This window comes from Stappia sp. 28M-7 (assembly GCF_014252955.1).
Taxonomy (GTDB): Bacteria; Pseudomonadota; Alphaproteobacteria; order Rhizobiales; family Stappiaceae; genus Stappia.
Genome location: NZ_JACMIA010000001.1, coordinates 56779 through 112304 on the forward strand (window position 1 = coordinate 56779; position 55526 = coordinate 112304).

53 protein-coding genes (1 of these 53 running past the window's edge) are annotated in these 55526 nt (G+C 68.4%); 34 read left to right on the forward strand and 19 right to left on the reverse strand.

Going from position 1 to position 55526, the window contains the following annotated elements; genetic code table 11:
* Window positions 1-60 precede the first annotated feature (60 nt).
* The gene (locus H7H34_RS00250) at window positions 61-627 is read left to right on the forward strand and encodes an isochorismatase family protein (RefSeq protein ID WP_185923879.1); all 567 of its coding nucleotides are present in this window, start codon (window positions 61-63) and stop codon (window positions 625-627) included.
* On the forward strand, window positions 624-1625 hold the full coding sequence (locus tag H7H34_RS00255) for a GlxA family transcriptional regulator (RefSeq protein ID WP_185923880.1): 1002 nt from the start codon (window positions 624-626) through the stop codon (window positions 1623-1625). Before H7H34_RS00250 ends, H7H34_RS00255 begins: the two co-directional genes overlap by 4 nt.
* 12 nt (window positions 1626-1637) lie before the next feature.
* Here the strand turns inward: H7H34_RS00255 and H7H34_RS00260 are convergent, their stop codons facing one another.
* The 10 genes from H7H34_RS00260 to H7H34_RS00305 form a co-directional block, all read right to left on the reverse strand.
* A complete protein-coding gene (locus H7H34_RS00260; RefSeq protein ID WP_185923881.1) occupies window positions 1638-2666 on the reverse strand; it encodes a phosphotransferase family protein in 1029 nt (342 codons plus the stop codon).
* Complete coding sequence (locus H7H34_RS00265) at window positions 2663-3868, reverse strand: acyl-CoA dehydrogenase family protein (RefSeq protein WP_185923882.1); 1206 nt, start codon at window positions 3866-3868, stop codon at window positions 2663-2665. The genes H7H34_RS00260 and H7H34_RS00265 overlap by 4 nt, the downstream gene beginning before the upstream one ends.
* Window positions 3869-3876: 8 nt before the next feature.
* The gene (locus tag H7H34_RS00270; protein ID WP_185923883.1) at window positions 3877-4623 is read right to left on the reverse strand and encodes an SDR family NAD(P)-dependent oxidoreductase; all 747 of its coding nucleotides are present in this window, start codon (window positions 4621-4623) and stop codon (window positions 3877-3879) included.
* Window positions 4624-4632: 9 nt separating this feature from the next.
* Window positions 4633-6366 (reverse strand): thiamine pyrophosphate-binding protein, encoded by a 1734-nt coding sequence (locus H7H34_RS00275; RefSeq protein WP_185923884.1) that lies wholly within the window; start codon window positions 6364-6366, stop codon window positions 4633-4635.
* A gap of 67 nt (window positions 6367-6433) precedes the next feature.
* Window positions 6434-8002 carry a class I adenylate-forming enzyme family protein gene (locus tag H7H34_RS00280; RefSeq protein WP_185923885.1) on the reverse strand — a complete coding sequence of 523 codons (1569 nt, stop codon included), beginning with the start codon at window positions 8000-8002 and terminating at the stop codon, window positions 6434-6436.
* Window positions 8003-8110: 108 nt separating this feature from the next.
* Entirely contained in the window at window positions 8111-8818 is a 708-nt protein-coding gene (locus H7H34_RS00285) for a GntR family transcriptional regulator (protein ID WP_185923886.1), read from the reverse strand.
* Window positions 8819-9029: 211 nt separating this feature from the next.
* The gene (locus H7H34_RS00290; RefSeq protein WP_120270760.1) at window positions 9030-10412 is read right to left on the reverse strand and encodes an aspartate ammonia-lyase; all 1383 of its coding nucleotides are present in this window, start codon (window positions 10410-10412) and stop codon (window positions 9030-9032) included.
* A gap of 100 nt (window positions 10413-10512) precedes the next feature.
* Window positions 10513-11943 carry an alanine/glycine:cation symporter family protein gene (locus H7H34_RS00295; protein WP_185923887.1) on the reverse strand — a complete coding sequence of 477 codons (1431 nt, stop codon included), beginning with the start codon at window positions 11941-11943 and terminating at the stop codon, window positions 10513-10515.
* A gap of 223 nt (window positions 11944-12166) precedes the next feature.
* Window positions 12167-13051: an asparaginase domain-containing protein gene (locus tag H7H34_RS00300; protein WP_185923888.1), complete on the reverse strand. Its 885-nt coding sequence runs from the start codon at window positions 13049-13051 to the stop codon at window positions 12167-12169.
* A 2-nt stretch (window positions 13052-13053) separates the two neighbouring features.
* On the reverse strand, window positions 13054-13821 hold the full coding sequence (locus tag H7H34_RS00305) for an aspartate/glutamate racemase family protein (RefSeq protein ID WP_185923889.1): 768 nt from the start codon (window positions 13819-13821) through the stop codon (window positions 13054-13056).
* 127 nt (window positions 13822-13948) lie between these two features.
* Here H7H34_RS00305 and H7H34_RS00310 point away from each other — a divergent pair, with 127 nt between their 5' ends.
* Window positions 13949-14761, forward strand: coding sequence for a helix-turn-helix domain-containing protein (locus H7H34_RS00310; protein WP_185923890.1), 813 nt, complete (start codon window positions 13949-13951; stop codon window positions 14759-14761).
* A gap of 94 nt (window positions 14762-14855) precedes the next feature.
* On the opposite strand, the gene H7H34_RS00315 is transcribed toward H7H34_RS00310, so the two are convergent.
* Window positions 14856-15476, reverse strand: a complete 621-nt coding sequence (locus tag H7H34_RS00315) for an FMN-dependent NADH-azoreductase (RefSeq protein WP_120270664.1) — start codon at window positions 15474-15476, stop codon at window positions 14856-14858.
* Between the two features lie 105 nt (window positions 15477-15581).
* On the opposite strand from H7H34_RS00315, the gene H7H34_RS00320 reads away from it, so the two are divergent.
* The 4 genes from H7H34_RS00320 (at window position 15582) to H7H34_RS00335 (ending at window position 20327) form a co-directional block, all read left to right on the forward strand.
* A complete protein-coding gene (locus H7H34_RS00320) occupies window positions 15582-16550 on the forward strand; it encodes a LysR family transcriptional regulator (protein ID WP_185923891.1) in 969 nt (322 codons plus the stop codon).
* 286 nt (window positions 16551-16836) lie between these two features.
* A complete protein-coding gene (locus H7H34_RS00325; RefSeq protein WP_185923892.1) occupies window positions 16837-18435 on the forward strand; it encodes an MBL fold metallo-hydrolase RNA specificity domain-containing protein in 1599 nt (532 codons plus the stop codon).
* Between the two features lie 198 nt (window positions 18436-18633).
* On the forward strand, window positions 18634-19710 hold the full coding sequence (locus H7H34_RS00330; protein WP_185923893.1) for a LacI family DNA-binding transcriptional regulator: 1077 nt from the start codon (window positions 18634-18636) through the stop codon (window positions 19708-19710).
* A 194-nt stretch (window positions 19711-19904) separates the two neighbouring features.
* Entirely contained in the window at window positions 19905-20327 is a 423-nt protein-coding gene (locus tag H7H34_RS00335; protein WP_185926376.1) for a VOC family protein, read from the forward strand.
* Between the two features lie 7 nt (window positions 20328-20334).
* Here H7H34_RS00335 and map read toward each other — a convergent pair whose 3' ends face one another.
* Together map and H7H34_RS00345 are read right to left on the reverse strand one after the other, a co-directional pair.
* Window positions 20335-21132, reverse strand: coding sequence for a type I methionyl aminopeptidase (map, locus tag H7H34_RS00340; protein ID WP_185923894.1), 798 nt, complete (start codon window positions 21130-21132; stop codon window positions 20335-20337).
* Window positions 21129-21347 (reverse strand): ParD-like family protein, encoded by a 219-nt coding sequence (locus H7H34_RS00345; RefSeq protein ID WP_120270659.1) that lies wholly within the window; start codon window positions 21345-21347, stop codon window positions 21129-21131. Before H7H34_RS00345 ends, map begins: the two co-directional genes overlap by 4 nt.
* A 356-nt stretch (window positions 21348-21703) precedes the next feature.
* Here H7H34_RS00345 and H7H34_RS00350 point away from each other — a divergent pair, with 356 nt between their 5' ends.
* The 8 genes from H7H34_RS00350 to H7H34_RS00385 all read left to right on the forward strand — a co-directional run bounded on the left by H7H34_RS00350 (window position 21704) and on the right by H7H34_RS00385 (window position 30704).
* Window positions 21704-23161, forward strand: coding sequence for an FAD-binding oxidoreductase (locus H7H34_RS00350; RefSeq protein ID WP_185923895.1), 1458 nt, complete (start codon window positions 21704-21706; stop codon window positions 23159-23161).
* The gene (locus tag H7H34_RS00355) at window positions 23154-24656 is read left to right on the forward strand and encodes a xylulokinase (protein WP_185923896.1); all 1503 of its coding nucleotides are present in this window, start codon (window positions 23154-23156) and stop codon (window positions 24654-24656) included. Before H7H34_RS00350 ends, H7H34_RS00355 begins: the two co-directional genes overlap by 8 nt.
* Window positions 24656-25738, forward strand: a complete 1083-nt coding sequence (locus H7H34_RS00360; protein ID WP_185923897.1) for an ABC transporter ATP-binding protein — start codon at window positions 24656-24658, stop codon at window positions 25736-25738. Before H7H34_RS00355 ends, H7H34_RS00360 begins: the two co-directional genes overlap by 1 nt.
* A 46-nt stretch (window positions 25739-25784) precedes the next feature.
* A complete protein-coding gene (locus H7H34_RS00365; RefSeq protein ID WP_185923898.1) occupies window positions 25785-27122 on the forward strand; it encodes an ABC transporter substrate-binding protein in 1338 nt (445 codons plus the stop codon).
* A 116-nt stretch (window positions 27123-27238) separates the two neighbouring features.
* On the forward strand, window positions 27239-28099 hold the full coding sequence (locus tag H7H34_RS00370) for a carbohydrate ABC transporter permease (RefSeq protein ID WP_067337675.1): 861 nt from the start codon (window positions 27239-27241) through the stop codon (window positions 28097-28099).
* Window positions 28096-28932 carry a carbohydrate ABC transporter permease gene (locus H7H34_RS00375; protein WP_185923899.1) on the forward strand — a complete coding sequence of 279 codons (837 nt, stop codon included), beginning with the start codon at window positions 28096-28098 and terminating at the stop codon, window positions 28930-28932. The genes H7H34_RS00370 and H7H34_RS00375 overlap by 4 nt, the downstream gene beginning before the upstream one ends.
* Window positions 28933-28938: 6 nt before the next feature.
* Window positions 28939-29985 carry a glycerol dehydrogenase gene (locus H7H34_RS00380; RefSeq protein WP_185923900.1) on the forward strand — a complete coding sequence of 349 codons (1047 nt, stop codon included), beginning with the start codon at window positions 28939-28941 and terminating at the stop codon, window positions 29983-29985.
* A gap of 5 nt (window positions 29986-29990) precedes the next feature.
* Window positions 29991-30704 carry an SDR family NAD(P)-dependent oxidoreductase gene (locus H7H34_RS00385; protein ID WP_120270653.1) on the forward strand — a complete coding sequence of 238 codons (714 nt, stop codon included), beginning with the start codon at window positions 29991-29993 and terminating at the stop codon, window positions 30702-30704.
* A 24-nt stretch (window positions 30705-30728) separates the two neighbouring features.
* Here the strand turns inward: H7H34_RS00385 and H7H34_RS00390 are convergent, their stop codons facing one another.
* Together H7H34_RS00390 and H7H34_RS00395 are read right to left on the reverse strand one after the other, a co-directional pair.
* Complete coding sequence (locus H7H34_RS00390; RefSeq protein WP_185923901.1) at window positions 30729-30899, reverse strand: small membrane protein YohP; 171 nt, start codon at window positions 30897-30899, stop codon at window positions 30729-30731.
* Window positions 30896-31330 carry an SAM-dependent methyltransferase gene (locus tag H7H34_RS00395; RefSeq protein WP_185923902.1) on the reverse strand — a complete coding sequence of 145 codons (435 nt, stop codon included), beginning with the start codon at window positions 31328-31330 and terminating at the stop codon, window positions 30896-30898. The genes H7H34_RS00390 and H7H34_RS00395 overlap by 4 nt, the downstream gene beginning before the upstream one ends.
* 201 nt (window positions 31331-31531) lie before the next feature.
* On the opposite strand from H7H34_RS00395, the gene H7H34_RS00400 reads away from it, so the two are divergent.
* From H7H34_RS00400 to H7H34_RS00415, 4 genes are read left to right on the forward strand one after another with little or no spacing between them, the layout of a single operon-like run.
* Window positions 31532-32230 carry an endonuclease III domain-containing protein gene (locus tag H7H34_RS00400; RefSeq protein WP_185923903.1) on the forward strand — a complete coding sequence of 233 codons (699 nt, stop codon included), beginning with the start codon at window positions 31532-31534 and terminating at the stop codon, window positions 32228-32230.
* Window positions 32227-33030, forward strand: coding sequence for an ImuA family protein (locus H7H34_RS00405; protein ID WP_185923904.1), 804 nt, complete (start codon window positions 32227-32229; stop codon window positions 33028-33030). The genes H7H34_RS00400 and H7H34_RS00405 overlap by 4 nt, the downstream gene beginning before the upstream one ends.
* Entirely contained in the window at window positions 32936-34510 is a 1575-nt protein-coding gene (locus tag H7H34_RS00410; RefSeq protein ID WP_185923905.1) for a Y-family DNA polymerase, read from the forward strand. Before H7H34_RS00405 ends, H7H34_RS00410 begins: the two co-directional genes overlap by 95 nt.
* Window positions 34507-37752 carry an error-prone DNA polymerase gene (locus H7H34_RS00415; protein ID WP_185923906.1) on the forward strand — a complete coding sequence of 1082 codons (3246 nt, stop codon included), beginning with the start codon at window positions 34507-34509 and terminating at the stop codon, window positions 37750-37752. Before H7H34_RS00410 ends, H7H34_RS00415 begins: the two co-directional genes overlap by 4 nt.
* 24 nt (window positions 37753-37776) lie before the next feature.
* Here the strand turns inward: H7H34_RS00415 and H7H34_RS00420 are convergent, their stop codons facing one another.
* Entirely contained in the window at window positions 37777-38433 is a 657-nt protein-coding gene (locus H7H34_RS00420) for a dihydrofolate reductase family protein (protein ID WP_185923907.1), read from the reverse strand.
* An 87-nt stretch (window positions 38434-38520) separates the two neighbouring features.
* On the opposite strand from H7H34_RS00420, the gene H7H34_RS00425 reads away from it, so the two are divergent.
* The 9 genes from H7H34_RS00425 to H7H34_RS00465 all read left to right on the forward strand — a co-directional run bounded on the left by H7H34_RS00425 (window position 38521) and on the right by H7H34_RS00465 (window position 46138).
* Window positions 38521-39042 carry a winged helix-turn-helix transcriptional regulator gene (locus tag H7H34_RS00425; RefSeq protein ID WP_185923908.1) on the forward strand — a complete coding sequence of 174 codons (522 nt, stop codon included), beginning with the start codon at window positions 38521-38523 and terminating at the stop codon, window positions 39040-39042.
* A 374-nt stretch (window positions 39043-39416) separates the two neighbouring features.
* On the forward strand, window positions 39417-40667 hold the full coding sequence (locus H7H34_RS00430) for an alanine racemase (RefSeq protein ID WP_185923909.1): 1251 nt from the start codon (window positions 39417-39419) through the stop codon (window positions 40665-40667).
* A gap of 15 nt (window positions 40668-40682) precedes the next feature.
* Window positions 40683-41351 (forward strand): amino acid ABC transporter permease, encoded by a 669-nt coding sequence (locus H7H34_RS00435; protein ID WP_185923910.1) that lies wholly within the window; start codon window positions 40683-40685, stop codon window positions 41349-41351.
* Between the two features lie 11 nt (window positions 41352-41362).
* Complete coding sequence (locus H7H34_RS00440) at window positions 41363-42013, forward strand: amino acid ABC transporter permease (protein ID WP_185923911.1); 651 nt, start codon at window positions 41363-41365, stop codon at window positions 42011-42013.
* On the forward strand, window positions 42000-42731 hold the full coding sequence (locus tag H7H34_RS00445; protein ID WP_067222992.1) for an amino acid ABC transporter ATP-binding protein: 732 nt from the start codon (window positions 42000-42002) through the stop codon (window positions 42729-42731). The genes H7H34_RS00440 and H7H34_RS00445 overlap by 14 nt, the downstream gene beginning before the upstream one ends.
* A gap of 34 nt (window positions 42732-42765) precedes the next feature.
* The gene (locus tag H7H34_RS00450; RefSeq protein ID WP_067337648.1) at window positions 42766-43545 is read left to right on the forward strand and encodes a transporter substrate-binding domain-containing protein; all 780 of its coding nucleotides are present in this window, start codon (window positions 42766-42768) and stop codon (window positions 43543-43545) included.
* Window positions 43546-43637: 92 nt separating this feature from the next.
* Window positions 43638-43982 (forward strand): RidA family protein, encoded by a 345-nt coding sequence (locus H7H34_RS00455; RefSeq protein WP_067222996.1) that lies wholly within the window; start codon window positions 43638-43640, stop codon window positions 43980-43982.
* Between the two features lie 25 nt (window positions 43983-44007).
* On the forward strand, window positions 44008-45030 hold the full coding sequence (locus tag H7H34_RS00460; RefSeq protein ID WP_120270638.1) for a M14 family metallopeptidase: 1023 nt from the start codon (window positions 44008-44010) through the stop codon (window positions 45028-45030).
* 22 nt (window positions 45031-45052) lie between these two features.
* Entirely contained in the window at window positions 45053-46138 is a 1086-nt protein-coding gene (locus H7H34_RS00465) for a LacI family DNA-binding transcriptional regulator (RefSeq protein WP_185923912.1), read from the forward strand.
* 13 nt (window positions 46139-46151) lie between these two features.
* Here the strand turns inward: H7H34_RS00465 and H7H34_RS00470 are convergent, their stop codons facing one another.
* Complete coding sequence (locus H7H34_RS00470) at window positions 46152-47465, reverse strand: four-carbon acid sugar kinase family protein (RefSeq protein WP_185923913.1); 1314 nt, start codon at window positions 47463-47465, stop codon at window positions 46152-46154.
* Window positions 47465-48718, reverse strand: coding sequence for a ribulose-bisphosphate carboxylase large subunit family protein (locus H7H34_RS00475; RefSeq protein WP_185923914.1), 1254 nt, complete (start codon window positions 48716-48718; stop codon window positions 47465-47467). The genes H7H34_RS00470 and H7H34_RS00475 overlap by 1 nt, the downstream gene beginning before the upstream one ends.
* Window positions 48719-48843: 125 nt before the next feature.
* On the opposite strand from H7H34_RS00475, the gene H7H34_RS00480 reads away from it, so the two are divergent.
* The 4 genes from H7H34_RS00480 to H7H34_RS00495 all read left to right on the forward strand — a co-directional run bounded on the left by H7H34_RS00480 (window position 48844) and on the right by H7H34_RS00495 (window position 53185).
* Window positions 48844-49671 carry a phosphogluconate dehydrogenase C-terminal domain-containing protein gene (locus tag H7H34_RS00480; protein ID WP_088941683.1) on the forward strand — a complete coding sequence of 276 codons (828 nt, stop codon included), beginning with the start codon at window positions 48844-48846 and terminating at the stop codon, window positions 49669-49671.
* A gap of 91 nt (window positions 49672-49762) precedes the next feature.
* Window positions 49763-50497, forward strand: a complete 735-nt coding sequence (locus tag H7H34_RS00485) for a transcriptional regulator NanR (RefSeq protein WP_120270634.1) — start codon at window positions 49763-49765, stop codon at window positions 50495-50497.
* 91 nt (window positions 50498-50588) lie between these two features.
* Window positions 50589-51650, forward strand: a complete 1062-nt coding sequence (locus tag H7H34_RS00490; protein ID WP_185923915.1) for a tartrate dehydrogenase — start codon at window positions 50589-50591, stop codon at window positions 51648-51650.
* 77 nt (window positions 51651-51727) lie between these two features.
* Window positions 51728-53185 (forward strand): aldehyde dehydrogenase family protein, encoded by a 1458-nt coding sequence (locus H7H34_RS00495; RefSeq protein WP_185923916.1) that lies wholly within the window; start codon window positions 51728-51730, stop codon window positions 53183-53185.
* Between the two features lie 91 nt (window positions 53186-53276).
* Here the strand turns inward: H7H34_RS00495 and H7H34_RS00500 are convergent, their stop codons facing one another.
* Window positions 53277-54050 (reverse strand): FadR/GntR family transcriptional regulator, encoded by a 774-nt coding sequence (locus H7H34_RS00500; protein WP_120270631.1) that lies wholly within the window; start codon window positions 54048-54050, stop codon window positions 53277-53279.
* 206 nt (window positions 54051-54256) lie between these two features.
* On the opposite strand from H7H34_RS00500, the gene H7H34_RS00505 reads away from it, so the two are divergent.
* Together H7H34_RS00505 and H7H34_RS00510 are read left to right on the forward strand one after the other, a co-directional pair.
* Window positions 54257-55240 (forward strand): TRAP transporter substrate-binding protein, encoded by a 984-nt coding sequence (locus tag H7H34_RS00505; RefSeq protein WP_185923917.1) that lies wholly within the window; start codon window positions 54257-54259, stop codon window positions 55238-55240.
* 70 nt (window positions 55241-55310) lie between these two features.
* Window positions 55311-55526, forward strand: the beginning of a protein-coding gene (locus H7H34_RS00510) for a TRAP transporter small permease (protein WP_097175321.1). It continues 303 nt past the right edge of the window; the window shows 216 of its 519 coding nt (coding positions 1-216); its start codon is at window positions 55311-55313; its stop codon lies off the right edge, out of view.

The window sequence follows — 55526 nt, forward strand, 5'->3', positions numbered from 1 at the left end:
TTTCGCCCTTTCAGGGCGGCGCTATCCTGCGGATACTGTCGTTGTCAGGAGATACGGAAAATGTCCGCAGATACCGCTCTCATCGTCGTCGATGCCCAGGAGTCCTTTCGCCACCGGTCCTACTTCCGCGAAGACGGGCTCGGCCTCTATCTGGAGCGCCAGCAGGCGCTGATCGACGGCGCCGCCGCCGCCGGCATCCCGATGGTGCAGGTCTTCCATGTGGAAGAGACCGGCCCGTTCTCGGAAGGCTCCGGCTTCGTCGTGCCGCTGTCCCCGCTGCGCCTTACCGCCGATGCGGTCTTCCGCAAGCGGCGCCACAGCGCGCTGGTCGGCAGCGGCCTTGATGTCTGGCTGACCGAGCGCGGCATCCGCCGGCTGATCGTCTCGGGCATCCGCACCGAGCAGTGCTGCGAGACCACCACGCGCCATGCCTCGGATCTCGGATACGAGGTCGATTTCGTCGGCGAGGCGACGCTGACCTTCCCGATGGTCGATGCGGCGGGGCGCGAGTGGAGCGCCGCCGAAATCCGCGCCCGCAGCGAGCTGGTGCTTGCCGGCCGCTTCGCCCGCATCGCCACGGTGGAGGAGGCGCTGGCTGCCGCCACGGCGGGCCGGCTCGCCGCATGAACGAGGCAGCGCGCGTGCGGACCATACCCGTCTTCGTCGTGGTTCCCCCGCGCGCGCTGCTGCTCGACATTGCCGGCCCGGTCGAGGTGCTGCGCAAGGCCAACATGGAGCAGGCGCAGCTGCGCTTCGACGTCGCCTATGTCGGCCCGGCAGCGGACGTTACCAGCTCCGTCGGCCTTGCCGTCACCGGCATCGCGCCGCTGCCCGATGCCTTGCCCGTCGGGGCTATGGTGGTGGTCTCGGGCGCGGCCGACAGGCCGCTGGGGAGCGAGACCGATACGCGCAAGGACGACGCGCCGCTGGAGGCGGAGATCGCCGGCTGGCTGCGCCGGGTGGTGCGCCCCGGCATCCGGCTGGTGACGATCTGTTCCGGCGCGCTGCTTGCCGCCCGTGCCGGCCTGCTGGAAGGCTGCGAATGCACCACCCATCACGCGGCGATCGAGGATCTGCGCCGCGCCGCGCCCACCGCGCGGGTGCGCGACAACCGCCTGTTCGTGGAGGACGGCGAGCGGCTGACCAGCGCCGGCATCACCGCCGGCATCGATCTGATGCTGGCCATCGTCGCGCGCGAGGCCGGCCACGACGTGGCGCTGGCGGTCGCGCGCTATCTCGTCGTCTATCTGCGGCGCGGCGGCGCCGACCCGCAGCTTTCGCCCTGGCTGGAAGGGCGCAACCATATCCATCCTGCCATCCACCGGGTGCAGGACGCGGTCGCCGGCGATCCGGCCCGCGCCTGGACCGTCGCCGCGCTCGCCCGCCTTGCCGCCACCAGCCCGCGCAACCTCTCGCGCCTGTTCAACGAGCATACCGGGCTCAGCGTCACCGACTTCGTCAACCGCATGCGCATCGCGCTGGCGCGCGAGATGGTGCTCGGCTCGCGGCTCGACATGGAGGAGATCGCCGCGCGTGCCGGCTTTTCCTCCGCCCGCCAGTTCCGCCGCGCCTGGAACCGGCTGCATCCCGCCTCGCCGACCAGCCTGCGCGCTGCCGCCTCCTGAGGGCGGAGCGGCTTAGAGCGCGTGCGGCCGCCCCTCGGCGATCTCCAGCGCCCTGAGCGCGAAGCGCTCGGCGAGCGGGGCCAGTTTCGCGGCCTCCGGATCGGAGGCATTGCCGAGCCGTGCCCGTTCGGCGATGCCGACGAAGATCACGGCGAAGCGGTAGAGCGCGAAGGCCTTGTGGAAGGGCAGGAGCGGGGGCGAGCCGGGGGCCGCCTGCATGTAGCAGGCGACGAACTCGTCCTCCTGTGGCAATTGCATCGCGGCAAGGTCGATGCCCAGCAGCCCGCCATATTCCTCAGGCGCGGTGTGCCAGGGCATGCAGCAGAAGCCGAGGTCGGCCAGCGGATGGCCGAGCGTCGACAGCTCCCAGTCGAGGATCGCCACCACCTTGGGTTCGCTTGGGTGGAACATCAGGTTGCCGAGCCGGAAATCGCCATGGCACAGCGACACGCGCCCGTCGTCCGCCGGCTGGTTGGCGCTCAGCCAGTCGAACAGCACCTCGATGGCGGGGATGGGTGCCAGCTCCGACTGGCGATATTGCCGGTCCCATCGGCTGATCTGCCGCTCGAAATAGTTGCCCGGCTTGCCGTAGTCGCCAAGGCCGACCTCCTCCGGCACGATGGCGTGCATCGCCGCCATCGCCTCGGCCGCCGCCATCCAGATGGCGCGGCGCTCGCTTGCCGGGAGTTCCTGCAGCGAGGTGTCGGTGAAGACGCGCCCCTCGACCCGTTCCATCAGGTAGAACGGCGTGCCGATCACCTCGGCGTCCTCGCAATAGAGCACCGGCCTCGGCACCGGCACGCCGGTCGGCGCCAGCGCCTGCAGCACCCGATATTCCCGGTCGATGGCATGGGCCCCGCGCAGGATCGGCCCGCCCGGCTGCTTGCGCAGCACGTAGCGTTCGTGTCCCCGGTCCAGGAAGAAGGACGGGTTGGACTGGCCGCCGCCGATCCGCTCCAGCGTTGTCCCCGTTTCCGCGGGGCCGAGCTCGGCATCGAGCCGCGCGGCGAGCCTCCCCGTATCGAAGCCGGGTCCGCTCATTCTCCGGTCTCCCAGCGCCAGGCGTCGCGCCCGTCCTTTTCCAGGTGCCGATAGAGCACCATCTTGTGCACCTCGTCGGCGCCGTCGACCAGCCGCGCCTGGCGGGCGTAGCGGTAGATCCATTCCAGCACGGTGTCCTTGGAATAGCCGCGCGCGCCGTTGATCTGGATCGCCGTGTCGGCCGCCTTGTGCAGCAGGTTGGCGACATGCACCTTGGCCATCGACACTTCCTTCTGGGCGTAGCCGCCCCGGTCGATCTCCCAGGCGGCCTTCATCACCAGCATGCGGCCGATCTCGATCTGCATCGCCAGTTCGCCGAGCATCACCTGCACGCTTTCCCGGTCGGCCAGCCGCACGCCGAAGCCCATCCGCTTGCTGGCGTATTCGCGGGCGATCTCGACGCAGCGCTTCGACAGGCCGAGCCAGCGCATGCAGTGGGTCAGGCGCGCCGGCCCGAGCCGCGTCTGTGTCGCCTTCAGGCCCCGTCCTTCGCCGATCAGCACGTTCTCCGCCGGGATGCGAAGCCCGTCGAAGCGCAGCTCGCAATGCCCGCCATGCTCTTCCGGTCCCATGATCGGAATGCGCCGGATGATTTCCCAGCCCGGCTGGTCGCGGTGGAACAGGAAGGCGGTGTGGCCGGCGCGTGCATCGTCCGAGGTGCGGGCGATCAGCACGAAATGCGCCGCATCCTCCGCGCCGGTGATGAACCACTTGTGCCCGGTGACCACATAGTCGTCGCCCTCGCGCACGGCGCGGGTCTGCATCATGCCGGGGTCGGAGCCCCCGCCCGGATGCGGCTCGGTCATCACGAAGGCCGAGCGCACCTTGCCCTGCGCGATCGGCGCCAGCCACCGCTCCTTCTGCTCCGGCGTGCCGAGCGCTTCCAGCATCATCATGTTGCCGTCGTCGGGCGCGGCGGAGTTGAAGACGACCGGCCCGAAGATCGACCGGTTCATCTCCTCGTAGCACACGGCCATCCCCATCTTGCCGACGCCGCGCCCGCCGTTCTCGCGCGACAGCTGCAGGCACCACAGGCCCTGCTCGCGGGCCTTGGAGCGCATCTTCGCCAGCACATCCGGGGCGATGTTCTCGTGCGCGTCGTAGGAGGCCGGATCGCTCTCCAGCGGGATCAGGTGCTCCTCGACGAAGGCGGCGATCTCGGCGCGCAGGCCGGCGATCTCGGGGGAAAGGGTGAAATCCATGAATGCCCTCACAATCCAGAAACCAGATGACCGCCGTCCACCGCAATGACCGAGCCCGTCATGTAGGCGGACCGGTCGCTGGCCAGCAGCAGCAGCGGTGCGTCGAGATCGCCCTGCGATCCCAGCCGCCGCTGCGGGATGCGGCCGATCAGCGCCTTGCCCGCCTCGGTGGCGAAGAATTCGGCATTGATCGGCGTCTCAATATAGCCCGGGCACAGCGCGTTGACGCGAATGCCGTAGCGCGCCCACTCCAGCGCCAGCGCCTTGGTCAGCTGTACCAGCCCTGCCTTGGAAGCGGTATAGGCGGCAAGATGGCCGGAGACGCGCAGGCCCAGGATCGAGGCGATGTTGACGATGGAGCCGCCGCCCGCCTCGCGCATGCCAGCCGCCGCCGCCCGCGCCACCGCGAAGGCGCCGGTCAGGTTGGTGTCGATGACGCCGGCAAACTCCTCCGCCGTCATGGAAAGCGCGGCGCCCGCGCCGGAAACGCCCGCATTGTTGATAAGGATGTCGAAGGGCGCGCGCCCGGCGAACAGCGCCGCGACGCTGTCCGCGTCGGCGACATTCATCTCCGCCGCCTCGGCGTCGTGCCCCGCCTCGCGCAGGGCGGCGGCATTCGCCTCCACCTTGTCGAGACGCCGCGCCGCCAGCGTCACGCTGGCGCCGGCCTCCGCCAGCACCTTGGCGAAATGCTCGCCGAGCCCGCTCGAGGCGCCGGTGACCAGCGCCCGCTTTCCGTCAAGCCGCAAGTCCATGACCGCCCCTCACGCCTCGCCGCGCCGCTTGCGCTCGGCATCGTCCCAGGCAGTCAGCGCCTGGTAGTCGGGCACGAAGCCGAGGCCCTTGCGCGCGTCGGAGGAGACCGCGTCCTGCGACGTCACCACGTCGATCACCGCCGGCGCGTTGGCCAGCCCCCGGCGGATGGCGTCCGCCAGGTCGTCCGGGTTCTCCACCCGCTCGCCATGGGCGCCGAGCGCGCGGGCCATCGCCGCATAGTCGGAATGGCGCAGCACCGTGCCGACCACCCGGCCGCCGTAATTGTATTCCTGATCGTAGCGTTCAATGTTCCAGGCCGCGTTGTTGGAGACGATGACGACGATCTTCGCACCGTGCCGCACGGCGGTGTCGATCTCCATGGCGTTGATGCCGTAGGCGCCGTCGCCCGTTACGGTGATCACCTGCCGGTCCGGGCAGGCAAGGGCGGCTGCGACCGCGAAGGGCACGCCGACGCCCAGGCACCCGAAGGCGCCGGCATCGAAATAGGTCGAGGCGGACAGCCCGACGCGGGCGAAGCTCAGGAGGTCGCCGCCGTCGGCAACGGCGATGTAGTTGGGCTCGGCCACGTCCTTCAGCACCTCGAAGATCGCCATCGGATGGATCTTGCCGTCCTTGCCGGTGCGCGGTGCCGGGGTCTTGTCCCCGGCCTCGATCCGGGCGCGGTGCTTGGCGCGCAGGCCGTCCAGCCAGGCGCCGTCGCGGCTGCCCGCGTCATTGCCGAGCGCCTCGCTCAGCGCATCGAGCGCCAGATCCACCGAGGCGAGCAGCTCCGGATCGCCGCGCCGGTTGTCCAGCAGCTCGCCGTCCGTGTCGGCGATGCGGATGAAGCGGGCGTGCGGGAAGACCGCCGGAGAGCCGAAGCCGAGCTGGTAGTCGAGCTTGCGCCCCAGCGTGATGACGAGGTCGGCCTCGCTCATCGCCGCTGCGCGCACCGCGCCCACCACCGAGGGATGGTCGGCCGGCACCAGGCCGCGGCTTTCTTGCGTGTCGAGATAGAGCGCGTCGGCCGCATCGAGGAAGCGCACCAGCGCCGTGCCGGCATCGCGCGCGCCCCGGCCGCTGATCACCAGCGGGCGCCGCGCCGTGCGGATCGCCTCGGCGGCTTGCCTGATGCGGTCGGGATGCGGCACGAGCCGGCGCGGGGTGAGCGGGCGCAGCCAGTCGTCCGGCACCAGATTGGCGGCGACGCGGGTGCGCAGCACGTCGGTCGGCACCTCGATATAGGCCGGTCCCGGCTCGCCGGCCGCGCCGAAGGCGCGTGCCATCGCCTCGTCCAGCTCGCGCAGCACCTGGTCGGCAACGCGCGCGGTGCGGGCGTAGCGGGTGACCGGGCGCAGGATGTCGACATGCGGGATGTCCTGCAGCGGGCCCATGTTGGCCTGCGGCCGCGAGGTGCAGCCGCCGATCAGCAGCACCGGCGTGCGGGCGAGCGAGGCATTGGCCATGCCGGTCACGCAATTGGTGACGCCGGGCCCGGCAGTGGCCATCGCCACGCCCAGTCCGCCGGTCAGCTCCGCATGGGCCTGTGCCATGTGGATGGCCGCGCCCTCGTCGCGCACGTCGATGATCTCGACGCCGCGCCGGCCGAGGTGATCCCAGATCGGCTGGATATGCCCGCCCTGCAGGCCGAAGACGCGGGTGACGCCGCGCCGTTGCAGCGCTTCCGCGATCCAGGCGGCGACGCTGTCCTCGTCGCGGTTGAGGTCCTGCTGCTCGCTCATCGTCTCTCTCCCTGATCTTGTCGTGTCTTGTCGCGTGTCGCGCCGGCGCCTCCCGCGCCGGCTGCGGTCAGTTTCCGTCCCCGCTCAGCATGTCGCGCAGCACCCGGTGCAGGATCTTGCCGGTCGCCGTGCGCGGCATGTCGGCCTGGTCCAGCACCACGATCTTGCGCGGGCGCTTGTAGCCGGCGAGCTTGCCGCGCGACCATTCGATGATCTCGTCCGGAGTGACGGCCGGGTCGCGCAGCACCACCGCGGCGGCGACGCGCTCGCCCCAGGTGTCGTCCGGGCAGCCGACCACGGCTACGTCGCTGATCGCCGGATGGCCGGCCAGCACCGCCTCCACCTCGGACGGATAGACGTTCTCGCCGCCGGAAATGATCATGTTCTTCTTGCGGTCGATCAGGCGGATGTAGCCCTCGGTATCGCGCAAGGCCATGTCGCCGACCGACAGGTAAGGCCCGCGCAGCGCCTCGGCGGTCTTGTCCGGCAGGTTCCAGTAGCCGTCGAAGGCATAAGGCCCGCAGGAGAACAGCTCGCCCGGTTCGCCGTCCGGCACCTCGTTGCCGTTCTCGTCGAGCAGGCGGATCGGCGCGGAGCCGACCACCTCGCGGCCGACCGTGCCGAGATGGTCGAACTGCTCGTTTGGGTGCAGCATGGTCACCCAGCCGGCCTCGGTCGAGCCGTAGAGCTCGAACAGCCCGGAATTGGGGAACATCTCCATCACCTGCCGCTTGGTCTCGGCGCGCGCCGGGGCGGAGGAGATCATCAGCTTCTCCACCCGCTCGAAGCCGGCGGTGCCGCGCTGGGCCGGCGGCACGTCCAGCATCAGCGAGAAGTGCGTCGGCACCAATGAGGTGAAGGTGACGCCGGTCTCGCCGATGGTGCGCAGGCACAGCGCCGGATCGAAGCTCTGGCGCGAGAACACGGTCACCGCCGCGCCGATATAGAGGAAGGACGTGAAGAAGTTCAGCGAGTTGGCATGGCACATCGGCATGACCAGCAGCGCGTCGTCGCCGCGCTTCAGGCTCAGCTCGATCTGCGTCATCAGCGCCAGCATCGCCATGCCGCGATGGCCGCGGATCGCGCCTTTCGGCTTGCCGGTGGTGCCGGACGTGTACATCAGGCACCAGGGATCGTCGATTCCGGCCGGGGCCTGCGGCTCGTCGGCGGACGCCGCGGAGATCAGGTCCTCATAACCGGTCCAGCCGGCCGGCGTCTTGCCTCCGCCCGCCGGGGCGATGTGGATGTAGCGGCGCTCTTCCAGCGACAGCGCCTCGCGCATCTCGCCGGCGATGCCGATCAAGGCCTCCTCGGCGATCAGCGCGGAGACGCCGCTGTCCTGGCAGATATAGAGCGCTTCGGGAGCGGTCAGGCGGAAGTTGATCGGCACGGCGACGAGGCCGGCCTTGGCGAGCGCAGCGTAGATCTCCGCCCATTCCACCCGGTTGTAGGCCAGCACCGCGACCCGCGCGCCCTTGGCAAGACCGAGGCCCAGCAGGCCGTTGGCCAGCCGGCAGGCCCGCTCGTTCCATTGGCGAAAGGTCATCGCGCGTTCCAGGTCGCGCGCACCGATGCGCTCGGGCTGCAGCCGCGCCTGCGCGCTCAGCATCTGCCCGACGGTCAGCATGGGATGCATGCCGGTAGTCCTCCCGTTCGTCGTCGTTCGTTCCGACCTCTTCCCTCCGTTCCCGGCGGCGGTTGCGCACCCGTCCCTCCATGGGGCGCCGCAAGCCGTTCTTCCCGGCTACGGCGTCTTCTTGCTCTCCGGCGCCTCGTCCGGCCGTCTGCGCAGCGCCGTTTCCAGCGCGCCGGCCGCATCGAGGTCGTGCCGCATCATCAGCTCTTCCGCCCGCTCGGGCTGGCCCGCAGTCACGGCCTGGAGAATTTCCGCGTGCTGGCGCCAGATCTCGTCCGGCAGCTGCGCGTGGCGCAGCACGTCGCTCATCGCCCTGCGCAGGAAGCGCCAATGCGGCTCCGCCGCCTTGTCGAGCAGCGGATTGCCCGAGCCCTCGTATATCAGCCCGTGAAATTCGGCGTCATGGCGCACCTGGTCTCCCACAGCCCCATTTCGCACCGCCGTCTCGCCGAGCTTCAGGATCTTGCCGCCGCGCTCCGCAAGATCGCGCGCCGTTGCCGCATCGTCCCGGCAGCGCTCTGCGGCGCCGCGCGCGGCCAGCCCGTCCAGCACGGCGCGGATGTCGTAGTGGTGGCGCATCAGGTCGAGATCGAGCGGGGTGACGTGCAGCCCGCGCCGGCCGATCTCGGCTACCATGCCGTCGGCCTTCAGCAGCGCCATCGCCTGCTGGATCGGCTGGCGCGACACGCCGAAGCGCTCGGCGAGCTGCTCCTGGACGAGATGCGCGCCGGCCGGCAGCGCGCCGTCGAAGATCTCGTTGGCGATCGCGTCGTAGACCTGCTGGGTCAGGCTCGGGCTGGTGCGGATCTGGTTCATCGTTGAACTCCGAATTCTGAATTCAGAATGTGGTGACGGCGCGCTTCTGTCAAGCGGCAGGTGTGGCGGGCCGGGCGAGTGCGGCCGGCAGCTCGTCGGCGGAAGGACCGGCATTGAGTATCAACGCCTTGCGCCGAAAAAGAAAACGCGCGCGAACCGGTTGGTCCGCGCGCGTCGTATCTCTCATCGAGCTTCTGGCGGATCCGGCGGCTCAGGCCTCGCTGAGGATCATCGCCTGGATGTCCTCGCGGGTGCCGAAGCCAAGCTCGACGGCGGTCTCGGTGACGCTTCTGTCCCGCGCCAGCGCGGTCTTGGCGATCTTCGCCGCATTGGCATAGCCCAGATGCGGCACCAGCATCGTCGCCAGCACCAGGCTGTTCTCCAGCGCGCCCTCGCACTGCGCGGCGTTGGCCTCGATCCCGGCGACGCAGCGCTCCGCCAGCGTGTCCATCGCCTGCATCAGGATGCGCATCGACTGCAGCACGTTGAGCAGGATGATCGGCTCCATGGCGTTGAGCTGCAGCTGGCCGGCCTCCGCCGCCATGGTCACGGTCAGGTCGTTGCCCACCACCTGAAACGCCACCTGGTTTACCACTTCCGGGATCACCGGGTTGATCTTGCCCGGCATGATCGAGGAGCCGGCCTGCACCGGCGGCAGGCGGATCTCGTTGAAGCCCGAGCGCGGGCCCGACGACAGCAGCCGCAGGTCGTTGCAGATCTTCGACAGCTTCACCGCGATCCGCTTCAGCACGCCGGAAAAGGTCACATAGGCGCCGGTGTCGGAGGAGGCTTCGATCAGGTCGACGGCAAGCTTCGCCTGCATGCCGGTGATCCGCGACAGCTCCGCCACCGCCTTCTCCGGATAACCGGCAGGGGCGTTGACCCTGGTGCCGATGGCGGTGCCGCCGAGATTGACCTCCAGCAGCAGGCGCGACAGCTGGCCGATGATCGCCACGTCCTCGTCGATGGTGGCGGCAAAGCCGGCAAATTCCTGGCCGAGCGTCATCGGCACCGCGTCCTGCAGCTGGGTGCGGCCGATCTTGCGCACCTGCGCGAAGGCCCGCGCCCGCTCGGCGAAGGCGGCGGACAGGCGCCGCTGCGCGTCCTGGAACGGGCTGCACTGGCTGACGATGGCCAGCCGCATGGCGGTCGGGTAGACGTCGTTGGTCGACTGCGAGCGGTTGACGTCGTCATTGGGATGCAGCCTGGCGTATTCGCCGGGCTGGTGGCCCATGCGCAGCAGGGCGAGGTTCGCGATCACCTCGTTGGCGTTCATGTTGGTCGAGGTGCCGGCCCCGCCCTGGATCATGTCGACCCGGAAATGCGCCATGTGGTGTCCGGCGATGATCTCCTCGCACACCGCCGCGATGGCCGCATGCTTGTCCTTGGCCAGCACGCCGAGCTCCAGGTTGGCGTTGGCGGCGGCCAGCTTCACCCAGGCGAGCGCCCGCACGAATTCGGGAAAATGCGACAGCGGAATCCCCGAGATGGGGAAGTTCGCGATGGCACGCTGCGTGTGGATGCCCCACAGGCACTCGTGCGGCAGGTCCATCTGGCCGAGGCTGTCTTCCTCGCGCCGCATCTGCACTGTCATTCCGGTCTCCATTGCGCGGGTCTTGCGCCCGCGTCTTTCAAGCTCGGCAAAATGGAAAACGGGCCGCCTTGCGGCGGCCCGTCGCTCGTCGTGTCGCCGCTTACTTCCAGCGGGCGGGGTCCCAGGCCTCTCGGTCGAGGTCGAGATCGGGGAACTTCGCCGGATCGAAGATCGGGCGGGCGACGCCGGCCTTCAGCTGGGCGCGGAAGTCGTCGACCACGCGCATCGCCGTCGGGAACAGCATCAGGATGGCCACCAGGTTGACCAGCGCCAGCACGCCCATCATCGGGTCGGAGAAGAAGAACACGGACGTCGCCGAGGGGGCCGCCGCGCCCATGAAGACGAGGCCGAGGATCAGCAGCCGCAGCCCGTTCAGCGCCATCTTGGAGTCGGTCATCGCCGCCAGCGCGTTCTCGCCCAGATACACGTTGTAGATGATCGAGGAGAAGGCGAAGAGCAGGATCGCCAGCGTCAGCGCGTAGCGCGACCACTCGCCGAAATGGCTCGCCAGCGACTGCTGGGTCAGCACCACGCCGTCGATGCCTTCCGCACCCGGCGTGTAGACGTCGCCGAGCAGGATCAGGAAGGCGGTGCAGGAGCAGATGACGATGGTGTCGATGAACACGGAGAAGGCCTGGGTCACGCCCTGGCTGACCGGATGGCGCACCAATGCGGTCGCCGCCACGTTCGGCGCCGAGCCGAGGCCGGCCTCGTTGGAGAACAGGCCGCGGCGCAGGCCTTGCGCGATGGCTGCGCCCATGCCGCCGGCAATCGCCTCCTCGTAGCCGAAGGCGCTGGAGACGATGCGGGCGATCACCGACGGGATCTCCTGGATGTTGATCGCGATGGCGATGATGGCCAGGCCCAGATAGCCGACCGCCATGATCGGCACCACGACGTCGGCTGCCTTGGCGATGCGCTTGATGCCGCCGAAGATCACGAAGCCGGTGACGATGGTCAGGAAGGCGCCGGTGATCATCCGGTCGATCCCGAGCGAATCCTGCACCGCGCCGGCCACCGTGTTGCCCTGGAAGGCGTTGAAGCCGAGGCCGAAGGCGGCCAGCAGGCAGATGGCGTAGACGATGGCCAGCCAGTTGTACTGGTGGCCGAGGCCCCGGCGGATGTAGTCGGCCGGCCCGCCGCGGAAGGAGTGCTCGCCGTCCTTGCGCTTGTAGACCTGCGCCAGCGTGCATTCGACCAGGCTGGTGGCCATGCCGACCAGCGCGATGCACCACATCCAGAACACCGCGCCCGGTCCGCCGAGCGTGATCGCCACGGCGACGCCGGCGATGTTGCCGCCGCCCACGCGCCCGCCGACCGACACCAGCAGCGCCTCGCGGGCGCTGATCGCGTTGGGATCGTTGTTCTGGTTGCGGCCCGACAGCACGCGGAACATGCGGCCGAAGAACTCGATCTGCACGAAGCCGGACATGATGGTGATGAACACGCCGAACACCACCAGGATCGGGATCAGCGCCCAGCCCCAGGTCAGTGCGTCGACATAGCCGAAGAGCGTTTTCAGAAACTCCATGTGACCCTCCCATTCACGACGAGCCCCCGCTCGTCTCTACTGAGGTCGGCGGGCCGTGCCCGCCAGAAAATTCCCTCAAGATCCGGGCCTTCCGTCAAAGACCCGGCGGACCCTCCCGGCCCGAGCCGCAACAATAGGCTGCGTGCGCTCCCGCCCCAATTGCGCGAAATGGAGCGGAGTGGTGCAATGTGGTGCATTTTGCGCAACATCTTGCGCCTGCTGGTTAGTCCGATAGCTCGATCCACAGGTGCGCCAGCGCCGCTTCCGGCGTTTCCGGTCCGCCGTTTTCCACGCCCGCACGCCACAGCATGGCACCGGCGGCATAGGACCCGGGCGACAACCCGCCTTCCTCGCACTGGCTGACCGCGCGGATGCGGCAGCCGCGCTGCACCGCCTGCGCCAGCGCCGCTTCCAGGGCCGGGTCGGCCATCGCCGTGCCCGCGCCGTAGACCCGCAGCACCGCTCCGTCCAGTTCGGCGAGCGCTCCGGCCAGGGCCCCGGCCGGCAGGCCCGGCGACAGGGTCAGGATCGCCAGCCGCTTGTCGGCGAAGCGGCGGCGGCGATAGGGGCCGGACAGCGGCGCCTGCGGCACCGAGCGGAAGGCGTCGGCGTCCTGCGAATTGTGTTTCACCAGCCCGGCGGCGGCCATGATCGCGCCGTTGAAGGCAAGCCGCACGCCGGCCGGTCCCTCGCGCACCGCATCCAGCGCCAGCTTCAGGTTGCCTTCCGCATCGCCTTCGACGCCGAGCGGCTGCATCGACCCGCACAGCAGGACGGGCAGCGGCAGGCCGGTCAGCGCCTGTGCCAGCGCGGCGCCGGTAAAGGCCATGGTGTCGGTGCCGTGGGTGATGATGACGCCGGCCCGCCCCGGCATGTCCGCGCAGCGCGCGGCGAAGGTGTCGATGACTTCCAGCATCGCGTTCCAGTGGTCCGGGCCGATGGCCGAACTGTCGATCAGCGGATCGAAGACATGCAGCGTCAGCCGCGCGTCGGCCGGGGCCAGCCGGCGCGCCGCCGCCTCGACCAGGCCCTTGGCCGGAGCCAGCCCGTCCGGGCCGGACGCCATGCCGATCGTGCCGCCGGTGTGGAGCAGAAGGATCTCGGCCATCGTCACCCCGCCCGCCGCAGTGCCGTGGGCGCGGGCAATGCCCGCCGCGCCAGCGCATCGGCCACGAGATCCGTCACGTCGACCAGCTGCTTGTCCGTTTCGATGTCGGCGATCAGCGGCAGTTCCGTGCAGGCCAGCAGCACCGTGTCGGCATCGAGGCCGGCGACCAGCTCGGCAAGGCGCGGGCGCAAGGATGCGTCCCCGCTGCCCAGCCGCTTCACGTCCTCGATCAGCCGGTGCAGCGCGCCTGCATCGCCCGGCAGCTCCACCTCGACCAGCTGCGGCAGGTCGCGATAGGCCGACCACTCGTCCATCGCCGTCACCGGTCCGGCGCCGAGCAGCGCCAGCTTGCGCGTGCCGCTGCGGGCGATCCAGTCGGCCAGGACGCCCTGGAAGGAGACCAGCTGCGCGGCAAGGCCCAGCTCTTCGATACGCGGCGCGTACCAGTTCAGCGTGTTGCAGGCGATGGCATAGGCCTCGACCTGCGGTGCGATGATGTCGAGCGTGTCGCGCATCGCCGACCACACGGCGGTGTCGTTTCCGGCCAGGTCCATGGACAGGCCGAGCCGGGGCTCGGACACGACGATGACGCGCGGGGCGTCGAGATCGCCGCGGAACGCTGCGCCCATCAGCTGCTGGTTGCGCCGCAGCACCTTGGCCCACAGGTCGAGCCCGGCCTCGGGTCCCGAGCCGGCGATGATGCCCAGGCTCGCCCGCGCGCGCGCCGGCGGCGCCTCGCTGCTGGCCCTGCGGCCGGTGTCGTTCTGCATCCCTCGTCTCCGCGATGGTTCGGTGCCCATAGTCCCCGCAGGGTGATTCACCGTGCATGTCTCGGGCAATTGTGCAATTGAGTGGGAATCGGCGCTTTCGGGCGCGAAAAATGCACCAAAGCGCATCATGCATCCTTTCGGCACCAATCTCCGCCTGCTGTGCGGCTATCGGCCCTCCATCGCCCGCGTGGCGCAGGACCTGAAGATCAACCGCAGCCAGCTCAACCGCTATCTTGCGGGAAGCTCCTTCCCGCGCAACGCCTTGATGCGGAAGATCTGCGATTATTTCGGCGTCGAGCCGCACGAGATGCTGCTGCCGGAAGAGGAGTTCGCCCGCCTGGTGAAGCTGCGCGGCCTGGCCGCCGACACGCTCACCCGGAACTTCCGCCAGCATCTCGACCAGATCTTCGCGCGGGGCGATCCGCGCATCTTCAACCTCGTCGGCACCTTCTTCGAATATTACTATTCCATGTCCTCGCGCGGCCAGATCGTGCGGGCGCTGGTGTCCTTTTCCATCGAGGGCGAGCACGTCTTCTATCGCCGGCTGGAGCGCATGGGGCCGTTCGACCGGACCTGCCGGCGCCACTACCGCTACCAGGGGGCGGCGCTGCTGACCGGCGACCGGGTGTTCCTCAACGATTACGAATACAGCGCCGGCATCGAGATCACCCAGACGGTGCTCTATCCCGACTATGCTCATCGCTGGACGCGCCTGCACGGGGTCAAGGTCGGCGTCTCGGCCAATCGCGACCACGTGCCTTGCGCCGTGCGCACCTATCTGGAGCGCACCTTGCCGCGCGTGCCGCTGGCCGGCTCGCTGCGCCGCTGCGGCCTGTTCGATGCCGACAGTCCGGAAATTCCGGCCTATGTGCTGCCGATGATCGACAATGCCCGGCCGGGCAACCACGTCTTCGAGGCCTATGCCGACGAGCGCGGCTGAGCCCGCCGACGTGTCGGCAAGGAGGGGGCCGGCAACAAAAAACCCGCCGGGAGGGGCTCCCGGCGGGTCTTGCATCGAAGTCTTGCAGCTCGCGTCAGGCCGCGACAAGCTCTTCCAGCTTGCGCTCGGCTTCGCCGATCGAGGCCTCGCGGGCCTCCGGGCCGAAGGCCAGCTTCTCGGCATAGACGAAGGTGATGTCGGTGATGCCGATGAAGTTCAGCATCGTGCGCAGGTGCGGCTCCTGCGAATCCATCTGCTTGGCAGGGCCTTCGCTGTAGAGACCGCCGCGGGTCGCAACGACGATGGCGCGCTTGCCGGTCATCAGGCCTTCCGGGCCTGCCTCGGTGTAGCGGAACGACACGCCGGCGCGCAGCACGTAGTCGAACCAGGACTTCAGGGTCGAGGGAATGCCGAAATTGTACATCGGCGCGCCGATGACCAGGACGTCGGCGGCCTTGACCTCGGCGATCAGCTCGTCGGACAATTTCTGGGCGGCGGCCTGCGCCGCGTTCGCCGGCTCGCCGCCGCGAATGGCGGTGGCGCCGTCGAGGTCGAGATGCGGCACCTGGCCGGCACCGAGATCGCGAACGGTCAGCTGCAGGTCCGGGTTGCGGGACTTGAGCTGGTCGATCGTGTCGTTGACCAGCTTGTTGGATGCGGACGCATCACCCAGCGCGCTGCTGGTGATGGCGAGAACCTTCAAAGTCGAGGGCATGACCCTGTTCCTTCCGATAATGTTGTACCCCACAGGTAGTCGTCCTCGTGCGGCACCAGAACTCCCGAAATCCGCACCACACTGTTGCGCCAGCAGGAACGCCGGATGATCGAACTGGAAGACATGCGCTACTTCGTCGAGGTCGCCGAGAGCGGCGGCTTCAGCCGGGCTGCCGCCCGTCTCGGCGTCTCCAAATCCATCGTCAGCCGGCGCATCGCCCGCATCGAGGAGCATCTGGGCGCGCGCCTGCTCAACCGCACGACGCGCGGCGTCACCGCCAGCGATGCCGGGATGGAGTTCAAGGCGCGGGCCGAACGGCTCCTTGCCGATTACGACGAAGCGCTCGATGCGGTCGCCGCCCATGGCGGCGAGGTGGTCGGCCGGCTGCGCGTCTCGGCGCCGCTCTCCTTCGGCATCCAGCATCTGGCGCCGGTGCTGGCCGAACTTGCCGCCGACCATCCGCGGCTGGAGCTCGACGTCTCGCTGTCCGACCGGCTGGTCGACCTGATCGGCGAGCGGCTCGATGCGGCGATCCGCATCGGCAAGCTGGAAGATTCCAGCCATGTCGCCCGCCGCATCGCGCCGATCCGCTCCCTCGTCGTCGCCAGCCCCGCCTATCTCGCCCGCAAGGGCCGGCCGACGCGGCCAGAGGAACTGGCGACCGACCACGACTGCCTGATCTATACCGGCAGCCGCTCGCCCGAATGGGTCTTCACGCGGGGCGAGGAGACCGTCTCCGTGCGCCCGCGTGGCCGGCTCCGCAGCGACAGCGGCGAGACGCTGGTCGCCTGGGCCCTTGCCGGTCTCGGCATCGTCCAGATGCCGTCCTTCCTGCTCGGCGACACGGTCGACAAGGGCACTCTCGTCCCGCTTCTGCTCGACCATCCCTTGCCCGAATACGGCATGTATGTCGTCCGCCCGCCCGGCCCGCACACGCCCGGCAAGGTCAGGGCGCTGACGGAGGCCCTGCTGCGCCATTTCGGCGGCACGCCGGCCTGGGACCGCTGCGTGCGCCACGTGGCGGAGGCGGAGGCCGCCGCACGGGCATCGGGCAAGGCCGGCACGCGGGGATAATCGGACAGCGGTCGGGGCGGCCTTGCCGGGGATAACCGGCGCCGTGCGGCCATCGGCCGCTCTCTTTCGCCGACCTAACCCGGATTGGGCGATTTTGCGTGCGCCATCTCGAAAATCGCGCCGATTGAGACGGAATTTCGCAAAATCCGTCTCGAAATTCTCCAACCGCCCGACGGGTGTGCAGTCCCCTGTCGCGCGGGCTTCCATACCTGCCGGAAAATCGTGCTAACCTGTGGGTCTTGTTGGGCTTTGCGCCGTGCGGCGCGCTCGCGTTCGGAAGGTTGCGATGACCGTTCTCCCCAGGCTGACATTCCACGGCGCCGCCGGCGGCGTCACCGGATCCTGCCACCGTCTCGAGACGGCAGGCGGCACCGTTCTGCTCGACTGCGGCATGTTCCAGGGCTCCAAGACCGAGAAGGAGCTGAACTACCGGCCCTTCCCCTTTTCCGTCGGCGACGTCGACGCGGTCGTCCTCAGCCATGCCCATATCGACCATTCCGGCCTGCTGCCGAAGCTGGTCCGCGACGGCTATTCCGGGCCGATCTACGCCACCGGCGCGACGTTCGAGCTGTGCAGCGTCATGCTTCCCGACAGTGCCCACATCCAGGAGATCGAGGTCGAGCAGCTGAACCGGCGCAACCGCCGGCGCCGCCGCCGCGACACGGTCGAGCCGATCTATACCGGTGCGGATGCGCAGGCGACGCTGGCGCTTTTCCACCCCTTTGCCTATGGCGACTGGTTCCAGGTCCTGCCCGGCCTGCGCGCCCGTTTCTGGAACGCCGGCCACCTGCTCGGCTCCGCCTCGGTCGAGCTGGAACTCGCCGAACCCCCGATGAAACTGCTGTTTTCCGGCGATATCGGCCCGGACTACAAGCTGATGCACCCGGACCCGGAAGGCCCCAGCGGGATCGACTACCTGATCTGCGAGAGCACTTATGGCGACACCGACCGGGAGGACGCTACCCCCGCCCACCGGCGCGGCCAGCTGCGCGCCGAGGTGAAGGCGGCGATGCACCCGGACGGCGCCCTGCTGATCCCGTCCTTCGCGGTCGAGCGGGCCCAGGAGCTGATCAGCGACCTGTGCCAGCTGATGGCCGAGAAGGCGCTGCCCGAGATCCCGATCTATGTCGATTCGCCGCTGGCGGCCGCCGCGACCCGCGTCTTCGCCCGCCATGCCCGCGAACTGGAAAGCGGCGACGTTCTGCTCAAGGGGCTGGCCGCCCGCAACCTGCACATGACGGAGACGGTCGAGCAGAGCAAGGCGCTCGACCGCGTCCGCGGCTTCCACATCGTCATCGCGGCGAGCGGCATGTGCGAGGCCGGCCGCATCCGCCACCGGCTGAAGAACTGGCTGTGGCGCGACGAGGGAACGGTCCTGCTGGTCGGCTATCAGGCGAACGGTACGCTCGGCCGCATTCTCCAGGACGGCGCCCCGTCCGTCCGCATCCAGGGCGAAGAGTTCTCCGTGCGCGCCCGCATCCGCTCCATCGATCTGTATTCCGGCCATGCCGACGGGCCGGAGCTGACGAGCTGGGTCGAAAAGCGCCTGCCGCTGGCGCACGATATCTTCCTGGTTCACGGCGAGCGGGAGGCGATCGACGGCCTGGCCGACCGGCTTGCCGGCCTGATCGAGCCCGACCATGTGCTGAAGCCGGGCCTCGACGAAAGCTTCGAACTGACGCCGACCGGTGCCGTCCGCCTTGCCGGCGAGGCGCCGCCGCGCGTGCCGCGCGAGGAGGTCGGGCATCTCGACTGGCACAACGACGTCACCCGCCTGCTGCTCGATATCAGCGACCAGCTTGCGGCCGAAACCGACGAAAAGAGCCGGAATGTCGTGATTCGCCGCCTGCGCCGCGCGCTTGCCGGCGAGGAGGACGGCCGCTAGGCGAGGCGCCATTCGCCCCGCCTGTCCGCGACAAACTTGCAAGGGCCGGTGCGGTTCAACTTGCCTCCGCGCCGCGCCTTGGGCACTTTCACTGGCCTTGCGGACGGCTGACGTGGCGGAACCCTTGCTGGGACCGGCCGGGGGCGGTCCGCGCTCTCGCGAAGCCCGGCGAAGGCCGCCGATGACGACCGGTTGACCATGACGAAGGAAGCCCCCGCCACCCCGCGCCCGCGCAACGCCACCTTGCGGGACGTGGCAAGAGAAGCCGGTGTCGACGTCTCCACGGTCTCGCGGGTCCTGAAGAACGACAAGGACGTGCGCACCAGCGCCGAGACCCGCCAGCGCATCATCGATGCGGCGGAGCGGCTGCAATACCGCGCCAATCCGCTGGCCCGCGCGCTGAAGATGGCCCGCTCGCGCACGCTGCTGATCGTCGTGCCGCAGATCGAGAACCCGGTCTTCGCCTCGGCGATCCTTGGCGCGGAAGCCGAGGCGCGGGCGCAAGGCTATGTGCTGCTGGTCGCCTACGACCAGAACGGCTCGGCCGCCAGCGTGCTGGAACGGGTGTCGCAGTCGAGCCTGATCGAGGGCGTCATCATCGCCAGTTTCGATGAGGACGACAGCCTGCGCCAGAGCATCGCCGCCATCAACCGCCCCTATGTGGTGATCAACCGCGTGCTGCCCGGCGACGTGCACTGCGTTGCGGTCGACACCTGCGCGGCCGCCGCCATCGGCGTCAGCCACCTGATCGCCCTCGGCCATCGGCGCATCGGCCATCTCGCCGGCCGGCTCGGCCGCTTCAACGGCAATGCCCGCCGCCAGGGCTGGCAGGAGGCGATGAGTGCCGCCGGACTGGACCCCGACCCGGATCTGGTGGTGGAGGCCGGCTACGATCCGGCGCGGGTGCCGGGCGCCGTCGATGCGCTGCTGGCGCGCGGAGTGACCGCAATCCACGCCGCAACGCTGCTGACCGGGGCGGCTGCCATCGCCCACCTGCACAAGCGCGGCCTCGATGTGCCGGGCGACATGTCCGTCGTCACCATGCATGACGACCTGCTGGCGCGGGTGGTGCATCCGGAGATCACCACCGTCGGCCTGCCGACCTCCGAGATGGGGCGCGAGGCGGTGCGTGCGCTGCTGGCGCAGCTCGAGCCGGCGCCGGCGGGCGGGGCGGAGCCCGCCCATGTGCTGCTGCTGCCGCCGGGCGAACTGGTTGTCCGGGCATCCGCCGCAGGGCCGAAAGCCGGCCCGGAAGCCGGTACTGGGGCCGTCTGACCTTGTCGCGCCGCGCGCAGGAGGTGTTGACGGGCGCGCGCATCGGACCCAATCTTGCCAGCGTCTGAAACAGGTTAGGTTCGGGAAGGTTGGCCCGGCCCCCGCTTCGCGGGTCCTTCCGTCACCACGGTGACGGCCCAAGACTGTCAAGGCGTGCGCATGGTGCGGACGCCGATAGGATGGGTATGGACATGATGAAGCCGCGAATTTCTGTTCTCACGCTTGCCGTCTCCGATCTCGAAAACGCCCTGTCGTTCTATCGCGATGGCCTTGGTCTGCCGACCGAGGGCATTGTCGGGCGCGAATTCGAACACGGTGCGGTCGCCTTCTTCGATCTCTCGGGCGGCCTGAAGCTCGCCATCTGGGCGCAGGACGATCTCGTCCACGACACCGGACTGCCCAAGACCCCGATTTGTACCACCGCCGTCAGCATCGGGCATAACGTTCTGCGCCGCGAGGAGGTCGACGACGTCATGCGCAAGGCAATGAGCGCAGGGGCGAAGGTCATCAAGGAGCCGCAGGACACGTTCTATGGCGGCTATGCGGGCTATTTCACCGATCCCGACGGGCATCTTTGGGAAATCGTCTGGAACCCGGCGATGCTGCCGGCCGACTGACGCCGCCTCAAGCTTGCGCCCGTGCCGCGGGGATAGCATCCGCCGGCACGGGTTCGCCGGCCCGCAGGGTCAGCACGCAAACGCCTGAGGAGGTGACGGCGACCGTATGCTCGTACTGGGCGGAGAGCGATCCGTCGCGGGTGACAACGGTCCAGCCGTCGTCTTGCGTGCGCACGCTGCGCCGGCCCCGGTTGAGCATCGGCTCGATGGTGAAGACCATCCCTTCGCGCAGCGCCAGGCCGGTATCCGGCTTGCCGTAATGCAGGATCTGCGGCTCCTCGTGCATCTCCCGGCCTATGCCGTGGCCGCAATACTCGCGCACCACCGAGTAGCCGTTGCGTTTCGCGTGGCGCTCGATCGCCCAGCCGATATCGCCCAGCCTTGCGCCCGGACGCACCGCGCGGATGCCCTTCCACATCGCCTCGTAGGTGGTGCGCACCAGCCGCCTGGCCGCCGGATTGACCTCGCCGACGAGGTAGGTCTTGCTGCTGTCGGCGATGTAGCCGTTCTTCTCCAGCGTGATGTCCAGGTTGACGATGTCGCCATCGCGCAGCACCGCCTGGCGCGAGGGGATGCCGTGGCAGACGACCTCGTTGATCGAGGCGTTCAGCACGAACTCGTAGCCGTACTGGCCCTTGCTGGCCGGGCGCGCGGCAAGATCGTGGACGATGAAGCGCTCGACCATGTCGTTGACCTCGAGCGTCGACAGGCCGCTCAGCGCCGTGCGGTCGAGCATCTCGAAGACGCGCGCCAGCAGTCGGCCGGATTCGGCGAGCAGCTCCAGCTCGTGCGGTTCCTTGGTCATGCGCCTGCCGGCTCCGCGGCCGCCTCGGGCGCGGCAACGCCGGCCGCGGCGAGCTCGCGCTGCATGATTTCGGAAAAGCTCAGCGCCGGATTGGTCTCGCACAGCATGCCGATCCGGATCCAGTAGGCGGCCTGCGCGTTGATCGAGCGGTACGACACCTTGCTCGCCCGCCGCAGCTGATCGTGCAGGTCCTCGTCGATGCTCACGATGCCCATCATGCATCTCCAAATGGTTCATATATGTTTCATATATATTGCGTGGTGCGCGATGCCAAGTCCGCCCGGACGCGTCGCGACCGCTGTCGATGCGCGATTCGCGACCCCGCCTGTCGGATTTGACAGCCACGGGAACCTCGTCCGGTGCAGCCGCGAGCGCCCGGTTTCCGCCGTCCCGAGGGCTCTTCTCGACGGCTCGCAAATTTTGCTGTTGACCTCCGGGGGCTCTTGGCGTTCTATCTGAACAAACGTTTGTTCAAACGAGTTGTCCAAAGAGTTGTTCGAGCGTTTCGTCAAGGTTTCATCGCAGCCGGCGCACAACCTCGAGCCGCGGCGATCGAACAGGGAGGTTCAGGGTGAGCAGTGAAACGCGGGTAGCGGAATTTGCAAAGATCGTCGGGCCGCAGAACGTTCTGACGGCCGAGGACGACCGCCGGCGATACGCCCATGACAAGCTCCCTTACGCCAATTTCCGGGCTCGGGCCGGTGCGCTGGTCGGCACGTTGCCGGGCGTCGTGGTGCGTCCCGGCACGGCGGCGGAGGTGCAGCAGGTGGTGCAGCTGGCGGCCGAGGCTGGCCTGCCCGTGATCCCCTATGGCAGCGGCTCCGGCGTGCTCGGCGGCACCATCCCGCTCGGCGAGGAAGTGCTCATCGACATGCAGCGCATGGACCGGATCCTCACTGTCGATCCGGAGAACGCGCTGGTCACGGTCGAGGCCGGCATGAACGGCGAACTCTTCGAGGCCGCGCTCAACGACAAGGGCTACACGGTCGGGCACCTGCCGCAGTCGCTCACCATCTCGACCGTCGGCGGCTGGGCCGCCTGCCGCGGCGGCGGCCAGGAATCGAGCCGCTACGGCAAGATCGAGGACATCGTCGTCGGCCTCAAGGCGGTGCTGCCTGACGGGCGGATGCTCGAGGTGCGGCCGCTGCCCAAGCGCGCCACCGGCCCCTCGATCCGCGACCTGATCGTCGGCAACGAGGGCACGCTCGCCATCATCACCGAGCTGACGCTGCGCCTTTGGAAGCTGCCGGAGACCGAGGAGGTGCTGGCGCTGGCGCTGCCCGACCGCCCGGCGGCGCTGGGCCTTGCCCGCCGGATCATGCAGGCGGGCCTGCATCCGCGCATCGTCCGCCTCTACGACGAGAAGGAGACGGCCTCGCGCACCGAAGGCATCGACGCCTATCGCGAGCGTCCGGTGATGGCCAATATCGTCCTGTGCGGCGAGCCGGGCCTGGTGGCGGCGGAAGCTGCTCTGGTGCGCGCCTTCGCCGCCGAGGCCGGGGCGGTGGAAACTGAGACACGCCCGTTCGACGAATGGCGCGCGCACCGTTACAAGTCGATCAGCCAGCAATGGCAGGAGAAGGGCTTCTACAACGACACGATCGAGGTGACGGTCAACTGGTCGCGGGCGGCCGCCCTGTACGATGCGATCCGCGCGGCGGTGCCGGCGATCCATCCCGACGCCCATTTCAGCGCCCACTGGTCGCACGTCTATCCGGAAGGTGTCTGCCAGTACATGACGATCCGCCTGCCGCAGATGCCTCAGGACGAGGCGCTGCCGCTCCATGCAAGGCTCTGGGAGCTGCTGGAGGGCGAGACGCTCGCCCATGGCGGCTCCATCGCCCACCATCACGGGACCGGCCTGTTCCGCGGCCCCTGGATGGACGGCGAGCTCGGCGTCGGCATGGACGTGCTGCGGGCGGTGAAGGACGCCCTCGATCCGCAGAACATCTTCAATCCCGGCAAGCTCGGCCTGCCGCCGCGCGCCGGGGCCATCGACCCCTATCGCGACAGGATGGACCATGCCTGATCCGTTGCTGCTGGGCATAGACCTCGGCGCCGGTTCGCTCAAATCGACCGTGATCGACGGGACCGGCAAGGTCCATGGCGCGGCTTCGGCCGCCGTCGAGACCCTGGTGCCGCATCCCGGCTTCAGCGAGCAGGACCCGCTCGGCTGGCGCGCGGCGATGATCGACACCCTGGCGCAGCTGTGGCGCCAGGGCGTCGACCCGGCGCGGATCAGCGGCATCGCCTTTACCGCCGGCGCCCACACCCATGTGCTGGAGGAGGCGGACGGCACGATCCTTCGCCCGGCCATCATGTGGAACGATCAGCGCTCGGGCCGCCAGGCGGCGGCGCTGCGCGAGAGCGACGGCGCACGGATCCTGGAGCTTTCGGGCAATCAGGCGAGTCCCACCTGGACGCTGCCGCAGCTGGTCTGGGTGCGCGAGAACGAGCCGGAGCTGTTCGCCCGCATCCGCCGGATCCGTCCGGCGAAGGACTGGCTGCGCCGCCAGATCGACGGCAGCGATGCCACCGATATCACCGACGCCTGGGGGCTGATGCTGGCCGATGCCCGGTCGCAGGAAGGCGCCTGGTCGGATGAGCTCTGCCGCATCGCCGGGATCGATCCGGCCGTGCTGCCCCCGCTTGTCGGCTCGAGCGACATCACCGGCGCGGTGACGGCGGACGCCGCTGCCGCGACGGGGCTGGTTGCCGGAACGCCGGTCATCTGCGGCACGTCGGACACCAATGCGGAGACCTTTTGCGGCGGCATGACCCGTCCCGGCCTCGGAGCGCTGAAGCTTGCGACCGCCGGCACCGTCTCCTCGCTGACGGCTTCTCCGTCGTTCTCGGCCAAGGTGATCCACTATCCGCATCTGGTGCCGGGCCACTGCTACACGATCCTTGGCACCAATTCCTGTGCCTCCGCCCACCGCTGGCTGCGCGACACGCTGTTCGCCGGGCTCGGTTTCGAAGGCATGGACACGGCAGCGCGGGCCGTTCCGGCCGGCAGCGAAGGCCTGCTCTTCCACCCCTATCTCAACGGCGAGCGCAGCCCCTATTGGGACCCGGATCTTCGGGCCTCCTATGTCGGTCTCGGCTTCGCCCACGGGGCGGGCCACTTCGTGCGCGCGCTCTACGAGGGCATCGCCTACAGCCTGCGCGACTGCCTGGAGGTGCTGCGCGGACTCGACATGGGCTTTTCGACGGCGCGGCTCGTCGGCGGCGGAACCCGCAGCGAGCTGTGGCAGCAGATCATCGCCGATGTCACCGGCCTGACGATCGAGATCCCCCGCGAGGGCGACGCCTCCTTCGGCGCCGCGCTCATTGCCGGCATGGGCGCCGGCGTGTTTGCCGACACGAAGGCCGCCGCAGCGGTGATCGGTGTGGCGGCGACCCGGCATCCGGATCGCCGGGCGATGCAGCGCTACGAGGAGGGTTTCGCGCTCTACCGCGAGACCAAGGAGGCGCTGACACCCGTCAACCACCGCATCGTCGCAGCCGGCAGGGGAGGAAACTGATGGCCGAAGTGAGCCTGCGCAAGCTGCGCAAGACCTATGGCGGAGTGGTCGCCGTCGAAGGCGTCAGCCTCGACATCGCCCGCGGCGAGTTGATCGTGCTGCTCGGCCCCTCGGGCTGCGGCAAGTCGACGACGCTGCGCATGGTCGCTGGGCTGGAAAGCATTTCCGGCGGCGACCTGTTCATCGGCGAGCGCAACGTCACCCAGCTGGAGCCGAAGGATCGCGACATCGCGATGGTGTTCCAGAACTATGCGCTCTACCCACACAAGACCATCCGCGCCAATCTCGGCTTCGGCCTGAAGATGCGCGGCATCGACGCCGCCGAAACGGTGCGGCGGGTGGACGAGGTCGCCGAGATGCTGGCGATCACCCATCTGCTCGACCGCAAGCCGCGCCAGCTTTCCGGCGGGCAGATGCAGCGCGTCGCGCTCGGCCGGGCGCTGGTGCGCGACCCGGCGGTGTTCCTGCTCGACGAGCCGCTGTCCAATCTCGACGCCAAGCTGCGCGTGCGCATGCGCGAGGAGATCGCCCTGCTGCAGAAGCGCATCGGCAAGGCGATGATCTACGTCACCCACGATCAGACCGAGGCGATGACGCTGGCCGACCGCATCGTGATCATGCGCGACGGTCACGTGCAGCAGATCGGCGCGCCGCTCGAGGTCTACGACCGGCCGCAGAACGTCTTCGTCGCCGGCTTTATCGGCTCGCCGGAGATGAACCTCTTCCCGGCCGAGATCACCGGCGGGCGCCTGCAGATGGGGCCGTCCGCCGAAATGAGCCTGCCGGCCCCGGCCGGTGCACGGCAGGGGCCGGTGATCGCCGGTCTTCGGCCGGAGGCGATGTATGTGGCGCCGCAGGGCTTGCCCTTTGCGGTGCGGGCGGTCGAGCAGCTCGGGTCGCAGACCCTGCTGATCGGCACCATCGGCGAGGTGTCGCTGCGCGTCATGGAGGGGCGGCGCGACGACATTCGGGCGGGTGACACGGTGGCGGTCTCTGCCGACCCGTCCGCCATCCATCTGTTCGACCGGGAGACGGAACAGCGGCTGGCGACAACCGCCTCTGCGGCGCCGGCGCACGCGTGAACTGAACCACCGCGGCAAAGGACGCGGGGAACCTTGGGAGGAAACCATGAAGGACACTGGAAAGAACTCTGGACAGTCTCGCCTCATTACCCGTCGCCAGACGCTTCAGGGCGCCGGCGTGCTGGGCCTCGGCCTTGCGCTGTCGGGCCTCGCGGCTCCGGCGATCCGGGCGCAGGGGCGCAAGGAAATCCGCTTCCTGAACTGCGAGACGGGCAAGGACACGCTCGCCTTCTTCGACAGGATCGCGAAAGAGTACCAGGAGAAGACCGGCATCGAGGTGCGGGTGGATTCCGTGCCGCTCGGCGAGGCCTTTACCAAGATCACCAACGGCATCCGCAGCGGCACGCCCTATGACGTCGCCAATGTCGGCTTCATCGGCCACGTTCTGCTGCTGGCCGACCAGGGCCAGATCGTGCCGCTGAACGAGCTGACCGACCCGTACGAGTGGGGCAACAACATCCTCTTCCCGATGGATGACAAGGTCTACTGGTACCCGTTCGACTACAACCTCTCGGTGATCTACTACCGCAAGGATCTGTACGAGAAGCTGGGCCTGTCGCTGCCCGACACCTGGGACCAGTTCGTCTCCAACTGCCAGGCCACCATCGAGGGTCGCCGCAAGGGCTGCATCTTCCCGATCGGCTCGAACGGCGCCACCAACTGGATGTCGGTCGCCTTCATGTGGGCGGAAGGGGTGAAGCTCTTCGACGACCAGTGGAACGTGACGCTGGATGCCGAAGGCATGAAGTCGAAGGCGGCAGCCTATCTCGACTTCATGGAGAAGCTCTACCCGACCATGCCTCCCGGGGCGATCCAGGCCGACTACGCGACCGTCCTGTCCAACGTCGTCGGCGGTACCGTGGCGCATGGTCCCTATGCCGGCCGCGTGCTGGAAGCGGCGGAGCGCGACAACCCGCAGGTGGCCGAAAACCTCGGCATCATGCCCTACATGGACAGCGCCGGCAAAGCCAAGGCGGTCAGCCACGGCTATGACGGCTGGGTGGTGCTGAAGACCGACAATACCGGCCCGGCCATGGAGTTCATGCGCTGGATGACGACCGACCGCCTGGTCGACTTCCTGCACACCGCGCCGGTGCACTTCCAGCCGGCCCGCCTCGACATCTACGACAATGATCAGTGGCGCTCGAACCCCTTGATCACGAAGTATGCCGACCAGATCGAGACCATGCGCAAGATGGTCACCGACGACAATCTGCTGGTGACCTCGATCGACACGCAGGGCCCGGCCCCGGACATCCGCCCGGGCAAGGTCTTCGAGGGCTTCGTCATGCCGGAGATGCTGCAGGACAAGCTGATCAAGGGCATGTCCTCCACCGAGGCGGTGGAAAAGGCCGCGGCCCGCATGCGCGAGCTGATCAAGTAGGGCGATCCCGACGCCGACAGGTCCGCGGACGGCCAGGCGCCGTCCGCGCATCGACAGGCCCGCAGGCGGTGCAAGACCCGCCTGCGGGCTCCCCGACCGGACAAAGGGTGCCAAGAATGACCCGCTGGATGTTGCCCGCCTTCCTCGCCGTGGGCGTGCTCGTGACACTGCTGCTGATCGTCGGCCCGGCCCTTTATGCCGTGTCGCTCAGCTTCTTCGACTTGCCGTCCCTGACTTCCGACCCGGTCTGGGTGGGCCTTGCGAAATACCAGGCGGTGCTGGCGAGCGCGGAGTTCTGGCGCGCGCTGTGGAACGGCATCGTCTATGCGGGCCTTGCCATCGTGCTGCAGGTGGTGCTGGGCATCGGTTTTGCGCTGATCCTGCACCAGCCGTTCCGCGGCCGGGCCCTGGTGCGCGGGCTCGCTTTCCTGCCCTATCTCCTGCCGACCGTGATCGCGGTGCTGACCTTCAAGTGGATGGTCGACGGCTCGCTTGGCATCGTCACCATCCTGATGGACGAATGGGGCCTGCCGCCGATCTACTGGTTCGAGACCGAGCAGGCGGCGATGATCTCGGTGATCCTGGTCTCGGTCTGGCTGTGGACGCCCTTCGTCACCACCACGTTCCTGGCCGGCCTGCAGACCGTGCCGACCCAGCTCTACGAGGCGGCGCGCGTCGACGGCGCCGGGCCGATCCGCCGCTTCTTCCACATCACCCTGCCGATGCTGCGGCCGATCCTGACCGTCATCATCCTCCTGCGCGGGGTGTGGATGTTCAACAAGTTCGACGTGATCTGGCTGACCACCGGCGGCGGTCCCGTCGGGGCGACGGAACACCTGCCGATCCTCTCCTACCGCACGGCCTTCACGCTCTACGACATCGGCACGGGCGCGGCGATTGCCACGATCTCCTTCCTGTTCCTGTCGCTGGCCGTCTTCCTGTATTTCCGCGTGTTCCCGATGGAGGACGACGCATGACACCCGCAATCCGGCGGCCGGCAGCGCGTGTCGGCCTGTATTTCGCCGCCTTCGCCATCGCGCTCTACAGCGCCTTCCCGATCTACTGGATGGTGTCGTCGTCGCTGCGTCCGACGCAGGAGCTGCTGCTCAATCCCTCGCTGATCCCCAGCGAGCTGACGCTGCAATACTATTACAGCCTGCTGGCCCAGACCGACTATCCGCGGCAGTTCCTGAACAGCCTGATCGTCGCCATCGCCACGGTGGCGCTGACCATGGTCCTGTCGGTGATGATCGCCTATGGCGTCACCCGCCAGCGGATCCGCGGCAAGAAGGCGATCATCGCCGGCATGCTCTATGCCTACATGTTCCCGCCGCTGCTGCTGGCGATCCCGCTCTATGCGATGTTCACCAAAATCGGTCTCAACGACACGCTGTTCTCGCTGGTGATCTCGCATCTGACCATGACCATGCCGCTCGGCGTCTGGTTCCTGTGGGGCTTCTTCAAGGCGATGCCCTTCGAGCTGGAAGAGGCGGCGATGGTCGATGGCTGCACCCGGCTCGGCGCCTTCCTGCGGGTGGTGCTGCCGCTCTCCGTGCCGGGACTGGTGACGGTGGCGATCTTCGCCTTCCTGCTGTCCTGGACGGACTACACCTTCGCGCTGGTGATGATCGGCTCCGACGTCAACAAGACCGTGCCGCTCGGCCTCGCCTCGATGATCGGCGCGTTCGACCTGCGCTGGGGCGACGTGATGGCCGGCTCGACACTGATCGCCCTGCCGCTCTTCGTCGCCTTCATCCTGCTCTCCCGCTATTTCGTGCAAGGCCTGACGGCCGGCGCGGTGAAAGGATAATCGAAGATGGCCCTGCGCATTCTCGGCGCGCCCCAGCGCTACGTCCAGGGACCCGGCGCGATCGATACGCTGGCCGAGGAGGTCGAGCGGCTCGGCGGAGGACCGGTGGCGATCGTCATCGACCCGGTCGCCCGCGAGCTGCTGGGCGAGCGGATCGCCCGTGCCCTGCCGGATGCCAGGCTGCTCGCCTTCGGCGGAGAATGCACGGGCGCCGAGATCGAGGCGCGCGCGGCCGAGACCGGCGAGGCGCGGCTCATCCTCGGCATCGGCGGCGGCAAGGCCATCGACACGGCCAAGGGCGCGGCGATCCTGCGGAAGTTGCCGGTCGGCATCGTCCCGACGATTGCCTCCAACGACAGCCCGACCAGCCATATCGCCGTGGTCTATACCGCCGACCATGCGGTCGAGGGCGTGCGTCACATGCGGGCCAATCCCTCGCTGGTTCTCGTCGATACCGCGGTGATCGCCTCCGCGCCGCGCCGCTTTCTGGCCGCCGGCATCGGCGATGCCATGTCCAAGCCCTACGAGCTCGCCGGGGCCCTTTCCGGGGGCGGCCTCAATTTCTTCGGCGGCACGCCGACCGAACTGACCAGGGCCATCGTCGGTCGGGCGCGGGAGATCCTGCTCGCCGATGGCGAGGCGGCGATGGCGGCGCGCGCGCCGGACGCCGCCTTCGAGCGGGTGGTGGAGGCCTCGATCCTTCTCAGCGGTCTGGCCTTCGAAAGCGGCGGCCTGTCCATCGCCCATTCCATGGTGCGCGGGTTCTCGGTGATGCCGCAGCTCGCCCGCCTGCTGCACGGGGAAATGGTGGCGCTGGGCACGCTGACCCAGTTGGCCGCGGGCCAGGGCAGCGCGGAGGAGATCGCCGAGCTCGCCGGCTTCTTCCGCCGGATCAACCTGCCTGTGTCCTTTGCCGCCTTCGGATTGAGCGAAGAGGCCGACTTCCGGCGGATGGCGGAGGTGTCGCTGACGGCGCCTTACGCGGGCAACTACATGCGCCGGCTGGGGCCGGACGATCTGGTCGAGGCCATGCGCAGCCTCGACAGGATGTGAGGCGAATGGCGCAGCTTCGGGACGGGATCATGCGCAAGGCCATCGTGACAGGCGGGGGAACCGGAATCGGGCGGGCAACGGCCGAATATCTGGCGCAGCGCGGCTGGCAGGTGACGGCGGCCGGGCTGGAGCGCGACGCGGATCTTCCCTCCGACATCGCTTTTGCCGACTGCGACATCTCCGATGCGGGGGCGCGGGCCGCGCTGTTCTCGCAGGTCGGCGAGCTGCACGGCCTCGTCAACTGCGCGGGCGTCATCCGCTTCGACGACGAATGGACGGATGACGGGTTTCGCAAGGTGATGGAGATCAATGTCGGCGGCAGTTTCGCCGTCGCCAATGCTGCCCTGCCGGCGCTGGAGCGGGCCGGCGGCGCGGTGGTCAACATCGCCTCCATGTGGAGCTGGTTCGGCAATTCGGCTGCCCCCGCCTATTCGGCGAGCAAGGGGGCGGTGTCCTCCATGACCCGCTCGCTGGCGGTTGCCTGGGGCGGGCGCGGGGTCCGCGTCAACGCGGTCGCGCCCGGCTGGGTCGACACCCGGCTCTCGGCACGGGCCAAGGCCGATCCGGTGCGCGGCCCGCGCATCGCCGCGCGCATACCGCTCCAGCGCTGGGCGGATCCGGCCGAGATCGCGGCGGTGATCGCGTTCCTGCTATCGCCGGAGGCATCCTATGTGCACGGCGCCATCATTCCTGTCGATGGCGGCTATCTCGCCGCCTGAGCCCTGAGTCCGGACGCCGTCGGATCAGAAGATCAGTTTCAGGATGCCGATCACGACCACAAGGCCGACCAGGAAGATGAAGCCGATGGTGCCGCCGATGAACTTGAGCATGTCGTCTCTCCTTGTTTCGCAGAGATAACGCGCAAGAGGCCGATCGGTTCGAGGGGGGCCGATGTCAGTCGGTTGCGGCTTCATCCGGGCGGCAGTTCCAGACGGCGCAGCGGGTCGCCTCCGTCGATGTAAAGTGCGCCGCCGGGCACGAGGGCGGCTGCGATGTTCCGTAGCGCCCGCTCGGCCAGCTGCGGGTGCCGGCCATCGAGTGCGCCGACCCGAATCGCGACGGCGAGATCGAAGAGCGGGTCTTCGGGGGGCAGGGCAAAGTCCTCCACTGCCGCCTGCCGAAGCTGCAGGCGTCCGGCCCGGACCTCCCCGGCGCAGGCAGCTCGTGCCTGGGCGATTGCCGTTGCGCTGCGATCCAGCGCCAGAACCGTGCCGTCGCCGATCCGTCCGCATATCGCGCGTGCCAGCGCGCCCGGGCCGCAGCCGATCTCCAGCACCCGCAGTCCGGGCCGCAGCGGCAGGGCCTCGGCGATGGCTGCCAGCCGGGGCGAGAGTCCTGCGGGCATGATACGCCTCCCTTCAGGGGCCGGCGCTTCCTGCGCGCCGGCAGCTGCAGTGTGGTGAAATTTCCGGTTGCGGTCGAGGAGAACGCTGCGTCCTGTAGCCTGAATTGATTCATGTTTTTGAATCAATGCGATGGCCGAAAACCGCCTGGCGGCCTGCAGACTCATGTTGCGTTTGTTCTTATTTTGTTCTTTCATTCGGGCATGCAATACACGTTGCCGCTCGTTGCCGATACCCGCCTTGCGCGGGTCCACGAACTGTTGCTCGACCGGTTCGGTCCGGTGCCGGAATGCTACCGGCTCGACCCGGTGAGCCAGCTCGTTTTCGCAATGCTCAGCGGCCGGACACGGGATGCGGTCGCCATGGAGGTCTTTGCAGCGCTGGCCCGCAGGATGGGCGCATGGGAGCGGCTGGCGGAAACGGCGGCGAGCGAGCTGCAAGGCATCATCGCTACAGTGACCTTCGCCGAGCGCAAGGCGCGGCAGATCCCGGCGGCCCTGCGCGAGATCGCGGCCCGGCGCGGGCGGCTGGACCTGGAGTTTCTTGCCCAATGGCCGGTGGAGGAGGGGCGGGTCTGGCTGGAGAGCCTGACCGGCGTCGGTCCCAAGACCAGCATGGCAGTGCTTGGCCTGAGCACGCTGCGCCGGCGGGTGCTGATGGTCGATACGGCCCATAACCGGGTCGCCTGCCGGCTGGGACTGGTGCCGGCACGGGCCGACATTGCCCGTGCCACGCGGCTGCTCAACCGGCAATTGCCTGCCGCATGGACGGCCGACGACACGGAAAGCCACCATTTCCTGATGCAGGGGCTGGGTCGCAGCCATTGCGTCTACAGGCAGCCGCTTTGCCCGGACTGCCCGTTGTGCCGCCTCTGCCGGTCGATGCCGGAGGGGCGGGCATGAGGGACGGCGAGACGCTGGCGGCGCTGCGCGCCCGCATCAAGGCAGGCGGGCTGGACGAGGAGCTGGCCTGGCCGACGGTCGGGCTGGCCGCGGAGGTAGAGACGGAGACGCACGGCGCGGTGCTGCCCGGCGGACTGGCGAGCGGGGCTCTGCACGAGTTGCAGCCGGCGACGCCGGCCGATATCGGGGCGGCGACCGGGTTTGCGCTGGGGCTGGCCTCGCGGCTGCTGGCACAGCGTCCGGGGCCCTTGCTGTGGGGGCTGCCGTCGACGCGGGGCTGGCGCGAAGGCCGGCTCTATCCGGTCGGGCTCGGCGCCTTCGGCATCGATCCGGACCGGGTGGTCCAGGTCGAGGTGAAGAAGACCGCCGACCTCCTGTGGAGCCTGGAGGAGGCGCTGGATCACCCTTCGCTTGCCGTCGTCGTCGGCCTGCTGCCCGAAGGCGACCGGCTCTACGACTTCACGGCAAGCCGAAGGCTGGCGATGCGCGCCGCCCGCCACGGGGCGACGGTGCTGCTGCTGGGGGCGGCGCCGGTCTTCGACATGGCAACGGCCGCCTCCACCCGCTGGTCGCTGGCGGCGCTGGCCAGCCGGCCGGCGCCCCATATCGGTCAGGCGGTGCCCGGCCTCGGCCCGCCGCGCTGGCAGGCCCGGCTGGTGAAATCGCGCAAGGGCCTCCTGGATGCCTGGGATCTCGAGTGGAACCATGAAACGCTGTCTTTCCGTCTGGCTGCCCCGCTGGCCGACAGAGCGCCGCTCCGCCGGACCGGCGGACTCTCGCGGCGGCCGACTGCCGCCTGACGAGGCCGGTCCTCTCGTGCTCTCCGTGCTGGAGCAGAACGGGGCAAGGGTCAGTGCGGTCAACGCGCCCGCCGCCGCGCTCGGCTTGAGACCGGGAATGCCGCTGGCCGATGCGCGCGCGATCCATCCCGCGCTCGGTGTCGCGCCGGCGGACCCGGACGGTGATGCGCAAGGACTGCGCCGGCTCGCCCTGTGGTGCCAGCGCTACAGCCCGCTGACCCGCATCGATGCGCCGGACGGGGTGTCCATCGACATTGCCGGCTGCGCCCATCTGTTCGGCGGCGAAGCGGCGCTGATGACGGATCTCGCCGACCGGCTGCACGGCTTCGGGCTGACCGCGCGGCTGGCCCTTGCGCCGACGCTCGGGGCGGCCTGGGCGCTCGCCCGCCATGGCGACACGCAGATGGTACAGGTGGCGCCGGGCGAGGTGGGCGAGGTGCTGGCGCCGCTGCCCGTTGCGGCCCTGCGCATCGAGGCGGAAACGGTGCGCGCGCTGGAACGGCTCGGCCTCGACCGGATCGGCCTTCTGGTCGGCAAGCCGCGTGCGCCGCTCGCCGGCCGCTTCGGCCCGCAGCTGGTCCTGCGGCTCGACCAGGCGCTGGGGCGCGAGGGCGAGCGGTTCGACCCTGTGGAGGCTGCGCCCGTCTACCGAATCGCCCGCAATTTCGCCGAGCCGGTGTCGACGCTGGAGGCCATCGGCGAGGTGGCCGCGCGGCTGACCGGGGAGCTTGCCGAGATGCTGCAGGGCCTCGGCAAGGCGGCGCGGCGGGTGGAGCTGGCGCTCTATCGCGTCGACGGCTGGCGCGAGGCGCTGGAGCTGCGCATCACCCGGCCGAGCAACGATCCTGCGCATTTGCTGCGCCTGCTGGGCGAGCGGCTCGACCGGCTGCGCGATCATGCCGGCTTCGGTTTCGAGGCGGCGGTGCTTTCCGCCTTCGAGGTGGAGCGCGCCGAGGCGGTGCAGGCGGCGCTGTCGGGACGCGGGCACGCCCAGCCGCCGGCGGACGATCTCGACCGGCTGCTCGACCGGCTGGTCAACCGCTTCGGGCCCGAGCGCGTCTCCCGCTTCGTACCGCGCGAAAGCCACGTGCCGGAGCGTTCCTGCCATCCGGTTTCGGCGCTTGCGCAGGTGGCCCGCCATGACTGGACCGCCCATGGCCGCGCCCTCCATGGCGGCACCGCGCTTGCCCGTCCGCCGCTGCTGTTCGCGCGTCCCGAACCGGTGGAGGTACTGGTGGAGATGCCGGACAAGCCGCCGGCGCGCTTCGAGTGGCGGCGCACCGCGCACCGCATCGTGCGGGCGGAAGGGCCGGAGCGGATCGCGCCGGAATGGTGGGCCGGCGGCGAGGCCAATCGGCTGACGCGCGACTATTACCGCGTCGAGGACGCGGAAGGGCGGCGTTTCTGGCTGTTCCGCGAAGGCCTCTATGATCGGCCCGGCGATACGGTGCGCTGGTTCGTACATGGGCTGTTCGCATGACGGCAGCCTTCGCGGAACTGGTGGCGACCAGCAATTTCAGCTTCCTGCGCGGCGCCTCCCATGCGGCGGAGCTGGTGGAGACGGCGGCCCGCCTCGGCCTTGCCGCCATCGGCATCGCCGACCGCAACACGCTGGCCGGCGTCGTGCGGGCGCATGTGGCCGCGCGCGAGCACGGCGTGCGCCTGATCGTCGGGGCGCGGCTGGTGCTGCGCGACGGGTTGGAACTGGTCGTCCATCCGCAGGACCGGGAGGCCTATGGCCGGCTGAGCCGCCTGCTCACCCTCGGCAACCGGCGGGCGCCGAAAGGGGAATGCCATCTCGATTTCGCCGACCTGGGTGAACTCGGCGAGGGTCAGCAGCTCATCGCCCTGCCGCCGCGCTGGCCCGATGCGGACTTCGCCGAACGTCTTGCGGAACTGGGACGCCGGTTCCCCGATGCCGTTTCGCTGGCGCTGTCGCCGGCCCATCGCGGCGACGACCGGGCCCGCTTCGACCGGCTGGCGGAGCTGGCCGAGACCTGTCGCACGCCGCTGATCGCCACCAACGACGTGCTCTATCACGTGCCCGAACGGCGTCCCTTGCAGGATGTGCTCACCTGCATCCGCGAGCATTTGACCATCGATACGGCCGGCTTCCTGCTGGAGCCGAATGCGGAGCGGCATCTGAAGCCGCCGCAGGAAATGGCGCGGCTCCTGTCGGGCCATGAACAGGCGCTGGAGCGCAGCTTAGAGGTCGCCGGCCGGTGCCGGTTCAGCCTCGACGAACTGAAGCCGCACTATCCGGACGAGCCGGCGGGCGAGAGCGCGACGCCGCAGGAGGAGCTGGAGCGGCTGGCCTGGCTGGGCGCCGACAACCGGTTTCCGCAAGGCATTCCGGGGGGTGTGCATGCGAACATCGCGCGCGAGCTGCGGCTGATCGGCGAGCTCGACTTCGCGTCCTACTTTCTCACCGTCTACGACATCGTCCGCTTCGCCCGCAGCCAGGATCCGCCGATCCTCTGCCAGGGACGCGGGTCCTCGGCCAATTCCGTCGTCTGCTATTGCCTCGGCATCACCTCGGTCAATCCGACCGAGATCGACCTCTTGTTCGAGCGCTTCGTGTCGTCGGCGCGCGGCGAGCCGCCGGACATCGACGTCGATTTCGAGCACGAGCGGCGCGAGGAGGTGATCCAGTACATCTATGCCCGCTATGGCCGCGAGCGTGCCGGCCTTGCCGCGACGGTGATCCGCTATCGCGCCCGCAGCGCCGTCAATGACGTCGGCAAGGCGATGGGTCTGTCGACCGACGTGGTCGGCGCCATGTCCGGCCTGATCTGGGGCTGGTCGGGGAGCGCGCCGGCAGAAAGCGAAATCCGCCAGGCGGGGCTCGATGCGCGCGATCCCCGCTTGATGCAGACGATCCGGCTGGTCCGCCAGCTGATCGACTTCCCCCGCCACCTGTCGCAGCATGTCGGCGGGTTCGTCATTACCCGCGAGCGCCTCGACGAAGTGGTCCCGATCGCCAATGCGGCGATGGAGGACCGCACGGTGGTGGAATGGGACAAGGACGATCTCGATGCGCTCGGCATCCTCAAGGTCGATGTGCTGGCGCTCGGCATGCTGACCTGCCTGCGCAAGTGCTTCGACCTGCTGCGTGGCCATTACGGGCGCGACATGGGGCTGGCCAGCGTGCCGCGCGACGATCCGGCGACCTATGCGATGATCCAGAAGGCCGACACGGTCGGCGTCTTCCAGATCGAGAGCCGGGCGCAGATGTCGATGCTGCCGCGCCTCAGGCCCGCAAACTTCTACGATCTCGTCGTGCAGATCGCCATCGTCCGGCCCGGCCCGATCCAGGGCAACATGGTCAATCCCTACCTGCAGCGGCGCAAGCACCCGGAGCTGGTGGACTATCCCTCACCTGAACTTGAGGCCGTGCTTAAGAAGACGCTGGGCGTGCCGTTGTTCCAGGAACAGGCGATGAAGATCGCCATCGTCGGCGCCGGGTTTTCGCCGGACGAGGCGGACCGGTTGCGCCGGGCGATGGCCTCCTTCCGCAATATCGGCACGATCGAGCAGTTCCGCGAAAAGTTCATCGCCGGAATGATCGCGAACAGGTACCAGCCGGACTTCGCCGACCGCTGCTTCGAGCAGATCAAGGGCTTCAGCGATTACGGGTTTCCCGAAAGCCATTCGGCAAGCTTTGCCCTGCTTGCCTATGCCTCCTCCTGGCTCAAGTGCCACTATCCGGAGGTCTTCGCCTGTGCGTTGCTGAACTCGCAGCCGATGGGCTTCTATTCCTCGGCCTCCATCGTGCGGGACCTGCGCGCCCATGGGGGACGCGTGCTGCCGGTGGATGTCAATCACAGCGACTGGGACCACACGCTGGAGGATGAGGAGCCTCCCGCTCGCAAGACGGGGGCTGAGGGCGGCAATGCCTTCGCCCTGCGGCTCGGCCTGCGCCAGGTCGACGGCTTGAGCGAGGAGGCGGGGCAGGCGCTGGTTGCCGCCCGTGGCATGGGCTTTACGGATCTGGCCGACCTGCATGGAAGGGCCTGCCTCGACAGCCGGGCGCTGGTGGCGCTGGCCAATGCGGACGCCTTCCGCTCGTTCGGCCTCGACCGGCGGCAGGCCCTGTGGGAGATCAAGGGACTGGCCGGCCGCCTCGGCCGCGCTGCCCGTCAGGACGACCTGCCGCTGTTCGGCGGCCGAAAGGGGCTGGCCGTTCTTGTCGCGAGGGAAGAGCAGGTGGAGCTACCGCCCATGCGGCCGGGCGAGCATGTTGTGGAGGACTACGCGACCTTGCACCTGTCGCTGAAGGCGCATCCCTTCGCCTTCCTGCGCGGGCAGCTCGAGGCCCGCCGCAGCTTGCGCGCGGCCGATCTGGAGGCGCAGGGCAACGGCCGGTTCGTGCGGGTCGCCGGCCTCGTTCTGGTGCGCCAGCGGCCGCAGACGGCCAAGAGCGTCACTTTCCTGACGCTGGAGGACGAGACGGGCATCGCCAATATCGTGGTCTGGAGCCGGATCTTCGAGCGCAGCCGCCGGATCGTCATGGGCGCGCGTGCCGTCATGGTGGATGGCGCGATCCAGAAGGAGGACGGCGTCATCCATGTGGTGGCGCGGCAGCTCACCGACATCACGCCGGATCTGATGGCCTCGCTTTCGAAAGAACCGCCGCAGGAGGGGCCGAAACTTTCGGGGGCGAGCCTGTGGCGGCACCCGCGCGACACGAGGGTGTTGCCGAAGGGGCGGAACTTCCACTGACGGCGGCAGGGGCTGGTGCCCGGCTCAGGCGGCGGTGCGCCGGAGCGTGTAATGCGCGATGCCGTGCTCGCCTGCAGTGACAGTCACGCTGCCGAGCCCGCAGGCCGGAAGATCCAGCCCCTGCAGCAGGTTTTCACCCTTGCCGATGACGACGGGGGCGACCGCGAGATGCATCTCGTCGATGACGCCGGCCTCCAGATATTGGCGCAAGGTCGAAACGCCGCCGCCAACGCGCACGTCGCGGCTACCGGCCGCGGCCCTTGCGCGATCGAGCGCGGCATGGATGCCGTCGGTGACGAAATGAAACACCGTGCCGCCCTCCATCTCGAAGCTGGCGCGCGGGTGGCGGGTCAGGACGAAAACGTCGCAGTGAAAGGGCGGAGTAGTGCCCCACCACCCCTTCCAGCTGTCGTCCGGCCAGGGGCCGCGCACGGGTCCGAACATGTTCCGACCCAGGATCCACGCGCCGGCATTCTCGAAGCTGCGGGCGACGAAATCCTCGTTGATGCCCGTCCGGCCGCCGCCTTCGCCGAGCACCCGGCGGCGGAAGCTCGGCGTATCGAACATCCACTGGTGCAGGCCTTCGGCGCCGACGCCGACTGGGGCCTCCGGTCCCTGGTCGGGTCCCGCGCCATAGCCGTCGAGCGACAGGGTGAAGCAGTTGACGCGAACTTTCGGCATGGCGCCTCTAAACTGATTGCAAATTGAAATCGGTTGTTTTGTGGCATGACCGATCCTAGATTGCAACCGGTTTCGGCGAGGGAATGCATGCAGGGTATCGAGCGACGGTCGGGGTGCCCGATCAATCTGGCGATGGAAGTGCTGGGGGACCGCTGGAGCCTGGTCGTCATCCGCGACATGATGTTCGGCAATCGCCGGCATTTCCGCGAGTTGCTGACCCGCTCGGAAGAGGGGATTGCCTCCAACATCCTGGCCGCCCGGCTGAAGCGCCTGGTCGCGCTGGGTCTGGTCACGCGGTGCGAGGACCCCAGCCACAGCCAGAAGGCGATCTACAGCCTGGCCGAGCCGGCGATCCAGCTGGTGCCGGTGCTGGCGACGCTCGGTGCCTGGGGGCGGCGGCATCTGCCGGTCAGCGAGGAGTTGTCGATCCGCGCGCAGCTGCTGGAGGAAGGCGGCGAACCGATGTGGAACGCCTTCATGGACGACCTGCGCCGACTGCATGTGGAAGATCCCATCGCCGGTGCGAGCGGAGCCATCGTGTCGCCGGTTCTGCGCGAACTCACCCGGGCTTACGAGGCTGTGCGGGCGCGCAGCGCGCCCGCCGGATAGGGCTGCCTTCCGGTCGTCTCGCCGCAGCCCGGCTCCTGCCGCAAGTCTCGCGAAAACAATAGGCTGGCGGGTTGCCGCTCACCCGGCGCGCACCCCTGTCCGACGAGCTTCGCCTCGGCTCTACCCGGTCGGGGCATGCGGCGGTGAACATTTAGCCGGATCTCCTGATCTAGGTGTTCTTGACAACGTTATCATTCGAGTGCTAGTGCCAATGACAACGTTGTCATAGGTACTCTCAAAGAGGCCGATGCAAACGGTGCCGCAAGCACTGGAATCGCCTCCGGACTGGAAGGTGGAGCAGTGGCCCGCAGCTTCGGCTGCATGCGGCAACCGGGTTTGGGAGAGGCGGCCGAGGCCGCGCGAGGGACGGAACGATGCGGGAAGACGGGATCCACACGGCAAGCGCTGAACAGGGCGTCGGCAGTCCGGACCTCGACCTGTCGCCGGAGCGCGGAGAGCTCGCCCTGCCGGTCCTGACCATGGACGAGGCGGCTTTCGACGCGAATGTCGAGGCGATGTTCGATTATGTCGCCAAGGCCGGCGTCTCCATCGCCCCGCACGCCAAGACACCGATGTCTCCCGAACTGTCCCGGCGCTTGCTCGACCGCGGCGCCTGGGGTCTTTCCGTCGCCAACCTGCAGCAGGCCCGGGTGTTCCTCGAAAATGGCGCCCGCCGCCTGCTCGTCGCCAACCAGATCGGCGGCCGCCGGTCGGCCGAGCGGTTCGCGGCACTCATGCAGCGTTTTCCCGATGCGACGCTCGTCTTCTTCGCCGATGCGCCCGAGAGCCTCGAGGTGATCGCTCATGTGGGGCGCACCGCCGGCCGCACCGTGCCGGTGCTGGTGGAAGTGGGGGCGGGCCGCGCCGGCGCACGCAGTCTCGACGCCGCCTGCGCCGTGATCGATGCCGCATCCCGCCTGTCCCATGTCGAGCTTGCGGGCGTCGCCGCCTATGAGGGGGCTGCCGCAACGGCCGATCCGCAGGAGACAGTCAAGGCGATCTCGGCGCTCGATGCGCTGGTCTGCGAGGTGCATGCGCTGCTTCGTGCCGCCGCGCCGGAGCGCGCGCTGATCGTTAGTGCCGGCGGGTCCTCCTTCTTCGATCTCGTCGTCGGCGATCTCAAGCCGCTGGCGACCCGCGACGGCAACACGGAACTGGTGCTGCGCAGCGGCGCGATCTTCTTTCACGACCACGGTGTCTACGAGCGGGCGCTTGCCGCGATGGATGCGCGGGCCGGATTTGCTGGGGTGACGGGCGTTGCCGCGCTCGACGCCTTCCGCCCGGCGCTGGCCGTGTGGGCCGAGGTGTTGTCGCGGCCCGAGCCGGGGCTTGCGATCTGCGGCATGGGCATGCGCGACGTGTCCTACGACCAGGATCTGCCGGTGCCGCTTGCGGCCTGGCGCGATGGCGTGCAAACAGCAGGCCGCGATACCCTCGGGTCGGTGGTGAAGCTCAATGACCAGCACGCCTTCCTGCGGCTGCCGGAGGGCAGCGGGCTTGGCGTCGGCGACATCGTCGCCTTCGGCATCTCGCATCCCTGCACCTGTCTCGACCGCTGGCGCGTGATCCTCGGGCGCGGCGCGGACGGGCGCATTGCCGCCGCCTATCCCACCCACTTCAGCTAAGTCGCCGGAAGGCTCATGGTTCAGCTCAACTTCAACCAGCTCTGGCGCTATCAGGACGAGTTCCTGCACGGCGTGTCGCTGACCCTGCTGCTCACCCTCGTTGCGACGGTGGCGGGTCTGGCGATCGGCCTTGTCTGCGCCTCCGCCGCCGGCAGCCGCTTCGCCGCCCTCCGCCTGCTCGTGCGCAGCTATGTGGAGGTGATCCGCAACACCCCGGCGCTGATCCAGCTGTTCCTGATCTTCTTCGTGCTGCCCTATGCAGGCCTGCGCCTGCCGCCGATCTATGCCGCGGCCACGGCGCTTTCCATCTACATGGGCGCCTATGCGACGGAGATCATCCGCGGCGGTCTCGCCTCGATCCCGCGCAGCCAGGTCGAGGCCGGCCAGTGCCTCGGGCTGAGCCGCTGGCAGGTCTTCCGTCATGTGATCCTGCCGCCGGCCCTGCGCAACATCTATCCCTCGATCACCAGCCAGATCGTGCTGCTGTTGCTCGGTACCTCGCTCGCCTCGCAGGTTTCCGCGTCGGAACTGTTCCACGCCGCCGCCTTCGTCGAGAGCCGCACGTTCCGCAGCTTCGAGGTCTATGCGGTCGTCTGTGCGATCTACTTCATCCTGGTCCTGGCATTCCGGCTGGCCTTCGCGGGCATCGGCCGGATCGCCTTCCGCTGGCCGACCGGTCGATAGGGGGCGGGACGATGCGCGGTTTCACGATCTCCGACTTCCTCACCATGCTGGCCGCCGTGCAGTGGACGGCGACGCTGGTGGTCCTGGCACTCGCCTTCGGCGCGCCGCTGGCGCTGCTGCTTGCCCGCATGTGCGCCGGGCGAAGCTGGATCGCGCGGTTGGTCGCTACCGGCATCCTGCAGCTCGTGCAGGGCGTTCCGGTGCTTGGCCTGCTGATGTTCTTCTATTTCGGCATGCCGGTGTTCCTCGGCATCCAGGTCCCGGCGCTGGTCTCGGTCGGTGCGGCTTTCACCATCTTCACCGCCGCCTTCCTTGGTGAGATCTGGCGCGGCGGCATCCAGGCGGTGCATGTGGCGCAGGCAGAGGCAGCGGCCTGTCTCGGCCTGACCCGCTGGCAGACCTTCCGCCATGTGATCGCGCCGCAGGCCTTCCGCATCGCGCTGCCGGCGACGGTCGGGTTCCTGGTCCAGCTCATCAAGAACACGTCGCTCGCCTCGGTGGTCGGCTTCGTCGAGCTGGCCCGTGCCGGACAGCTCGCCAGCGCGGCGACGTTCCAGCCGCTTCTTTCCTATGCCTGCGTGGCGGCGATCTATTTCGCCCTGTGCTTCCCGCTCACGCTCTGGTCCCGTTCCCTGGAGGACAAGCTCAATGGCGCTCGTTGAGATCAGCAACGTCCACAAGTCCTTCGGCGAGGTGGAGGTCCTGCGCGGCATCGACCTGACCGTCGAGAAGGGCGAGATCGTCACCATCATCGGCCGCAGCGGCTCCGGCAAGTCGACGCTTCTGCGCTGCATCAACGGTCTGGAGCAGATCAACGGCGGCGAGATCAAGGTGGCCGGCGAGCTGGTTCACTCCCGCTCCACCGACCTTCGCAAGCTGCGTGAGCACGTCGGCATCGTCTTCCAGCAGTTCAACCTGTTTCCGCACATGACGGTGGAGCGCAACATCACCCTGGCGCCGGTGCTGACCGGAAAGATCGCCAAGGGCGATGCGGCGCGCGAGCTGGCGCGCAAGGTCCTGGCTCAGGTCGGGCTGGAAGAGAAGATCGACGCCTATCCCGGCCAGCTTTCCGGCGGCCAGCAGCAGCGCGTGGCCATCGCCCGGTGCCTGGCCATGTCGCCTTACCTGATGCTGTTCGACGAGGTCACCTCGGCGCTCGACCCGGAACTGGTCGGCGAAGTGCTGAAGGTGATGGAAGACCTCGCCACCCAGGGCATGACGATGATCCTCGTCACCCACGAGATGAACTTCGCGCGCAACGTCGCCTCGAAGCTCGTCTTCATGCATGCGGGCATGGTCCACGAAGAAGGCCGGCCCGCAGATCTGTTCGCCAACCCCGCAACGCCGGAACTGGCGAATTTCATAAGCTCGGTCCGCTGACGGCCGGCTTCTTCCAAAGGAAAGGGGAACCCCGATGAATTTCTTCAGGACGGCTCTTGCCGCGGCAGCCATCGCCGCCGTCTCGCTTACCTCCGGCACGGCCTTCGCCGACAAGCTGCAGGACATTCTCAACAGCGGCAAGGTGCGCATCGGCGTGCTTGCAGATTCCGCCCCCTGGGGCTTTCGCGACGGCGAGGGCAAGCTCACCGGCTTCGACGTCGAGCTGGCGAACCTCGTTGCCGCCGATCTCGGCGTTGATCTGGAGATCGTCGAAGTGACCGGCGCTGCCCGCCTGCCGAGCCTCCTGTCCGACCAGATCGATGTGCTCGTCGCCGCCGCCGGCGCGACGCCTGAGCGCGCGCAGCAGGTCATGTTCACCTCGCCCTATGTCGCCGTGCAGCTCGGCGTCTACGGCAAGGCCGGCAGCCCCGCCTACTCGACCCCGGCAGAGCTTTCCGGCAAGTCGATCGCGGTTGCCCGCGGCACCACGCTCGACGTCTGGCTGACCGACAACGTGCCGGATGCCAACCTCGTGCGCTTCGAGGATGCGGCCAGCGCGCTTGCCGCCTTCTTCGCCGGCCAGACCGAGTACTTCGCCGAGAACAGCGCCATTGCGCTCAATGCGTCCGGCTCGGCCGATGTGGAGCTGAAGTTCCTGATCCGTCAGTCGCCGGCCCATGCCGCCGTCCGCCACGGCGAGCACAACCTGCTGCAGTGGCTGAACACGGACCTGTTCTTCAACCGCATGAACGGCAAGCTCGAGGCTCTGCAGGTCAAGTGGTTCAAGGAAGCGACGCCGCTTCCCAACATGTGAGTTCCTCCCGGACGGGCGGGATCGCGTCCCCTGTGGCGTGGTCTCGTCCGTCCGGGCGTTCCAGCGTTTTCGACAGTCACGGAGTAAAGTCGATGATCAAGCGTTTCCAGGTTGGCCCGCGGATGTCCCAGGCCGTCGTCTCGGGCGGTCATGTCCATATCGCCGGCCAGGTGGCCGACAACCGCAAGGGCAGCCTCGAGGAGCAGACCCGCGAGGTCCTGGCCAAGATCGACGCGCTTCTGGCTGAAGCCGGCAGCGACCGTTCGCGCCTCGTCGCGGTGACCGTCCTGCTGCCGCACATCATCGACTTCGACGCGATGAACGCCGTCTACGACGCCTGGATCGATCCGGCCAACCCGCCGGCGCGTGCCTGCTACGAGGCGCGTCTTGCCGATCCGGACCTTCGCGTCGAGATGACCGCGATCGCCGCCCTCTGATCCTCCTCTCCCAGGCCGGGCGACCATGCATACTGGTGTTTTCCACGATCTCGACCTGACGGCGCAGGGCCGGCGGCTTGCCCGCCTGTCCGTGCCCTTCTCGATCGACCGCTCGCCCTACTTCCAGGCGAAGATCCCCGTCGTGCGTCTGCGCAACGGCGAGGGACCGCGCATCCTGCTGATGGCCGGCAACCACGGCGACGAATACGAGGGCGAAATCCTGCTTGCGCGCCTTGCGCGCGAGCTGACGCCCGAGCGCATGCGCGGCGAGGTGACGATCATCCCCTTCGCCAATGCGCCCGCCGTAATGGCGGCGCGGCGGCGCTCGCCGCTCGACGAGGGCAACCTCAACCGTGCCTTCCCCGGCGACCCGCTGGGCACGCCGACGGCCCGCATTGCGCATTTTCTCGAGCACGAGCTGTTCCCCGTCCATGACGTGGTCTTCGACCTGCATTCGGGCGGCACCTCGATGGAGCACCTGCACTGCGCGCTGATCGAGCGGCAGGGCCCGCCGGAACGCTTCGCGGAGGCCATGCGGCTGATGCGGGCGACCGGGCTCCCTTACGGCTTCGTCGCGGAGAACGGCGCGGCAGCACCCACCTCCATGGCGGCGGCCGCGCGCGCCGGGGCCATCGGCCTCAGCGGCGAGTTCGGCGGCGGCGGCACGGTGACGGTCGACTCCATGCAGGCGACGGCCTGTGCCATCGACAACGTCCTGATCGAACTGGGCGTCATCGACGCGCCCTTGCTGTCCCGTAAGCCCTTGGTGCGCAAGGAAATGACCGTGCTGGCCCTTGAAAGCCACGCACAGGCGATCTATGCGGTTCGGCGGGGCTGGTTCGAGCCTGCGGTGGCGCTGGGTGACAGGGTCGAGGCCGGCGATCTGGCCGGCTGGTATCATGATTTCGAACGGCTGGACCTGCCGGAGGAGGAGCTGCGCTTCGCCCGGTCGGGTATCGTTCTGTCGCGCCGGTTGCATTGCGACAGCCAGGCCGGCGATTGTCTCGTGCAGGCGGCGCGTCCCCTGCGGGAGGACGAAATGACCTGAAGGCGCGGGAGAGCGGGGCAGCATGGCGAAAGCGACCGACCTGACGGCACATACCCATGATGCCGTTCTGCGCCTTTCGCCCGACAGGCCGGAAGGCGCTGCTGCCCGCCCGGCCCGCCCGCCGCGCATCGAGGACGTCGCCCGGCAGGCCGGCGTGTCGCCGATCACCGTTTCCCGCGCCCTGCGCACGCCCGACATGGTCTCGCCGAAGACCCGCGACCGCATCCTGCAGGTGGTCGAGGCCACCGGCTACTGGTCCAACCCGCATGCCTCGGCGCTGCGCTCGGGCCGCTCCAGCATCGTTGCGGCCTTCGTGTCGAACCTGCTCAGCCAGCAATACAGCCAGGCGGTGCTGGCCTGCGCCCGGGTGGTGGAGCAGCACGGCTACCAGCTGATGGTCGGGCAGACCTCCTATTCCTATTCGCGGGAACTCAGCGCCATCCAGTCGCTGCGCTCGCTGCGGCCTGCCGCGGTTTTCTTCACCGGCGTCATCGAGCTTGAGGAAAACCGCGACCTGCTGCGCGAGCTCGATATCCCGATCGTCGAAAGCTGGGCCTACCCGCCCGATCCGCTCGACATGCTGGTCGGCTTTTCCAACACCGATGCCGGCCGGCTGGCGGCGAGCCATCTGGTCGGGCGCGGCTACCGGCGCCTTGCCTTCATGGGCCGCAGCGGCGGCCGCGGCGCGCTGCGCCTTTCCGGCTTTGCCGAGCGAGCGGCGGAGCTGGGCGCGGAGATCGTCGAGACGATCCGGGTGGAGCAGGTCGACAGCGTCATCGACGGGCGCCGCGCCTACCGGACCCTGCTGGAGGGCGGGCGCAGCTTCGATGCGATCTTCTGCGCCAACGACCTTCTCGGCCTCGGCACGCTGCTGGAAGCGCGGCAGCAGGGCCGGCGCATTCCCGACGATCTCGCCCTGCTGACCTTCGGCGACAACGATCTCGCCGGCGAGTTGTCGCCGCGCCTGTCGACCATCTCCTTCGACAGCAATGCGATGGGCACCCGCGCGGGCGAAATGATTGTCGACCGGCTGGATCCGCGCAGCGATGGCACGCTCGCCTCCAGCCTCTGCCTCGATCTGGAGCTCATTCCCGGCGAGACGACCTGACCGGAAGTGAAACCTAAACGGTCAGCGTTCCGTCGCGCAGGCGCACGAAATAGTCGTCCTTGCCGATCTGGCCGCCCTTGAGGATCAGTTCGACCCCCGGCTCCCCGTCGGCGCCATGGGCGTTGCAGACCGGCGAGCCGGGACTGTCGGAGATCGGATGGCGCAGGGTGAGGGCGTGAATGTCGAGCGCCCCGAGCGCATGGCTCGACGTATCGCCGCCGGCGACCGCCACGCGGGCAAGGCCGTGACGCGCGAGCAGCGCTGCCAGCAGCCGGCCGAGTGCCTCGCCCACCGCATCGTCGCCGCCCTGGTCCTGGCCGCTCGCCACCACGCTGGACTGGCCGAGCGCGGTGTAGACGAGCGGACTGCCGCCGGCGGACAACACACCCTCGGCGCGGGCCAGCACCGTCTCGAACGCCGCTTCGCGCCCCTCGCCGGAGGCCAGCGCCGCATAGTCGATCTCGATCCCGGTAAAGCCGGCGCCGAGTGCTGTGCGGATCTGCCGCTCCGTCGTCGGCGAGCAGCTCCCCGAGACGACCGCCATCCGCTCCTGCCGCACCAAAGGTTCGAAGCGCACGGGCTGCACGCCCGCTTCGCTCTGCCGCCATGCCTCGAGCAACGCATACTCGATGCCGGAGGAGCCGAAGACCAGCGGTCCGTTCTGCCGGGCAGCCTCTTCCAGCCAGGCGCCAGCGGCCGCCTGCGAGGCCTTGTCGAAGACGTCGATCAGAACGATGCGGGCCTCGTCCGACGGCGCCTGTCCCAGTGCCGGGTCGGTCGGGCCGACAAGGGCCGACGGCAGGGAAGTCTGGGCGGCGAGATGCAGCAGCAGATCGGCTTCGCCCATCGGCGTTGCCGGGTGGTTCGCCATCACCGGGTGCCGGTCGATACGGTGCAACGTGTCGCGCCAGGCGGCGAAGAGATGACCGGCGAAGGTATAGCGGCGCAGCTGCGGCGCGCCGACGACGAGCGACAGCCGGTGCTGGTCGAAGGCGGCAAGGCCGATTTCCATCGCCCGGCCGATGGAGCCGCGATGGGGCGCGCTGTCGAAGGTCGAGCAGACCTTGTAGTGGCAAAAGCGCGCGCCGAGCGACTTCAGCCAGGCGAAGACCTGCGGCATCTCGGCGTCCATCCACGCGGGCGAGCGGCTACGGCTGGTTCCGGCAAGCCCCACCGCCCGGCAGCCGGGAAAGCGCGCCAGCAGGGCATCGTCCGGCTTGCGGGTGAACAGCACGGTCTCGATGCCGTTGGAGGACAGGGCCTCCATCACGTCGGTCGAACCGGTGAAATCGTCGCCGTAATAGGAGAGCAGCAGGTCGCCGGCCATCAGCGCTTATCCTTGAACAGGGAAAGGGCGGCGGTGAGCTCGGGATGCGTCCGGGCGTGGGTATCGATATCGATGCCGGCCATCGCTGCATCCGCCGCCTGACGCAGGCTGGCCACGCCGCCGGCAATGCCGCCCGGATGACCCATGATGCCGCCGCCGGCGCAATAGAGGAAGTCGGCCGAGCCGACCGCCGCATGGGTGCCGGCGACCTGTGCCGCCGTCTGCCCGGAGGAGAAGACCGGCAGCGCCTCGAAGCCCGGCAGGCCGGCGCCGAACAGCGGCGTGCCGACCGCTTTTGCCGAGGCGATCACCGAGGTGTCGCTCTCGGAGAACTTGTTGGCCAGTCCGTTGACATGCAGGTGGTCGGCGCCGGCGATGCGCCAGAACTTCTGCCAGGCCTCATAGGCAATGCCGATGTCGGGCGAGCGGGAGAACAGGCCCCAGCCGTTGCGGTGGCAATGCAGCGGCAGGCTGGCATGGCGGCGAATGGCGCCGAGGCCGGCAAGCCCGATCGAGTGCAGGCTGACCATGATACAGGTGCCGCCGCGCGCCAGAACATGGTCGGCGCGGTGCTTCATCTCGTCGATCTCGCCGGTGATGTTGAAGGCGACCATCGCCTTGCGGCCGTTGCGCTGCGCATGGTCCTCGACCACCCGCATCACTGCATCGACGCGCGCCTCGAACGGGCAGTGCGGGCCGTCGGCCTGCAGCTCGTCGTCCTTGATGAAGTCGATACCGCCGGCAACCAGCTGTTCGACCATCGCCGCCGTTTCGTCGGGTCCAAGCCCGACGCTCGGCTTGATGATCGTGCCGATCATCGGCCGGTCCGCAACGCCGGCAAGGCGCCGCGTGCCCTCAACGCCGAAGGCCGGGCCCGGATAGGCGGCAAAGCTGGGCGGGAAGGTGATGTCGAGAAGGCGCAGCGCCGACACCTCCGCCAGCTCGAACAGATTGCCGGCAACCGTCGCCAGTACGTTGGTCAGCGAGGGGCCGAAATTCTCCATCGGCCAGGACAGCACCATCTCGCCGCGCCGGTATCGGTCGGAGCGGATGCGGCAAGGCAGGGCCGGGGTCGGCGAGCTTCCCGTTTCCACGACGCTCTCGATTCGCGCACCCGAGCGCTCGCGCAGCTCGTCGGTCTCGCCCGGCAGGCGCAGGAAGGTGCCGCAGGACTGCTCGCCGGCGATCACCGCCGCGGCATCCTCCAGCGGCAGCGGGCTCTCCAGTTCGTAGCGTGCGTAAAGCCGTTCCATCTGCCGCGTCCCCTCTCGCATCCCTGCCGTGTGCCGGCATTGGTTGACAGGTTCGATATCATCTCATCATACCAGTTGACAACATGATGTTTGCCGGGTTTCATCCCCGCCAAACAGGAGGCCGACTGATGAAGATTGCTTTGCTTGGCGCCGGCGGAAAGATGGGCGTGCGTCTTGCCACCAACCTCAAGGGCTCGCGCTACGAGGTTGCGCATGTGGAGATCGGCGAGGCCGGGCGTGCCCGCCTGCGCGAGACCCTCGGCGTCGAATGCGTCGACATGGATGCCGCCCTTGCCGGGGCCGGTGCCGTCATTCTCGCCGTGCCGGACACGGCGATCCAGGCGGTCGCTTCGACCGTCGTGCCGAAGCTCGACCCGGGCACGCTGGTGATGGCGCTGGACGCTGCCGCGCCCTTCGCCGGCCATTTCCCGGAGCGCGCGGACGTCACCTATTTCGTCTCCCATCCCTGTCATCCGCCGATCTTCAACGACGAGACCGAGATGGCCGCCAAGCGCGACTATTTCGGCGGTGTTGCCGCCAAGCAGGCCATCGTCAGCGCCCTGATGCAGGGGCCGGAAGAGCACTACGCGGTCGGCGAGGAGATCGCCCGCACCATCTACGGCCCGATCCTGCGCTCGCATCGGGTCACGGTCGAGCAGATGGCGCTGCTCGAGCCCGGCCTGTCGGAGACGGTCTGCGCCACGCTGCTCGTCGTCATGAAGGAAGCGATGGACGAGGTCGTCTCGCGCGGCGTCGATCCGGTCGCGGCCCGCGACTTCCTGCTGGGCCATCTCAACATCCTCGGCGCCGTTGTCATGGGCGAGGTGCAGGGTGCGTTCTCGGACGCCTGCAACAAGGCTATCGCCAACGGCAAGCCGCGTCTGATGCGCGACGACTGGCGCGGCGTCTTCGATCCGCAGGAAATCACCGAGAGCATCCGCGCCATCACCTGATGGCGTTCGGGACCACGTTTGCGGCTGCCATATAGGCAGCCGCACTCCAGCATTGCTATAGGAGGGAACCATCCGGGGCGAGGGAGCTGGAATGCGCAAGCGCGGCACGAAAACGGACGAGGGCGACAAGATCGTCAGGCGGAAGCTGTCGGACCAGGTGCTCGAACGGCTGCTGGAGATGATCACCCGCCGCGAGGTCCTGCCTGGCGAGCTGATGCCGTCCGAACGCGACCTGATGGAGCGGTTCGGAGTCGGCCGGCCGGCGGTGCGCGAGGCGCTGCAATCCCTCGACACGATGGGCCTCATCAGCATTTCCCACGGCGAGCGTGCCCGGGTGAGCGCGCTGACCGCGGACACGGTGATCCGGCAGATCGACGGGGTGGCGCGGCTGATGCTGTCCGCCTCGCCGGACAATCTGGAACACCTGAAGCAGGCGCGCCGCTTCTTCGAGATGGGCATGGTGCGTCTTGCCGCGGCCAATGCTACGGCTGCCGACATCGCCGAGCTGCGCCGCCTCGTCGACCGCCAGCGCGAAGCCCTGAGCGATGCCGAAGCCTTCATCGCCGCCGACATCGCCTTCCACCGGAAGATCGCCTCCCTGTCGGGCAATCCGATCTTCGCCGCCGTCGGCGATGCCATGCTGACCTGGCTGTTCAACTACCATTCGGAGCTGCTGCTGTGGTCCGGCGGTGAGACCAAGACACTGGCCGAGCACGCGGTGATCGTCGACCGGCTGGCCACGGGCGACGAGGAGGGGGCTGCCGCGGCCATGGGAAGCCATCTCGATCGCAGCGATCTGCTTTATCAGCATCGCGAGGATGCCTGAGGCGGTTTGCAGAGTTGTAAACTGAATTGACTCATCTGGCGCTTTGCCTCATGTTCGCCGCCGGAAATAAAGACGTCTCGGGAGGTGCTCCATGGGCAGGAATTACGATATTGCGGTGATTGCAGGCGACGGCATCGGCAAGGAGGTCGTGCCGGAAGGTCAGCGGGTGGTGGAGGCGGCCGCACGGCGCTTCGGCTTCTCGATCGACTGGAAGGAGCACGACTGGAGCTGCGACTACTACGCCCGCCACGGGCGGATGATGCCGGAAGACGGCGTCGAGCAGGTGCGCGGTGCCGATGCGATCTTCCTCGGTGCGGTCGGCTGGCCGAACGTGCCGGATCATATCTCCACCTGGGATCTGATCCTGCGCCTGCGCCGCGAGCTCAACCTCTATGTCGCGCTGCGTCCGGCCCGTCTGCTCAAGGGCATCACCTCGCCGCTCGCCGGCCGCGATGCCAAGGACATCGACTTCGTCATCGTGCGCGAGAACTCGGAAGGCGAGTATTCCTCCGCCGGCGGCATTCTCTACCAGGGCACGCCGGAAGAGCTGGTGATCCAGGAGTCGGTGTTCTCCCGCCGTGCTACCGACCGGATCCTGCGTTACGCGTTCGAGCTGGCGCGCACCCGCCGCAACAAGGTCTCGCTGGCCACCAAGTCGAACGGCATCAAGATCGCCATGCCCTATTGGGACGAGCGGTTCGCGGCGGTCGCGGCCGAGTACCCCGACGTCGAGGCGAACAAGTTCCACATCGACATCCTGACGGCGCATTTCGTCAATCATCCTGACTGGTTCGACGTCGTCGTCGGCTCGAACCTGTTCGGCGATATCCTGTCCGATCTCGGCCCGGCGGTCGCCGGCAGCATCGGCATTGCGCCGTCCGGCAATATCGACCCGACCCGCACCAATCCCTCGATGTTCGAGCCGGTGCACGGTTCGGCGCCGGACATCGCCGGCCAGGGCATCGCCAATCCCATCGGCCAGATCTGGGCCGGCGCCATGATGCTGGAGCATCTCGGCGAGCTGGAGGCTGCCCGCGCCATCGAGACCGCGATCGAGACGGTGCTCTCGCAGGGCGGCCCGCGCACCCGCGATCTCGGCGGCAGCGCCGGCACCATCGAGGCCGGCAAGGCCATCGCCGACGCGCTCGCCTGATCCATCGACAGACCCGGCCGGCGGTCTCCGCCGGCTGGCCCTTCTTCCCGTTTCCAGTCACTTTCAGGAGCAAAGAGATGCTCGACAGGACATCCATCACGGCCTTCGGCCATATCATCAACGGCAAGGTCGTCGATCGCGCGGAAAACGGCGGCATCGACGTCGTGGATCCGGCGGACGGCCGGGTCTTCGCCCGTCTGCCGCGCGGCGGCGCGGCCGAGGTCGACCGGGCGGTCGAAGCGGCGCGCGCCGCATTCGAGGGCGAATGGGGCGCCAAGAGCGCTCTGGAGCGTGGCCGCATCCTGATGCGCTTTTCCGCGCTGATCCTCGAGCATGCCGAGGAACTGGCCGAGCTGGAGTGCCTCGACACCGGCAAGCCGCTGACCCAGGCGCGCAACGACATCACCGCCACGGCCCGCTACTTCGAGTATTACGGCTCGGCCGCCGACAAGCATCACGGCGAAACCATCCCCTATTCCAAGGGCATGACCGTCCTGGCGCTGCGCGTGCCCCATGGCGTCACCGGCCACATCATCCCGTGGAACTACCCCTCGCAGATCTTCGGCCGCTCGGTCGGCGGCGCGCTGGCGGCAGGCAATGCCTGCGTCGTCAAGCCGGCGGAGGACGCCTGCCTGACGCCGCTGCGCCTCGCCGAACTGGCGCTCGAAGCCGGCCTTCCGGCCGGTGCGCTCAACATCGTCTGCGGCTTCGGCATGGAGGCGGGCGCCGCGCTCGCCGGCCATACCGGCATCAACCACATCTCCTTCACCGGCTCGCCCCAGACGGGCACTGCCGTAGCGAAGGCGGCGGCGGAAAACCACGTGCCCGTCACGCTGGAACTGGGCGGAAAGTCGCCGCAGGTCCTATTCGCCGATGCGAATCTCGACGAGGCGCTGCCGGTCGTCGTCAACGCCATCGTGCAGAACGCCGGCCAGACCTGCGCTGCCGGCAGCCGCGTTCTCATCGAGCGGTCGATCTATCCGGAAGTGATGAAGCGGCTCGCCGAGCGCTTTGCTGCGCTGAAGGTCGGCCCGGGCATCGACGACCCGGATTGCGGTCCCATCGTCAGCGCCCGCCAGCTGCGCCGGGTCACCGAGCTCGTCGAGGCGGCGCTTGCCGACGGCGCGCGGGTTGTCGCTCAGGCGCAGAAGAACGCCGATGCCCCGGACGGCGGCTACTACTTCCCGCCGATGCTGCTGGACGGTGCGGCTCCCGACAGCCGTCTTGCCTGTGACGAGATCTTCGGTCCCGTCCTTGCGGCCTTCCCCTTCGACGACGAGGCCGAGGCGATTCGCCTTGCCAACGGCACGCCCTACGGGCTCACAGCCTCCGTCTGGACCCAGGATGGCGGCCGGCAGATGCGCTGCGCCCACGCCATCGAGGCGGGCCAGGTCTTCATCAACAACTACGGCGCCGGCGGCGGCATCGAGCTGCCTTTCGGCGGCATGAAGCGCTCCGGCTACGGCCGCGAGAAGGCGTTCGAGGGCATGGTCAGCTTCACCACCATCAAGACGGTGGTTCTCAAGCACGGCTGAGCCGCGGACATCGCAACGAGATCGTGCGGGCGGGACCTTCGGGTTCCGCCCGTTTCGTTTTGCGGGCCGGGTTCGGGCGATCGGAAGAGGGCTAGAAGCCGGGGCGGCTGTTCATCATGCGCGTGCGGGCATGCTCGATGTGATTGCGCATCGCGCGCTTGGCCTTGGTCGCCGCGCCCGCCTCGATGTGGCGGAAGATTTCCTCGTGCTCGGCCTGCACCGCCTCGGCGCGCACCAGCGGCTGGAACTTCACCAGGAAGCGCATCAGGGTCACCGAGCGGGAGACGTCATATTCCAGCGATTTCAGTGTCTTGACGATGCGCGGATTGCAGGTGGCGATGGCCACCGCCTCGTGGAACGCATAGTCGTGATAATGCATGATCGCGTTGGTGTGCATCGCCTCGGAAAAGCGGTCGAGCGCCTCGCGCAGCCGCTCGATATCCGCCGGTCCGCGCCGCTTCGCGGCGAGATAGGCCGCCTGCGGCTCGACGATCAGACGTAGCTCTATGCCGTTCAGCATGTCGCCGATGCGCTCGAGCGCATCGCGGTCGTCGTCGCCTCCGCTGGTCCGCTCGCGGCTGGCGCCGAGCGCGTTCTGCACGTAGTTGCCCGAGCCGCGCACCGAGGAAATCAGCCCGTCCTCGCGCAGCTTGTCGAGCGCCTCGCGCAGTACGGGGCGGGACACGTCGAACTCGCCGGCGAGCACGTTTTCGGAAGGCAGCTTGGTGCCGGCGGTGATCATGCCGGTGACGATGGCGTGGAACAGGTTCTCGTAGATCCGGTCGGCCAGCCGCTCGGCTTTGCTCTGCTGAAGGTCGGCGAAGGAAAAGTCCGCCGACCGCGATGTCGGTGCGGCCTTGTCCATGTCTCGACTTATTGGTCAAACCTGCCGTGCGGTCAACATCGGCGCGTTAAAGTTGCGGATTGCCCAAACTGCTATGTTCGGGTGCTTCGGGCAAATCGAAGTGATCATCATACCAGTTACAGAGAAGTTGTAAAACGTGTTGACTGGATGGGCGATCGCCTCCAAACTCCGCCCCCGGTGCAGGAGACACCAGGGAGGATATCGCTATGTTTCGTTTCCGCAGTTTGACAGTTGTGTCCGCCGTCGCCCTTTCGGTTGCGATGAGCGGCAGCGCGTTTGCGCAGACCGTTCTCAATTTCGCGCATTCCACGGCGCAGAATTCTCACTACAGCATGGGCGTCCAGGCCTTCGGCAAGAAGCTCTCCGAGCTCAGCGGCGGCAAGTTCGAGATCCGTGAGCAGGCTGCCGGCGCGCTCGGCGGCGAGCGCGACGTGATCGAGGGTCTGCAGATCGGCTCGGTCGAGCTGACCGTGTCCTCGACCGGCCCGCTCGGCAACTTCGTTCCCGAGGCGCTCGTTCTCGACCTGCCGTTCCTGTTCAAGGACTATGCGGCCGCGCGCAGCATCCTCGATGGCGAGATCGGCCAGGAGCTGCTCGACAAGGTTAGCGAGAACAATCTCGTCGCCCTCGCCTGGACCGAGAACGGCTTCCGCCATGTCACCAACTCCAGCCGTCCGATCAACACTCCGGCCGACCTCGAAGGCCTGAAGATCCGCACCATGGAGAACCCGGTGCACATGGAAGCCTTCCGTGCCGCCGGCGCTTCGCCGACGCCGATGGCCTTCCCGGAGGTCTTCGCCGCACTCCAGCAGAACGTCATCGACGGCCAGGAAAACCCGATCCCGGTGATCACCGCCTCGAAGTTCTGGGAAGTGCAGAGCAACCTGACCCTGACCGGCCACGTCTACTCTCCGGCCATCATTCTCGCTTCGCCGAGCCTGTGGGACGGCCTCTCCGACGAGGAGAAGGGCTGGTTCCGCGAGGCTGCCAAGGTTGCCGTCGAGGCGACCCGCGCCAAGGTCGAGTCGGATGAGGCCAACGGTGTCGAGCTGCTGCGCAAGAACGGCATGAACGTGGTGGAGAATGTCGACAAGGCTGCCTTCCAGAAGGCCGTCGCCCCCGCCTATGACACCTTCAAGGCGAAGTACGGCGATGAGATGCTGAAGCGCATCCAGGCCGCCCAGCAGTAAGGCCCTCCCAGGCCTCGCCCTCCGAAGTCCCGGGGTGGCCGTACGCGGCCGCCCCGGCAGGAGTTCGATCATGCAATGGTTCTTCGCCGTCGAGCGCCGGGTCACCCGTGTCGCTCTCGAGCTGTCCATCGTCGCGCTGGCGGTGATCGTCGCTCTCACCTTCTATCAGGTCGTGACACGCTTCGTGTTCGGGCATCCTTCCGCCTGGTCGGAAGTGGCAGCCCGTTCGGCGATGATGTGGATGGTCTTCCTCGGCCTTGCCGCCGCGTTCCGCCAGGGCGCGATG

Coding starts and splice junctions, on each gene's coding strand:
- H7H34_RS00360 (WP_185923897.1), top strand. CDS start 24,656: ATGGCCGAAGTGAGCCTGCGCAAGCTGCGCAAGACCTATGGCGGAGTG.
- map (WP_185923894.1), bottom strand. CDS start 21,132: ATGACCAAGGAACCGCACGAGCTGGAGCTGCTCGCCGAATCCGGCCGA.
- H7H34_RS00330 (WP_185923893.1), top strand. CDS start 18,634: ATGACGAAGGAAGCCCCCGCCACCCCGCGCCCGCGCAACGCCACCTTG.
- H7H34_RS00365 (WP_185923898.1), top strand. CDS start 25,785: ATGAAGGACACTGGAAAGAACTCTGGACAGTCTCGCCTCATTACCCGT.
- H7H34_RS00290 (WP_120270760.1), bottom strand. CDS start 10,412: ATGACAGTGCAGATGCGGCGCGAGGAAGACAGCCTCGGCCAGATGGAC.
- H7H34_RS00260 (WP_185923881.1), bottom strand. CDS start 2,666: ATGAGCGGACCCGGCTTCGATACGGGGAGGCTCGCCGCGCGGCTCGAT.
- H7H34_RS00345 (WP_120270659.1), bottom strand. CDS start 21,347: ATGGGCATCGTGAGCATCGACGAGGACCTGCACGATCAGCTGCGGCGG.
- H7H34_RS00430 (WP_185923909.1), top strand. CDS start 39,417: ATGCGGGAAGACGGGATCCACACGGCAAGCGCTGAACAGGGCGTCGGC.
- H7H34_RS00390 (WP_185923901.1), bottom strand. CDS start 30,899: ATGAAGCCGCAACCGACTGACATCGGCCCCCCTCGAACCGATCGGCCT.
- H7H34_RS00490 (WP_185923915.1), top strand. CDS start 50,589: ATGGGCAGGAATTACGATATTGCGGTGATTGCAGGCGACGGCATCGGC.
- H7H34_RS00265 (WP_185923882.1), bottom strand. CDS start 3,868: ATGGATTTCACCCTTTCCCCCGAGATCGCCGGCCTGCGCGCCGAGATC.
- H7H34_RS00475 (WP_185923914.1), bottom strand. CDS start 48,718: ATGGAACGGCTTTACGCACGCTACGAACTGGAGAGCCCGCTGCCGCTG.
- H7H34_RS00370 (WP_067337675.1), top strand. CDS start 27,239: ATGACCCGCTGGATGTTGCCCGCCTTCCTCGCCGTGGGCGTGCTCGTG.
- H7H34_RS00440 (WP_185923911.1), top strand. CDS start 41,363: ATGCGCGGTTTCACGATCTCCGACTTCCTCACCATGCTGGCCGCCGTG.
- H7H34_RS00275 (WP_185923884.1), bottom strand. CDS start 6,366: ATGAGCGAGCAGCAGGACCTCAACCGCGACGAGGACAGCGTCGCCGCC.
- H7H34_RS00420 (WP_185923907.1), bottom strand. CDS start 38,433: ATGCCGAAAGTTCGCGTCAACTGCTTCACCCTGTCGCTCGACGGCTAT.
- H7H34_RS00470 (WP_185923913.1), bottom strand. CDS start 47,465: ATGGCCGGCGACCTGCTGCTCTCCTATTACGGCGACGATTTCACCGGT.
- H7H34_RS00305 (WP_185923889.1), bottom strand. CDS start 13,821: ATGCAGAACGACACCGGCCGCAGGGCCAGCAGCGAGGCGCCGCCGGCG.
- H7H34_RS00400 (WP_185923903.1), top strand. CDS start 31,532: ATGCAATACACGTTGCCGCTCGTTGCCGATACCCGCCTTGCGCGGGTC.
- H7H34_RS00310 (WP_185923890.1), top strand. CDS start 13,949: ATGCATCCTTTCGGCACCAATCTCCGCCTGCTGTGCGGCTATCGGCCC.
- H7H34_RS00415 (WP_185923906.1), top strand. CDS start 34,507: ATGACGGCAGCCTTCGCGGAACTGGTGGCGACCAGCAATTTCAGCTTC.
- H7H34_RS00385 (WP_120270653.1), top strand. CDS start 29,991: ATGGCGCAGCTTCGGGACGGGATCATGCGCAAGGCCATCGTGACAGGC.
- H7H34_RS00380 (WP_185923900.1), top strand. CDS start 28,939: ATGGCCCTGCGCATTCTCGGCGCGCCCCAGCGCTACGTCCAGGGACCC.
- H7H34_RS00495 (WP_185923916.1), top strand. CDS start 51,728: ATGCTCGACAGGACATCCATCACGGCCTTCGGCCATATCATCAACGGC.
- H7H34_RS00300 (WP_185923888.1), bottom strand. CDS start 13,051: ATGGCCGAGATCCTTCTGCTCCACACCGGCGGCACGATCGGCATGGCG.
- H7H34_RS00500 (WP_120270631.1), bottom strand. CDS start 54,050: ATGGACAAGGCCGCACCGACATCGCGGTCGGCGGACTTTTCCTTCGCC.
- H7H34_RS00335 (WP_185926376.1), top strand. CDS start 19,905: ATGAAGCCGCGAATTTCTGTTCTCACGCTTGCCGTCTCCGATCTCGAA.
- H7H34_RS00405 (WP_185923904.1), top strand. CDS start 32,227: ATGAGGGACGGCGAGACGCTGGCGGCGCTGCGCGCCCGCATCAAGGCA.
- H7H34_RS00280 (WP_185923885.1), bottom strand. CDS start 8,002: ATGCATCCCATGCTGACCGTCGGGCAGATGCTGAGCGCGCAGGCGCGG.
- H7H34_RS00465 (WP_185923912.1), top strand. CDS start 45,053: ATGGCGAAAGCGACCGACCTGACGGCACATACCCATGATGCCGTTCTG.
- H7H34_RS00410 (WP_185923905.1), top strand. CDS start 32,936: ATGAAACGCTGTCTTTCCGTCTGGCTGCCCCGCTGGCCGACAGAGCGC.
- H7H34_RS00460 (WP_120270638.1), top strand. CDS start 44,008: ATGCATACTGGTGTTTTCCACGATCTCGACCTGACGGCGCAGGGCCGG.
- H7H34_RS00295 (WP_185923887.1), bottom strand. CDS start 11,943: ATGGAGTTTCTGAAAACGCTCTTCGGCTATGTCGACGCACTGACCTGG.
- H7H34_RS00485 (WP_120270634.1), top strand. CDS start 49,763: ATGCGCAAGCGCGGCACGAAAACGGACGAGGGCGACAAGATCGTCAGG.
- H7H34_RS00270 (WP_185923883.1), bottom strand. CDS start 4,623: ATGGACTTGCGGCTTGACGGAAAGCGGGCGCTGGTCACCGGCGCCTCG.
- H7H34_RS00250 (WP_185923879.1), top strand. CDS start 61: ATGTCCGCAGATACCGCTCTCATCGTCGTCGATGCCCAGGAGTCCTTT.
- H7H34_RS00445 (WP_067222992.1), top strand. CDS start 42,000: ATGGCGCTCGTTGAGATCAGCAACGTCCACAAGTCCTTCGGCGAGGTG.
- H7H34_RS00450 (WP_067337648.1), top strand. CDS start 42,766: ATGAATTTCTTCAGGACGGCTCTTGCCGCGGCAGCCATCGCCGCCGTC.
- H7H34_RS00395 (WP_185923902.1), bottom strand. CDS start 31,330: ATGCCCGCAGGACTCTCGCCCCGGCTGGCAGCCATCGCCGAGGCCCTG.
- H7H34_RS00435 (WP_185923910.1), top strand. CDS start 40,683: ATGGTTCAGCTCAACTTCAACCAGCTCTGGCGCTATCAGGACGAGTTC.
- H7H34_RS00375 (WP_185923899.1), top strand. CDS start 28,096: ATGACACCCGCAATCCGGCGGCCGGCAGCGCGTGTCGGCCTGTATTTC.
- H7H34_RS00355 (WP_185923896.1), top strand. CDS start 23,154: ATGCCTGATCCGTTGCTGCTGGGCATAGACCTCGGCGCCGGTTCGCTC.
- H7H34_RS00505 (WP_185923917.1), top strand. CDS start 54,257: ATGTTTCGTTTCCGCAGTTTGACAGTTGTGTCCGCCGTCGCCCTTTCG.
- H7H34_RS00255 (WP_185923880.1), top strand. CDS start 624: ATGAACGAGGCAGCGCGCGTGCGGACCATACCCGTCTTCGTCGTGGTT.
- H7H34_RS00320 (WP_185923891.1), top strand. CDS start 15,582: ATGATCGAACTGGAAGACATGCGCTACTTCGTCGAGGTCGCCGAGAGC.
- H7H34_RS00315 (WP_120270664.1), bottom strand. CDS start 15,476: ATGCCCTCGACTTTGAAGGTTCTCGCCATCACCAGCAGCGCGCTGGGT.
- H7H34_RS00455 (WP_067222996.1), top strand. CDS start 43,638: ATGATCAAGCGTTTCCAGGTTGGCCCGCGGATGTCCCAGGCCGTCGTC.
- H7H34_RS00285 (WP_185923886.1), bottom strand. CDS start 8,818: ATGAACCAGATCCGCACCAGCCCGAGCCTGACCCAGCAGGTCTACGAC.
- H7H34_RS00325 (WP_185923892.1), top strand. CDS start 16,837: ATGACCGTTCTCCCCAGGCTGACATTCCACGGCGCCGCCGGCGGCGTC.
- H7H34_RS00425 (WP_185923908.1), top strand. CDS start 38,521: ATGCAGGGTATCGAGCGACGGTCGGGGTGCCCGATCAATCTGGCGATG.